Source organism: Rhodococcus sp. 06-221-2, from assembly GCF_002258365.1.
Lineage (GTDB): Bacteria > Actinomycetota > Actinomycetes > Mycobacteriales > Mycobacteriaceae > Rhodococcoides > Rhodococcoides fascians.
Map to the genome: position 1 here is coordinate 461374 of NZ_NOYJ01000030.1, position 57671 is coordinate 519044.

52 protein-coding genes (1 of these 52 running past the window's edge) are annotated in these 57671 nt (G+C 62.4%); 17 read left to right on the forward strand and 35 right to left on the reverse strand.

Annotation, left to right across the window (positions count from 1 at the left end):
- The 3 genes from CH281_RS18335 to CH281_RS18345 form a co-directional block, all read left to right on the forward strand.
- Positions 1–298, forward strand: the final stretch of a protein-coding gene (locus CH281_RS18335) for a sugar ABC transporter substrate-binding protein (RefSeq protein ID WP_094695079.1). The gene continues 881 nt to the left of window position 1, outside the view; only the last 298 of its 1179 coding nucleotides appear in the window; its start codon lies off the left edge, out of view; the stop codon is at positions 296–298.
- Between the two features lie 143 nt (positions 299–441).
- Positions 442–1329, forward strand: coding sequence for an ABC transporter permease (locus CH281_RS18340; RefSeq protein ID WP_167326167.1), 888 nt, complete (start codon positions 442–444; stop codon positions 1327–1329).
- A complete protein-coding gene (locus tag CH281_RS18345; protein WP_094695083.1) occupies positions 1326–2837 on the forward strand; it encodes a sugar ABC transporter ATP-binding protein in 1512 nt (503 codons plus the stop codon). Before CH281_RS18340 ends, CH281_RS18345 begins: the two co-directional genes overlap by 4 nt.
- Positions 2838–3434: 597 nt before the next feature.
- Here the strand turns inward: CH281_RS18345 and CH281_RS26625 are convergent.
- On the reverse strand, positions 3435–3917 hold the full coding sequence (locus tag CH281_RS26625; protein WP_143544826.1) for a hypothetical protein: 483 nt from the start codon (positions 3915–3917) through the stop codon (positions 3435–3437).
- A gap of 73 nt (positions 3918–3990) precedes the next feature.
- Here CH281_RS26625 and CH281_RS18350 point away from each other — a divergent pair, with 73 nt between their 5' ends.
- Complete coding sequence (locus tag CH281_RS18350; RefSeq protein ID WP_094695085.1) at positions 3991–4881, forward strand: alpha/beta hydrolase; 891 nt, start codon at positions 3991–3993, stop codon at positions 4879–4881.
- 516 nt (positions 4882–5397) lie between these two features.
- Here CH281_RS18350 and CH281_RS18355 read toward each other — a convergent pair.
- The 9 genes from CH281_RS18355 to CH281_RS18395 form a co-directional block, all read right to left on the reverse strand.
- Complete coding sequence (locus CH281_RS18355; RefSeq protein ID WP_167326169.1) at positions 5398–6051, reverse strand: GntR family transcriptional regulator; 654 nt, start codon at positions 6049–6051, stop codon at positions 5398–5400.
- 126 nt (positions 6052–6177) lie between these two features.
- Entirely contained in the window at positions 6178–7176 is a 999-nt protein-coding gene (locus CH281_RS18360) for an amidohydrolase family protein (protein WP_094695089.1), read from the reverse strand.
- 53 nt (positions 7177–7229) lie between these two features.
- Complete coding sequence (locus CH281_RS18365) at positions 7230–7619, reverse strand: RidA family protein (RefSeq protein ID WP_094695091.1); 390 nt, start codon at positions 7617–7619, stop codon at positions 7230–7232.
- 3 nt (positions 7620–7622) lie between these two features.
- Complete coding sequence (locus CH281_RS18370; protein ID WP_094695093.1) at positions 7623–9230, reverse strand: fatty acyl-CoA synthetase; 1608 nt, start codon at positions 9228–9230, stop codon at positions 7623–7625.
- Entirely contained in the window at positions 9227–10999 is a 1773-nt protein-coding gene (locus tag CH281_RS18375) for an FAD-dependent monooxygenase (protein WP_094695095.1), read from the reverse strand. The genes CH281_RS18370 and CH281_RS18375 overlap by 4 nt, the downstream gene beginning before the upstream one ends.
- Before the next feature lie 5 nt (positions 11000–11004).
- A complete protein-coding gene (locus tag CH281_RS18380) occupies positions 11005–11667 on the reverse strand; it encodes an RraA family protein (protein ID WP_094695097.1) in 663 nt (220 codons plus the stop codon).
- Positions 11664–12326, reverse strand: a complete 663-nt coding sequence (locus CH281_RS18385) for a demethylmenaquinone methyltransferase (RefSeq protein ID WP_205913059.1) — start codon at positions 12324–12326, stop codon at positions 11664–11666. The genes CH281_RS18380 and CH281_RS18385 overlap by 4 nt, the downstream gene beginning before the upstream one ends.
- On the reverse strand, positions 12323–13306 hold the full coding sequence (locus tag CH281_RS18390) for a hypothetical protein (RefSeq protein WP_094695101.1): 984 nt from the start codon (positions 13304–13306) through the stop codon (positions 12323–12325). Before CH281_RS18390 ends, CH281_RS18385 begins: the two co-directional genes overlap by 4 nt.
- Positions 13307–13420: 114 nt before the next feature.
- Positions 13421–14062, reverse strand: coding sequence for a 4-carboxy-4-hydroxy-2-oxoadipate aldolase/oxaloacetate decarboxylase (locus CH281_RS18395; RefSeq protein WP_094695103.1), 642 nt, complete (start codon positions 14060–14062; stop codon positions 13421–13423).
- A 247-nt stretch (positions 14063–14309) separates the two neighbouring features.
- Here CH281_RS18395 and CH281_RS18400 point away from each other — a divergent pair, with 247 nt between their 5' ends.
- From CH281_RS18400 to CH281_RS18425, 6 genes are all read left to right on the forward strand, one after another.
- On the forward strand, positions 14310–14678 hold the full coding sequence (locus CH281_RS18400) for an MHS family MFS transporter (RefSeq protein ID WP_143544827.1): 369 nt from the start codon (positions 14310–14312) through the stop codon (positions 14676–14678).
- 536 nt (positions 14679–15214) lie between these two features.
- On the forward strand, positions 15215–15688 hold the full coding sequence (locus tag CH281_RS18405) for an MFS transporter (RefSeq protein ID WP_143544828.1): 474 nt from the start codon (positions 15215–15217) through the stop codon (positions 15686–15688).
- A gap of 404 nt (positions 15689–16092) precedes the next feature.
- Entirely contained in the window at positions 16093–16998 is a 906-nt protein-coding gene (locus CH281_RS18410; protein WP_094695109.1) for an alpha/beta hydrolase, read from the forward strand.
- Between the two features lie 63 nt (positions 16999–17061).
- Positions 17062–17670 (forward strand): TetR/AcrR family transcriptional regulator, encoded by a 609-nt coding sequence (locus tag CH281_RS18415; RefSeq protein ID WP_094695111.1) that lies wholly within the window; start codon positions 17062–17064, stop codon positions 17668–17670.
- Between the two features lie 441 nt (positions 17671–18111).
- Positions 18112–18918, forward strand: a complete 807-nt coding sequence (locus CH281_RS27550; RefSeq protein WP_371832025.1) for a helix-turn-helix domain-containing protein — start codon at positions 18112–18114, stop codon at positions 18916–18918.
- 109 nt (positions 18919–19027) lie between these two features.
- Positions 19028–20638, forward strand: coding sequence for a tannase/feruloyl esterase family alpha/beta hydrolase (locus CH281_RS18425; protein WP_094695115.1), 1611 nt, complete (start codon positions 19028–19030; stop codon positions 20636–20638).
- A 137-nt stretch (positions 20639–20775) separates the two neighbouring features.
- Here the strand turns inward: CH281_RS18425 and folP are convergent, their stop codons facing one another.
- Both folP and CH281_RS18435 read right to left on the reverse strand, forming a co-directional pair.
- Positions 20776–21588, reverse strand: coding sequence for a dihydropteroate synthase (gene folP / locus CH281_RS18430; RefSeq protein ID WP_094695118.1), 813 nt, complete (start codon positions 21586–21588; stop codon positions 20776–20778).
- A gap of 65 nt (positions 21589–21653) precedes the next feature.
- Positions 21654–22607, reverse strand: coding sequence for an SDR family NAD(P)-dependent oxidoreductase (locus CH281_RS18435; protein ID WP_094695120.1), 954 nt, complete (start codon positions 22605–22607; stop codon positions 21654–21656).
- Positions 22608–22657: 50 nt separating this feature from the next.
- On the opposite strand from CH281_RS18435, the gene CH281_RS18440 reads away from it, so the two are divergent.
- Entirely contained in the window at positions 22658–24175 is a 1518-nt protein-coding gene (locus tag CH281_RS18440) for an FAD-binding oxidoreductase (protein ID WP_179274225.1), read from the forward strand.
- A gap of 4 nt (positions 24176–24179) precedes the next feature.
- Here CH281_RS18440 and CH281_RS18445 read toward each other — a convergent pair whose 3' ends face one another.
- The 9 genes from CH281_RS18445 to CH281_RS26630 are packed head-to-tail and all read right to left on the reverse strand — an operon-like array spanning position 24180 to position 31935.
- Positions 24180–24833, reverse strand: a complete 654-nt coding sequence (locus tag CH281_RS18445; RefSeq protein WP_179274226.1) for a cyclase family protein — start codon at positions 24831–24833, stop codon at positions 24180–24182.
- Entirely contained in the window at positions 24830–25855 is a 1026-nt protein-coding gene (locus CH281_RS18450) for a maleylacetate reductase (RefSeq protein WP_256983748.1), read from the reverse strand. The genes CH281_RS18445 and CH281_RS18450 overlap by 4 nt, the downstream gene beginning before the upstream one ends.
- A complete protein-coding gene (locus CH281_RS18455) occupies positions 25852–26745 on the reverse strand; it encodes a dioxygenase family protein (RefSeq protein ID WP_218829784.1) in 894 nt (297 codons plus the stop codon). The genes CH281_RS18450 and CH281_RS18455 overlap by 4 nt, the downstream gene beginning before the upstream one ends.
- Positions 26738–27604 (reverse strand): bifunctional 5,10-methylenetetrahydrofolate dehydrogenase/5,10-methenyltetrahydrofolate cyclohydrolase, encoded by an 867-nt coding sequence (locus CH281_RS18460; protein WP_094695125.1) that lies wholly within the window; start codon positions 27602–27604, stop codon positions 26738–26740. The genes CH281_RS18455 and CH281_RS18460 overlap by 8 nt, the downstream gene beginning before the upstream one ends.
- A gap of 13 nt (positions 27605–27617) precedes the next feature.
- Complete coding sequence (gene purU / locus CH281_RS18465; RefSeq protein ID WP_094695127.1) at positions 27618–28538, reverse strand: formyltetrahydrofolate deformylase; 921 nt, start codon at positions 28536–28538, stop codon at positions 27618–27620.
- A complete protein-coding gene (locus CH281_RS18470) occupies positions 28535–29449 on the reverse strand; it encodes an alpha/beta fold hydrolase (protein ID WP_179274227.1) in 915 nt (304 codons plus the stop codon). Before CH281_RS18470 ends, purU begins: the two co-directional genes overlap by 4 nt.
- A complete protein-coding gene (locus CH281_RS18475) occupies positions 29446–30318 on the reverse strand; it encodes an NAD(P)-dependent oxidoreductase (protein ID WP_094695131.1) in 873 nt (290 codons plus the stop codon). The genes CH281_RS18470 and CH281_RS18475 overlap by 4 nt, the downstream gene beginning before the upstream one ends.
- Positions 30315–30716, reverse strand: coding sequence for a cupin domain-containing protein (locus tag CH281_RS18480; RefSeq protein ID WP_094695133.1), 402 nt, complete (start codon positions 30714–30716; stop codon positions 30315–30317). The genes CH281_RS18475 and CH281_RS18480 overlap by 4 nt, the downstream gene beginning before the upstream one ends.
- Before the next feature lie 31 nt (positions 30717–30747).
- Entirely contained in the window at positions 30748–31935 is a 1188-nt protein-coding gene (locus CH281_RS26630) for an FAD-dependent oxidoreductase (RefSeq protein WP_167326177.1), read from the reverse strand.
- An 81-nt stretch (positions 31936–32016) separates the two neighbouring features.
- On the opposite strand from CH281_RS26630, the gene CH281_RS18485 reads away from it, so the two are divergent.
- Complete coding sequence (locus CH281_RS18485; protein WP_167326178.1) at positions 32017–34776, forward strand: helix-turn-helix transcriptional regulator; 2760 nt, start codon at positions 32017–32019, stop codon at positions 34774–34776.
- Positions 34777–34827: 51 nt separating this feature from the next.
- A complete protein-coding gene (locus tag CH281_RS18490) occupies positions 34828–36006 on the forward strand; it encodes a serine hydrolase domain-containing protein (RefSeq protein ID WP_167326179.1) in 1179 nt (392 codons plus the stop codon).
- A 12-nt stretch (positions 36007–36018) separates the two neighbouring features.
- Here the strand turns inward: CH281_RS18490 and CH281_RS18495 are convergent, their stop codons facing one another.
- A complete protein-coding gene (locus CH281_RS18495; RefSeq protein WP_179274228.1) occupies positions 36019–38661 on the reverse strand; it encodes a LuxR family transcriptional regulator in 2643 nt (880 codons plus the stop codon).
- Between the two features lie 108 nt (positions 38662–38769).
- Between CH281_RS18495 and CH281_RS18500 the strand changes: the two genes are divergently transcribed.
- A complete protein-coding gene (locus CH281_RS18500; RefSeq protein WP_094695141.1) occupies positions 38770–39573 on the forward strand; it encodes an SDR family NAD(P)-dependent oxidoreductase in 804 nt (267 codons plus the stop codon).
- 50 nt (positions 39574–39623) lie between these two features.
- The gene (locus CH281_RS18505) at positions 39624–41006 is read left to right on the forward strand and encodes a hypothetical protein (protein ID WP_256983793.1); all 1383 of its coding nucleotides are present in this window, start codon (positions 39624–39626) and stop codon (positions 41004–41006) included.
- 1642 nt (positions 41007–42648) lie between these two features.
- On the opposite strand, the gene CH281_RS18510 is transcribed toward CH281_RS18505, so the two are convergent.
- The 7 genes from CH281_RS18510 to mftA form a co-directional block, all read right to left on the reverse strand.
- Positions 42649–42861, reverse strand: coding sequence for a DUF3263 domain-containing protein (locus CH281_RS18510; protein WP_094695145.1), 213 nt, complete (start codon positions 42859–42861; stop codon positions 42649–42651).
- Positions 42854–43792 carry a GGDEF domain-containing protein gene (locus CH281_RS18515; protein ID WP_240934193.1) on the reverse strand — a complete coding sequence of 313 codons (939 nt, stop codon included), beginning with the start codon at positions 43790–43792 and terminating at the stop codon, positions 42854–42856. Before CH281_RS18515 ends, CH281_RS18510 begins: the two co-directional genes overlap by 8 nt.
- A 57-nt stretch (positions 43793–43849) precedes the next feature.
- Positions 43850–45085, reverse strand: coding sequence for a pre-mycofactocin synthase MftD (gene mftD / locus CH281_RS18520; RefSeq protein WP_094695149.1), 1236 nt, complete (start codon positions 45083–45085; stop codon positions 43850–43852).
- 29 nt (positions 45086–45114) lie between these two features.
- Complete coding sequence (mftD, locus tag CH281_RS18525) at positions 45115–46296, reverse strand: pre-mycofactocin synthase MftD (RefSeq protein WP_094695363.1); 1182 nt, start codon at positions 46294–46296, stop codon at positions 45115–45117.
- 2 nt (positions 46297–46298) lie between these two features.
- Entirely contained in the window at positions 46299–47543 is a 1245-nt protein-coding gene (gene mftC / locus CH281_RS18530; RefSeq protein WP_094695151.1) for a mycofactocin radical SAM maturase, read from the reverse strand.
- A 99-nt stretch (positions 47544–47642) separates the two neighbouring features.
- Positions 47643–47927 (reverse strand): mycofactocin biosynthesis chaperone MftB, encoded by a 285-nt coding sequence (gene mftB / locus CH281_RS18535; protein ID WP_094695153.1) that lies wholly within the window; start codon positions 47925–47927, stop codon positions 47643–47645.
- Positions 47928–47929: 2 nt separating this feature from the next.
- Complete coding sequence (mftA, locus tag CH281_RS18540; protein WP_094695155.1) at positions 47930–48043, reverse strand: mycofactocin precursor MftA; 114 nt, start codon at positions 48041–48043, stop codon at positions 47930–47932.
- Between the two features lie 106 nt (positions 48044–48149).
- On the opposite strand from mftA, the gene mftR reads away from it, so the two are divergent.
- The gene (gene mftR / locus CH281_RS18545; protein ID WP_094695157.1) at positions 48150–48746 is read left to right on the forward strand and encodes a mycofactocin system transcriptional regulator; all 597 of its coding nucleotides are present in this window, start codon (positions 48150–48152) and stop codon (positions 48744–48746) included.
- Between the two features lie 303 nt (positions 48747–49049).
- On the opposite strand, the gene CH281_RS18550 is transcribed toward mftR, so the two are convergent.
- Positions 49050–49697: a TetR/AcrR family transcriptional regulator gene (locus CH281_RS18550; protein ID WP_094695159.1), complete on the reverse strand. Its 648-nt coding sequence runs from the start codon at positions 49695–49697 to the stop codon at positions 49050–49052.
- Positions 49698–50561: 864 nt separating this feature from the next.
- On the opposite strand from CH281_RS18550, the gene CH281_RS18555 reads away from it, so the two are divergent.
- A complete protein-coding gene (locus tag CH281_RS18555) occupies positions 50562–51929 on the forward strand; it encodes a flavin-containing monooxygenase (RefSeq protein ID WP_179274230.1) in 1368 nt (455 codons plus the stop codon).
- Between the two features lie 365 nt (positions 51930–52294).
- On the opposite strand, the gene CH281_RS26955 is transcribed toward CH281_RS18555, so the two are convergent.
- The 5 genes from CH281_RS26955 to CH281_RS18575 all read right to left on the reverse strand — a co-directional run bounded on the left by CH281_RS26955 (position 52295) and on the right by CH281_RS18575 (position 57659).
- Positions 52295–52438 carry a hypothetical protein gene (locus CH281_RS26955; RefSeq protein ID WP_167327674.1) on the reverse strand — a complete coding sequence of 48 codons (144 nt, stop codon included), beginning with the start codon at positions 52436–52438 and terminating at the stop codon, positions 52295–52297.
- Positions 52439–52511: 73 nt separating this feature from the next.
- Complete coding sequence (locus CH281_RS18560) at positions 52512–53213, reverse strand: cytochrome c oxidase assembly protein (RefSeq protein ID WP_167327675.1); 702 nt, start codon at positions 53211–53213, stop codon at positions 52512–52514.
- A gap of 459 nt (positions 53214–53672) precedes the next feature.
- Positions 53673–55256 carry an acetyl-CoA acetyltransferase gene (locus tag CH281_RS18565; RefSeq protein WP_205913295.1) on the reverse strand — a complete coding sequence of 528 codons (1584 nt, stop codon included), beginning with the start codon at positions 55254–55256 and terminating at the stop codon, positions 53673–53675.
- A complete protein-coding gene (locus CH281_RS18570; protein ID WP_094695165.1) occupies positions 55253–56065 on the reverse strand; it encodes a crotonase/enoyl-CoA hydratase family protein in 813 nt (270 codons plus the stop codon). The genes CH281_RS18565 and CH281_RS18570 overlap by 4 nt, the downstream gene beginning before the upstream one ends.
- Positions 56066–56159: 94 nt before the next feature.
- Positions 56160–57659 carry an MFS transporter gene (locus CH281_RS18575; RefSeq protein WP_143544833.1) on the reverse strand — a complete coding sequence of 500 codons (1500 nt, stop codon included), beginning with the start codon at positions 57657–57659 and terminating at the stop codon, positions 56160–56162.
- Positions 57660–57671 lie beyond the last annotated feature (12 nt).

Here is a 57671-nt window from a genome sequence, read left to right on the forward strand (position 1 = left end):
CGCACAGAGCGCAGGGGTCGAAGCAGTACGCAGCGGCCAAAGTCCCTTGGTCGCAACAAGCTGGGTCGACTGGCCGTACCAGAGTTACGTCATCATCGATCAAGTTCTCACTGTCATGAAGGGCGAGATCGAGCTGAATCGATTGCTTTCGATGAACAGACCGGTCCCCGACGTCGTATTCGACGCATCGAATGTGGACGAGCAGGTCCCGGTCGGAACGAAAGCTGCCGACTGGATGTTCGCCGGTGGCGTCTACCGCCCGCAATTCATCGCTCGTTGGAACGAGGTATTCGCATGAGCTCGAGCGCTCGAACAGCTCCCGCTACGGACGCACCGAACTTAGCTTCGGCTGAAAAAACGAAGGAATGGCTCGAACGAAGTGAACGACGTCGGCGTCTGCTGGGCCAGGTGGGTGTGCCTCTCGTAACGGTGCTTCTGATCGTGGTTTTCACTGTGGTCGCCGACGGCTTTCTCAGCGTCGACAACTTCAAGACCATCGCCAGTGACGCTGCGCTTCCGGTGATCGTCGCGATCGGCCTGACAATGTGTTTGGCTGCAGGCGAATTCGATCTCTCGTTGACCGGAGTTGCGGGCTTGGCAACCGTTACCACTGCGCAGCTGCTCTCGCCCATGAACCTCGTGACCATCCTCGCGATCGGCATCGTGCTCGGGTTGGGCCTTTTGATCGGAGCATTCAACGGAATTCTGGTCGGCTATCTGAAACTGCCTGCCCTCATCGTGACGATCGCCGTCGGGGCCATACTGAACGGTGCCCAATACGTGGTCACCGACAGTCAACAGATCTACGGTGGGTTTCCGGAAGGACTCGTCAGCTTTTGCCGCGGGTCGATCGGCCCAATACCCAACCTCGCCGTCGTCGCGGCACTCGTTGCGGTTGGTGCGTGGCTGACACTCGAGCGGTCGACGCTCGGACGGCACGTACGAGCAGTGGGCGGGAATGCGGTAGCGGCGCGCATCGCTGGAATCAACAACGCACGGGTCAAACTATGGGTGTTCGTCATTTCTGGCGGATTGACTACAACGGCCGGCTTGCTGTTCGCCGGACAGCAGACAACCGCATATCCGATGTCTGGTCTCGATGTATTGCTACCCTCGTTCGCTGCCTGCTTCATCGGTGCGGCAATGTTCAAGATCGGCGAGTTCAACGTTCCCGGCACTGTCGTTGGGGTCATCATCGCGACCATCACCTCGAACGGTCTGATCTTGATGTCCGTCCCGGCTTACGCCACCTATTTCTTTCAGGGCGCGATCCTTCTCGCCGCGATCCTCTTCGCCAGGCTCGTCTCGACCGAAAGAGATGCACTATGACGACGCGCCAAGAGATGCCACCACGGGATCCAGCGCTGGAGGTTCGTTCGGTCACCCAGCTCTACCCTGGTGTACGGGCGCTGACAGATGTCGACTTCAGCCTCGCCGCCGGTGAAATAGTCGGTCTCGTCGGACATAACGGAGCAGGCAAGTCCACTCTCACCCGGATACTCGCCGGTGTGGAGAGGCCGGTGTCCGGGACATTGCTCGTAGCAGGACGCGAAGTGTCGTTCTCGAGTCCGAGCGAGGCGCTGGAGGCGGGCATCGCAGTCGTTCCACAACAGCTCAACCTGGTTCCCGTGATGTCCGTCGAGGACAACATCACCTTGGGCGTCAAGGGCCCGCGCCGCGAAGTAGTCGCCCGAGCCGCTGAAGTTGCCCGCACTCTTGGGCTTTCGGACAATCTGAATCGCCGCGCCCGTGACTGCGGAGCGTCGGTGCAGCGTTTGGTGATGATTGCACGGGCATTGCTACGGTCACCCTCCGTGGTCTTGTTGGACGAGCCGACAGCAGCACTTCATCCCAGTGAAGTCGAGCGGGTTTTCGCAGCCGTCGAACGACTCCGATCCGAGGGAGTGTCAGTCGCATTCATTTCTCATCGCCTGGAAGAGGTAATGAACTTCTGCTCTCGCGTCGTCGTCCTCCGCCAAGGGGCCGTCGTAGCAGAGAGGGAGACCGACGGCATGACGAAAGGCGAACTGGGTGAACTGATTGCCGGTCGATCGCTCGAAGTGCCTGCAATGCACGAATCACCGGCTGACGACATCGAGCCGCTGCTCTCCGTGTCAGGCCTGGCTGTTCCACCACTCGTGAGCGGCTTCGACCTCGAGGTGCGACCTGGGGAGGTAGTAGGACTTGCCGGGCTGGTCGGGGCGGGTATGACCGAAGTGCTCGAATGCCTTGCCGGACTGAGGCCTAAGCATCTCGGGATTGTGCAGTTGGCAGGTGCCGAACTCACCCTCCGCTCGCGGCAGGCATCGATGAAAGCGGGTATCGCTTACATTCCTGACGACCGCGCCCACCAGAGCATTATCGGGAACCTGACCGTGGCTACCACCGCGACACTGGTCAATGACTGCGAATACCGAGTTCATCGGTACGTCCCATTCATCCGCAACAGCCGTGCCAGCGCTGCTGTCGATCAAGTACTCGGCCTGCTCGACATCCGTCCGCGCGACGTCACTGACCAACGCATCAGTACGCTCAGCGGCGGAAACCAGCAGAAAGTGCTGATCGCCAGAGCGCTCATGTCGGACGCCGCTCTATTCGTGATCAACGAGCCGACCGAAGGTGTCGACATCGCCGCAAAGCGCGACATACACGATCGAGTACGTGAGCTCGCTGCACGAGGGGGATCCGTCGTGGTCGCGAGCTCAGAACCGGACGAATTGGCCGAACTGTGTGACCGCGTGGTGGTTATGTACGAGGGTAGGCGTGCAGTGGAATTGCGAGGCCCATCCGCTACCAAAGAAGCAATCACCAAGGCATGTCTGGTCGGCGCGCCATGACGCGGTACCACAACACATTTCCCGATCAATCTCGCCCCGGTGAATTGACCCAAGAGGACTTGCGGGCAGTACTCTATGCACTGACCGGCTACACCTCTGACTGGCAGGGCGACAAACCAACCAGACCCGGTTCAGTGGAAACCCGACCATTTTGAGAAATGTCTCGCAATCTCTGAACCTTGGGTTTCGGTCGACTAGCGATCCAGTGTGGCTCGGTTCCTAGCTTGCAAACGCGACGGATTGAGTCTCGAAATAGGTACTACCCAATCGAGATTTTGTGACCATGCTTTGATGGTTCAACCCGGACACACGGGCCTGCACCGAGTTCGGTTGGGACTGCACCGAGTGGCGGCACGCTCGAATACCTATTATTCTATGTGGAGCCATCGAGCGTCCCAACACGCACCGAAGGTTCACCGCGAGCAATCGGCTGCCCAGCCCAAGTATTTACGATCACGGAAATGCATGCGCTCAAGCATGCTGCCATCGCATCCGTCTACTCCGGTTAGGTCGCAACGTGTCTCCATAAGCATTGGAGGCCTGCTCTACTTAGCGAAGATGGCTACCGTCGTCGATTTGTCAGGGTTCAGTTGGGTACTACAAGTGGCCGGATGCCGACCGGCTGATGTCGTATTTGCTTGCGTATTCATTCCACCACTTCGGATCGCGATTGGCTGCCTCGATCACGGACATGATCTTCTGTCCTTCGCGCACCCGTACGCCGAACAGTTCGGTATCGCGGTTCTGCGATCGCTTCAAGGACTGGGCTGAGGCCGGAAACCACCTGCGGGTAACTAGGGAGGTTTCACGGAATTGTTGCGTATCGAAGGCCCGCGACACGGGCAACCCGATCAGCTTCGTTACTGCACTGCCGCAGGTCGCTGGCTGGTGACAGCCATGGTGTTCGATCGAACCGGGGTGGGGCAGGCGAAGCCCGCTATCACTCCAACCTGGGCTGAATTGACGCGGCCGCCGCCCATCCGTCGACCATGAAGTCGGCAACAGTTTCGTACCGCCGAAATCCTCGCGACGGCCCGCTGATCGGCATCTGGTGTGCATCGACACCCAAACCTGCCCCATTGCATTCAATAATGAATGTGATGTATGTTGCTGTTCAAGCCGGCGATGTGATGGCGGTCACGCAGCGAACAGTGTGATCGACCCCTTCCATGCCGGACCGCACGATCTTTTCGCTCGAGACAAAATCGAACCGAACAGTGATGCCGATGCCGCGACGTCAAGACACGACTGGGCATTCCCCATCTTTACACGAACCGCTGAAATACAGCAGTTTGCTCAAGCCCACCTAAAAAGGATACTAATGTCGCACAGCCTGAATGACGTCACTTTGGTTCTCGTCCACGGCGCATGGCATGGCGCGTGGGTATGGGACGACCTACGCGCAGAAATGACCGACTACACCACCGAAGCAGTCGAACTCCCGTCGTCCGGCTACGATCCGGAGCAGCTCGGGTCGTTCGCCGACGATGTAGACATTATTCGCACGACGGTACAAAAGATTGCGAAGCCGGTGGTAGTCATCGCCCATTCATACGGCGGCTTACCTACGACCCAAGCCTTGTGCGGCCTGGACAACGTGATCGGGGTGGTCTACATCGCGGCCTGGGTTCTCGATGTGGGACAGTCTGCCGCCATTATTGCCGGAGAGCAGGGGTTGCCTGATTGGTGGGAAGTTCACCCGGAAGGCGGATACATGGACGCTCTCAGGCCAACCGAAGTCTTCTATAACGATCTCGATCCGGAGCGGGCTCGGACTTTCTCTGTCAGGTTGGCACACCAGAGTCTCGATGGTGCTGCACATGCGCTGGAGGACGCAGTGTGGAAATACGTTCCCACCAGCTATATCTTGTGTGAGCGAGATGCAGGACTAGCTCCCTCGATTCAGCAGCTGATGAGTCGGCACACGAGCAAAACTACGAGTTTCGATACAGGACACAATCCGTTCCTGTCACGTCCCTCAGCTGTGGCCGCGCAGATCCGAGAAGATGTCGCCGAGTTCCTCGAAGGTAGGTGTCGAATCTGAAGCACGGAAACAGACCAAACCTGCTTTCGCAGAGCAAGTGTTGGCCGCATACCGCGACTCAAGTCTCCCGGCTCAGGAAACCAGTGGAGCTTTTCCAAACGAAACCGGTGCCGCTGTACAGCTGGGTGGAGGTCCGGTAACGACAGGCGCACACGTGATGAGGCCGATTGACGTGGATCGGATCGATAAACGTGTGAGACGTTTCGGGACGTCGCCATTCAATGTCGCTCGGTCAGCGTCCTGGGCGATCAGCATCGCGATTTATCGGACGGAGACGGGATTGTCGCCCAGTCCGCACACGGGATCCAAGAAAAAGTGCTGTCCCATCGAGTGTGCCGACGCGCCTTGTATTGGCCATTGTCCTGGTGACGCTTTGGGCGAACCTGGGCATGTGCGTAAATTCGGTTTATTTGGGGCATGGCGTAGCCACAATTTTGACTCAGGTGAAGGAAGGTGAGATCGACTCAGGTCTGCTGTCGGCACAGCCTCACCACGAACGTCTGGATTTACGAAGCTTCAGGGGCGGGCGCGCGCCAACGCGTCATCCGCTCCCCCACGCGTGTCGTCTCGGTGCTCAGCCGAGACTCTCTGAAACAACGTCATATTCTTGGCTTCGAGGGCATCGATAATGTGTGCGTGATGCATTATGGCGTGCCGTCGTCGCGGAGACGACGCGTAATTGCTGGCAAAGTAAGCATCCGACAGGGTCCAGATGCGTTCGACTTCGGTGATCAACAGATTGTGGGGCGACAAGCTCCATACCGATCGATGGAATTCGTGATTGAGGTCGATGAATTCGATGACGTCGTCTGCCTCGTCCTTTGCTGTCATCTCGGCATTGAGGGTGCGCAGACGTTTGAGTGCGGATGCATCCGGCCAGTGGATACTGGAGTTGAGTTCAGTTTCGATGAGAGTGTGCAGAGTATGCAACTGATTGAGCTCCGAGACCGTTCGCTTGGCAACCACGAAACCCTGATTCGGACGATGCACGAGCAGGCCTTGGTTGGCTAGGACGAGGAAAGCTTCGCGGATCGGGACACGGCTCACGCCCAGGCGCTGCGAGAGTTCCTCCTGTCGCATCGCTTCACCGGGGAGGAGTTCGCCGAGGAGAATCAGCCTGCGTAGCTGGGCGATGATCCGTTCGGTACCTACCCGTGTCCGCACCGCCATCCCGTCCTCCTTGTCCGCGGCCACGTTCCCACGAGCCATATCCCGTCTCGGTTTCGTGCGGGCGTGATCTGCAGCCTAATCGCAGTCCCGCCCGCTCGCCGCACGGTGATGTGCTCTGGGCGCGGTTCAGGCCTTGAGCCGAGGGAATACGCGACGTGCGTTCTCCTCGAAAACAGCTCTACGGTCGGACTCGTCGAGGAAGTCGAACCCCTCGATTACCGGTTTGAGGTCGTCGAAGGGACGGCTGGTCTCGGGATTGTCGGTGGAGCCGCTGCCGGGGCGTTCGGTCCCGAACAGCACTCTGTCCGATCCGACTGTCTTGAGCAACAATTCGAGCGCCGGCGAGTAGTGCAGAACGGTGTCGAAGTGGAAATGCTTGAGGTGGTCCTCGAACCGCGGTGCATCAGGATCGCCTCCGAGTGCGGGATGCAGGTGTTCGGCCTGCCACCGTCCGAGCTGGTACGGCACCGAGCCTCCACCGTGGGAGATCATCACGTTCAGCGTTGGGAAGCGCTCGAAGACCTTTCCTCTGATCATCGACAGAATCGCAATCGATTCCTCGGTGATGAAGTGCTCGCTGTACGTCTCACGCCCGTTGTAGCAGCCTGCAGAGTGCACTTGCATCGGCACGCCGAGCTCGACGAGCTGCTCGAACAGCGGGTACCAGTACGGGTCGCCAAGCGCAGGCGCGGTGCCGGTCCCCTCGTGTGGATCCGGATTGACGGTCACGCCGACGAATCCGAGTTCCTGGACGGTACGGAGCAATTCCGGGAATGCACGTTCGACCGGCTCGTCCGGTGTGATGGGCAGCCCGGCAACGCCCGCGAACCGGGTGGGATGCAGATCGACGGTCCGAGCGATGACATCGTTGTTGGCACGGATCCATGCGTCCACCAGCCGCGCGGGCTTCATCGAATGCCCCTGGTAGTACGGTCGCGGGGAGAGCAATTGGACATCGGTACCGACTGCGTCCATGGTTTCGACGTTGCTCGAAGCGCATGCGGCGAGCGAGTCGTCACTGATCTTGGGCTGGCCGATGTAGTAGCCGCCGTCGGCCATCAAGTTCGCGCGGAACGCGTACAGACCGTCGGGTGCCACGATGTGGGCATGTGAGTCGATGATCATGATGTTCTTCTTATCCTTCGAGATAGGGTTCGATGGTCTCGGTCGTGCACCCGTCATAGCGCAGCGACGTATGCGATCAGTTCGCACTGGATGAGCAAAGGGTCGGCAAGCGGTTGTTCGAGTGTGTGGCGTGCCGGGCGACTGGCCGCATCGGGAAACATGGCCACCCAGTGCGGGTCGATGACCGCACGAGCCGCTCGGTCTCGAACGAAGAACGTGAGTTTCGCGATATCGCCTACCGCACCGCCCGCCGCCTCCAGGATGCGTCCAATATTCGAAAAGATTAGGGACACTTGACCGTCCACAGTCTCGGGAACGGTACCGCTGTCGGGGTCGAGTCCGTTGATCCCACTCGAGACCAACAATGGACCTACCAGTGAGGCCTGTGGGATGGGGGCTTTGCCGTGGTGGAGTCCCGGAATTTCGATAGAACGTCGTGACATACGTTAAGGCTCCTTGGTTGCGAGAACGGCGTTGGTCGCGAGGTCGGCGAATGTAGTGCGCAGGTCGCGTTTCAGAATTTTCCCGCTCGGGTTCTTCGGCAACGAGTCGACGACGACGACTTTTTTGGGAATCTTGTAGCCCGCCAATCGCTTCGAGCAGTGCGAGCGCACCGCCACCTCGTCGAGGATGGCTCCCGGTTTGGCCACGACCACCGCGCAGACGGCTTCGACCCATTTCAGGTGTGGGATGGCAAAGACGGCAACTTCTGCTACACCGGGGAGAAGGTAGATTGCTTCTTCTACTTCGCGGCTGGCGACGTTTTCCCCGCCGGTCTTGATCATGTCTTTCTTGCGGTCGACGATGGTCAATCGGCCGTCGGTGTCGAAGTAGCCCAGATCGCCCGAGTGAAACCACCCGCCGCGGAACGCTTCTGCAGTACGTACCGGATCTCGCCAGTATCCAAGGGTTGCTTGTGGGCTGCGGTGAGCGACCTCGCCGACCTCTCCGACCGGAAGGATGGTGTCGTCCGCGTCCACGACGACGGTCTCTACGTTGAGTACCGGCCGGCCGGCCGAGCCGGGGTGACTCTCTTGATCTTCCGGTGCAAGGATCGTTGCGACCGGAGCTAGTTCGGTCTGCCCGTAGAAATTCCACAGCCTCACCCGGGGTAAGCGCTCGCGGATCTCGCGCAGCACTTCGACGGGCATCGGAGATGCGCCGTAGTAGCCCTTGCACAGCGACGACAGGTCCGTCCGATCGAAGTTCGGAGATTGCAGCAGCGAAATCCAGACCGTCGGTGGAGCGAAGAACTTGGTGACGCCGTGAGTCGCAATTGCCGCGAGGATCTTGTCAGGATCGGGCCCGGGAAGGATGACGCTCGTAGCTCCGAGATAGATGTCGGGGCCGAGAAAGCAGTCGAGCTGCGCGCAGTGATAGAAGGGCAAGGTGTGCAAGTCGATGTCCCCGCTCGCCATCCCGCCGTCGACGATGCAGCTGGTGTACTCGGCTATCAGCGCGCGGTTGGACAACATCGCGCCTTTGGGACGTGACTCGGTGCCCGATGTGTACATAATCCGGATCGGATCGTCCTCGCCTACAAGGGTTTCGGGACCCGCGTCTTCGCCGCTGAGCCAGGACGAGAATTGTTCCCAGTCGGTGTCGTCGCCGATGGCTCCGACGACGGCCTTCGCCGTCAGCGGTCGACCCTCGATTGTAAGTGCTGTCTCAGCCGTAGGAACGAACTCACGTTCGGTGACCAGGGCAGTGATCTCGCTGTTGCCGAAGATGTACGCGATTTCGCTTGCCGTGAGCATGAAGTTGATGGGTACCAGGATTACTCCCAGCCGTGCGGTGGCGTAATTCAGAACCACGAACTGCCAGTTGTTGCGTGAGAGGACCGCGAGTCGGTCACCTCGGTGTACGCCGCGAACATGGAGTGCCCCGGCCACGGCATCGACTACTCTATCGAGTTCCCGGTAATCGATCGTTCGATCGCCGTCGATGAGCGCGGTCTTGGTAGGTACCCGCTGAGCTGTGCGGTGCAGGATGTCTGCCACCGAGTGCCGGCGCGCGGACGCGACGGTGTCGGTTACCGAAATCGAGGTGGTCATGCGAGTGCTCCTTGCCTGCGTGAGAGTGTGCGCAGCGCCGCGGCCAGCTCAGCTCCAGGTTCGGCCGGCATCGTCATCGTTCGCCACGCGACATGTCGATCCGGACGAACGAGGATTGCACCGCTGGCGTCGATTTCGCGCACCCTCGCCCAACTGCCTGGCTGCCCACCGCCGGGATCGCCTGCAACGGCGATGACCTCGACCGGCAGATCGTATTCGGCGACCGCATCTGCCCAGGTGGGTAGATACCGAGGATCCACCAACAGGGTGAATTTGCGCCGATCGATCAGTTCGAGAGTCGACGCGCGCAAGGTGCCCTTACTGATCCACGCGTGCGGAAGATGGTGGCCTGGTCTGGTGGTCGGGACGTAGTCCCGCAGCGGGTTGTTCGAGACCGGTAGCGGGCTGCCGTCGGGAACCACGGCACCCTCGCCATAGAAGAATCCTAGTTCGACGTTCAGCTGTCCGTAGTCGTCGGCGTTCGAGGCCACTGCGTCGGCTACTCCGGCACGGAGTCGGTCTCCTTCAGCGTCCAATGCCAACCATGCGTCTATGGCGGCCCATCCGTCCTCGATCGAAGTATCCGCGCCCAAACCCATAGCTGCCGCGACACGTCGATGGCCGCCGACGTTCTCGAGCGAATGGCGGACGTTGAACAAGCCGACGGGGCGACGTTCAGCGTCATAGGAGTCGAGGAATTCGTCGCCGGCTTCTTCGCGAAGTACCTGGTAAATCTTCCAGGTCAGGTTGTCGACGTCTTGCACGGCTGTATTGAGTCCGAGTCCACCGGTGGGCGGATGGCGGTGGGCTGCGTTACCCACCAGAAAAACGTTGCCGACGCGGTAACGCTCTGCGGTCACTCCTTCGAGTTCCCAGTGGCTGATGGCGTGGACATCGAACTTCAGGTCGGGGATGCCGAGCATGTCCCGGGCACGCGCGGTGAGGGTGTCGGTGTCCTTCGCGGCCGGGTCGCCCCAGGCGAATGCTTGATGGAATGCCCACTCACGCGAATCGGTCCCCCAGGTGTCGGGTCCCATCGCGCACATGCTTCCTCGAAACGAGCCCCTACCGTGCGGGTCGATGAAGTAGTAAAGCAGTACCTGATCGTCCACAGTCCAGGAGGACAAGTCCGCAGTGACGTGCATGCTGACCATGTCGAGAAGTTGTGTCGGTCCTTCCATAGCAACATCCAGGAGGGTCGAACACACGCGTCCACCGTCGGCACCGATGACGTAGCGAGCCCGGACGGTGCTTGTGGTGTCGGTGGCCGCCTCGTGCACGTCGAGTTCTACGTATCCGTCGAGTGGGCGGAGGTCGCGAACCTCGTATCCGTAATGAATCTTGCCGGGGCAGTGTAGGTCCGCATGTTTGCGCAGAAGCGGATCCAGTCGCATCTGCGGAACATTCGCATATCGGTTGGGGCTGGCTGCGGCGTAACGCTCACGGTCGAGCCCCCCGCCCCATGCGTCGATATGACCGATTTCCTTGCCTTGCGCGGGGCGGTCACCGGCGAGCGAGGTGTACCAACCGACGCGGTGCCAGCGGTCGTCGGGCGGTGACAGTTCATACACGTCGTCCGCGACGCCCATCGCTTCGAAAATTTCCATTGTTCGCTGATTGAGCAGGTGTGCGCGCGGAAGATGCGAAGTGGTGACGCGTCTTTCGTACACAACGGCGTCTATGCCGAGTTGGGCAAGCTGGATAGCGGCCGACAGTCCCGCAGGTCCACCACCCACAATTGCTACGTCGACGATGTCTTCGGGAACCATTACAGTCAGCCTCTCTGTCGTGTTTGCAGGGTGTGGTATCCGTGCGCGCGGCGGGCGTCGGTCAGCGACTGTCCCGATCGGACGGCGCTTCGAATGGTGTCTTCGGTATCGCGAATACCGGACGCGAGATCGATGACTTCACCGACCCGCCCGACCGGGATGGACACCACTCCGTCGGCGTCGCCGACGAGCCAGTCCCCTTGTTCGACCCGGACCCCGCCGACAGTTACCGGCAGGTTGTATCCATCGACCCGCACCCGGTCCTTGCCTGTGCGCATCCACCGCGACCGACTGAAGACCGGATAGCTCAGCTCCAGTGCGCAATCGGAGTCGCGGCAGACTCCATCGATGACCGTGCCCGACACTCCACGGTGGGATGCGGTCGCAGTCAGTAGATCGCCCCACACTGTGGTGTCGAGACGTCCTGCGTTATCGAGAACGACTACGGTTCCTGGTTCGAGGTCGTCGATGTAATCGCCGACCGTTCCGCCGTCGTCCCCTACCGGTACGTAGCGAACGGTGAACGCGCGCCCGACGAGTCGAACAGTGCGATCGAGGGGAAGCAGTCCTGCGCACTGGCCGTTGAGGCCGAGCTTGTCCAACGCATCACTGAGGTGACTCGTGTCGAGCGTGGACAGTTCTTCGGTGATCTGCGTGTGGTCGGTCATCGAAGTACCTCTCGATCGAGCATTGTCTCGTAGTTGCCGCTCATCACAGTTGCCATCGGTTCGCCGCTGCGGACGCGGACGAGCATCCGCCTTTCCTTGTCTGCAATACTTTCGGCAATGCGGAGTACCTCCTCGACGCGCTCGTGCGAAACGAACACCACTCCACTGCCGTCGGCGAGGACATAGTCGCCCGGCTCGACTCGGACGCCGGCGATGTCGACCGGCACATCCCATGCCCGTTCGATGATGCGCTTGCGCGCTGTGACTGGTACCGACGTGGACGCGTACAAGGTCAGTCCGAATTGGCGGGCCTCGTCAAGGTCACGTACCGCACCGTCGACAATGACCCCTTCGCTGCCGCGGGCGACGGCACCGGCAGAGAGCACCCCGCCCCATCCCGCAACGTGTGTTCGTCCATGATGAGCGACCACAATCACCTTTTCCGGCCCGGACGCATCGACTGCGGCGGTGCACAGATGCCGCGGCGCGATGCTCATTCCGTCTGCTTCGACAAGATCGACGGTGACGGCCCGACCTGCGATCCTCCGATCACCGGACACCGCATGCAGTCCCAGCGCGGGCCCCGGCAAACCGAGCGCGTCGAGTGCGTCGGAGACCGCGCACGTGTCGAGTGCGGCGAGCCGACCCACGGTGCTCACGTCCACAACCCGAACGCAAGCCCGACCCCGGTTCCGGCGGGACTGCGCCATGCCGGTATGTATTCGCTCCAGCAATGCTCGAGGTCTTTTCCGGCCCCGGCGGCGGCGATCCAATTGCGGACCTCCGAGGTTCCGGAGTCGAGCTGCTCGACAGGCAGAGTGCGCAGAGTAGCTTCGTCGTGGTCGATCATGGCGTCGAGGATGCGACGGTCGAGTTCGTCGTTGACCACGAAATGGCTCAATCCGCCCGATGCGACGACGGCGACTCGAAGATCGCCGGGCAGAGAATCGATCGCTGCAGCCAATGCACGACCGAGGTCGTAGCAGCGGCCAGGAGTCGGCTGGTTGGGCGGGTAGTAAGTATTGATCAGAACCGGCACCATCGGAATCGTGATGTTCCTGAGCATCTTGCCGACGACCCAGGCGAAGGCGTGGCCGAAGCCGCCCTCGGTCTCCGTTTCCGAGCTGGTCGCGATATCGAAATCGCGGGAGACCAATTCCCTGATGATGTGCAACGCCGCTGACGGATGGCCGGGGTAGATCTCGCCGTCCATGCCCAGGTTGTGCTGCACCTGGCTCAGCAGGGCATTGCCCATCTCGACGGGCTTGTGGGTCTCGATCTTCTCACCGTGATAGACCGCGATAGCAGGCTGATTGCGAGCCGTGAACAACTCCTCTTGGTCGTCGCCGATGACAATGAGCAGGTCGGGGGCCACACGGATCAGGTCTTCGCGGAGTCGATCCACGCAGCCCAACGCTGCCTCGTACTTTGCGTTCCATGAGTCGAGTGAAAGTTCGTCGTCGTAACGGCCGCCCGCGGCGGCTACCAAGTCCTCGAAACTGCGCGCAGTGCCCTGCTGGTCGAACAGCTCGTAATCATTTGCTGCGTCGTTCTCTGCTCGCAGGGTCCACATGCGCTCTGGTTCCATGCCGAGCATAGGGCTGTGGGAGGTGCCGACGACGGCAACGACCTTACTCATCGTCCGACTCCGTTCGGAATGGGTCGGGTTCGGAATGCGTTCATTGTGAACCTCTTTCGTGTTTGTACCCGGTAGCCTTCGAGACTCCGGATAGGAGGGGCCGAACAAGTTCGGTCAGCGGGGCAGTGAATACAGATCGAGAGTGGACGCACCCGATCGGATCTCGGCGATGATCGAGGCCTCTTTGGCCTCGCGCTCTTGTGATGCGGTCGCGACAGTGGGCCATCGATCCTGAGGTATGACCACGACACCGTCGATGTCACCGACGACAACGTCTCCACGTTCGATTCGTATCTCGCCCAGACGAATCGGGCCCCCCAGACAACCTGGACCCTCGGGGTCTTTCACTGTGCCGTTGAGGCAGACGGTCGAAGAAAAGACCGGCACTCCGACGATTTCCAGAGCGCCGACGTCTCGAACTCCGCCGTCCAGAACCAATCCACCCAGCCCACGAGCGCGCGCCGCCTCGCTGAGAATCTCACCCCAGTACCCGTAGTCGTCGGCCGCGGTTGTCTGGACCACCAGAATGTCACCCGGAGATGCTTCGGCGACGGCGCGGTGCAACCACAAGTTGTCTCCCACTGGACACAACACCGGGAACGCGGGCCCGTAGACCTCAGCGGTCGAATAGACCGGGCGGATCCTGGCGGGAAGCGCCCCAGTTCGGCCGGCGGCCTCGTGCACCGTGGCAGCAGAGAAGCGTTCGATCTCCGGTTCTCCAAGTGACGGTGCGCGGTCGACGGAGGTGGCAACCATGATTTGATCTCGCTCTCGCTGGAGTCCGGCCGCTCGCGCTGGACTTGTGACCTGAACCATAGCCTTCATGCACAATTGAATGCAATAGCCTCTGACGTGCGAAATCGTTACGGACCAACCATTGCCAGGTGCCTATTGCATTCAATATTGCATGTGGCGTACGTTGTCCCCCACACCCAATGTGAGGCTGATCACCCTTCTGTCGCGACACCGCGACACAGATATCGCCTCCTCAGAGAGGACCGCCGTGAGCACTATCGAGCCGAACCGGTCGCGGGCCGACGTTCGTCGCGTCGCGTTGTCGAGCTATCTCGGCACGACCATCGAGTACTACGACTTCCTTCTCTACGGCACCGCCGCCGCGCTTGTGTTCAACAAAGTGTTCTTCGCGAATCTAAGCCCGGTTGTAGGCACTCTCGTCGCCCTCTCGACTTTGGCAGCTGGATACGCCGCACGATTCGTCGGCGCTATGGTCTTCGGCCACTTCGGGGACCGAGCGGGTCGCAAGAACGTGATGCTAGTGACCATGATCGCAATGGGACTTACGAGTGGCCTGATAGGCCTGCTGCCCACTTACAACCAAGTCGGTTCTGTGGCACCACTTTTACTAGTCTAATTGCGCCTAATTCAGGGTTTTGCGGTCGGCGGGGAGTACGGCGGGGCGGTACTTATGGTGTCCGAGCACGCAAGCACCGAAAAGCGGGGCCTAGGCTAGCAGCGCAGCTGCAATGGGTGCTCCCACTGGAGCGGTGATTGCCACAGGAGCCATGCTGTGGGTCGCGTCGTTACCTGAGGACCAGATGCTCGGCTGGGGATGGCGCGTGCCATTCCTGCTCAGTTTCGCTTTACTTGCGCTGGGCATGTACTTCAGGGCACGCATAACGGAAAGCCCTGTGTTCTTGAATAGCCGGGCAACAGCGGGCACTCCCGCCGAGGGAACGCCGATTCTGGCACACGTTCGCTCCGAGCCTGTCATGCTGTTCAAGTCCGTTCTGTTTCAAATTGGCCCCTACTGCGGGCTGGGTATATTCGGAATCTTCATCATTGCTTACGCCCCGTCGGTTGGATACACACGCGCCGCGGCTCTGTCGGCAACTTTGCTGGGCACCCTGTTGAGCATCTTCATGACCCCGGTATACGCCGCAATCTCGGATCGGACGTCGACCTGTCGCCATCCCTGGCATCGCAGCAACCGCAATCTTGGCCTTTCCCATTTTTCACTTCGTCAACTCCGGAAACACAGCGACGATGGTGATCACGTTGGCGATCTACCTCGGTTTCGTGATGCCCGCGGTCACAGGCGTAGCGCCCGTAATGCTCACCGAGCTGTTCTCCACCGAATCGCGTTACACCGGGGTGTCGACCAGCTACCAGCTCGCTCAGACCGTCGGCTCCGGATTTTCGCCGCTGATTGCCACCTTTTTGCTCGCCGCAGCCGGAGGAGCCACCAACACATGGCCCGTCGCACTTTTTCTGGTAATCGTTGCGGCAGCTAGCGGATGGGCCGCACTGACACTGCCTGAGCGCTCGGACCAAAGCCTGGTCGAGGTCAACGCTGGCCACCCAACGATCAGAACCGCGTCGATGCGCACCACCACCGCTGATACGGACAGCGCACCTCGCTGAGCCGGTTTCGCGTAGATCCCGCAAAACCGCTGAACGCAGAAGAGTCAGTTTCTATTCGTTGCCGGACTCTTGGCCTTCTGCACGGCGATCCACACGTTTGAAGAGCCACGTCCACCATTCGCTGAACGCGACCTTGCCCTTCCCGCACCAGTCGCAAACTGCTGAAAGAGGGCTGGACACGGTCGGATGCGACGAGGAACCACGGCAATCGGTTGCCGTAAGCGGTCGAGCTTCCGGCCCAATGCGCCTTCCGAAGACCAGCGACTAACTCATCCATCCAACCGTTTGGTTGCACAGTCTCGAAATCTGGGTACAGTCGGCCTCAGCGGAACGCCGGACAACAATCTGTCCCGCCGCAGACGCAGGTCCTCGACATGGGACTTGTTCACACAAGAGGAGAGAATATGAAGAAGAGCGTGGAATTCCACAGCGACGGAGCGGTTCTGGTGGGCCACCTCTACATCCCCGAGGACCTGCAGGCAGGCGAACAGCGACCTTCGGTCGTAGTCGTATCTCCAGGTAGCGGAATCAAGGAACAAACGTCGGGTCGCTACGCCGACGAACTGCATCGCCGCGGCCTCGTCGCCCTGGCGTTCGACCACCGTACGTACGGGGAGAGCGAAGGCTCTCCCCGCTTCGACGAGAACCCGTACGCAAAGACCGAAGACATCAAGAACGCGGTCAGTTTCCTGGGCAACCAGTCAGAGGTGAGTAGAGACAGAATCGGTGCGATGGGAATCTGCGGCGGCGGGGGGTACGCGCCGTACGCTGCCGCCACCGATCGCCGAATCAAAGCAGTGGCCACCGTCAGTGGAATGACGAACAACAGGGCGTCCTTCGAGGAAATGTCCGGAGGCGACCGGTCCATCACCCAGGCAATGCTCGACGCCAGTTCTGCAGCGCGGCAGTCGTTCTCACGCGGCGAGCCAGCTCAGTACGGACCCGTTATCCTTCCCGCTGACTCGCCGCACACCCCAGAGGTGTTCACGGAATCACCCAACTACTACTTCGACGACACCCGCGGTGGCCATCCTCGTTGGGAGAACAAGGTTCTCGCGTGGTCGCTCGAACGCCAGATGACCTTCAATGCACTCGATGTCATCCACCTGATCGCTCCCCGCCCGCTGCTCCTGGTTGTCGGAACGGAATCAGCGAGTCGCGATCAGAACGAGCGTGCCTACGCAGCCGCCGGCGAACCCAGGGAGCTTGCACTGATCGACGGTGCGAGCCACATCGACCTCTACGACGTGGACCGGTACGTCACCCCAGTCGCCGACCGACTTGCGGAGTTCTTCTGCAAACACCTGTGAGCCGCCCACGAGCTCCCAGCAGCCAGTGGCCGGAGGGCCGAAGGCTTAATCTACAGTTCTGCCATGGAACGAGATTCAGCAGCGACGAAGCGTCGATTGTTGGACGCCGCCGAAGAAGAGTTCGCGCAGTACGGACTAGCGGGCGCGCGAGTAGCTCGGATCGCCGACGCCGGGGCTGCCAACAAGCAAGCCATCTACGCCTACTTTGGCGACAAGACCGGGCTTTTCGATGCCGTACTCGCGAAAAGACACACCGATGTGTTGGCGACCGTGTCGTTCGACGCAGACGACGTTGTCGGATTCGTCGGGCGACTATTCGACTACATCACCGAGAACCCGACAGTCATGCGTCTCGCGGCATGGAAGCGGCTGGAAAGGCCCGTCCGCAACGGCACCGAGAACGACGATTACCTGGGCTGGACCACACCACTGCTCCAAGCACAGAAGGACGGCCGGGTCGACGCCACATTCGACACGGCCTCGCTCTCGATCTTGTTGTACGGACTGGCATCTGCATGGGATAGCGTGCGACCACTGTCAATCCACGCAGACACTACGACCGCATCCGAAAAAGCAACCCTCTCTCGCAACATCTTCCGGCAAAATCTACTGGAAGCCACTCGCAGACTGACGACCCCGATCGCCCAACCCGACACCGATACAGCACTTTGAGCTGGGCACCGATTGTGTCGCCCCTCGTCTGACCGGCACACCGACCCCATGGATGGTTCTCGAGTTACTAGCGGGACTCGCGGCCTTCGATTTTGTGGTGGTCACCGCAGACCTGGGGTCTCTTCTAGAGACGTCGCATAGCATGGGCAAATGGAAAGAGTGCTCCGGGAACTAGCCCGATTCGACAATTCGGGCGAGAGCGCCCTGACAATCGTTGCCTCCCTGCAACATATCAGAGAGCGGAACAGATGGGATGAGACGGACATTGTGATTGCGATGGCGCAGCACTCAGGACATCCAGCTCGAATTGCCCTCGAAGAAGGTGTGTATCTCCGATCCGACCAGACCGGAGCATTGTCGCACGTCACGGTACCGCCCCATAAGCAGTGGCCGGCTGAGCGAATCGCTGCGGGCGGCGACGACAGTATCTGGTTGGAGCGAATGGGTCCGATAACCCTCGCCGAGGCGGTAATTCTCCATTCGTCAGCACAACTCGTTCACGAACTCAGCGCACGGAAAGCTGCTGACGATTCAGAGACGTATGGCGATCTTCTCGCCACATTGGCGACCACACAAGATCTTGGACTCGCTGAGCGATTACTGAAGCGATTGGGGATAGACCCAGCGTCCGAATGCTTCGCAATAGCCCAACCCGGCCCTACGGTCGGTCTTCAATTGAGCGCCGGACTAGACACGGACAATTGCCATCCTGATTCTTCGCAAAGCATCAAGCGCTTCGGAACCCTGCGAACTGGAATTGGCATTCGCCTGCAGGCCTTACATTTCGCAGAGTCATGGAAAACCGCTTTGGGAGCACTTTCTCTCGCATCGGAAGGAAGCGATTTCGACCCAGGAGCGACGGTAGTGCGGTATAGTGACGTCGCTATTCTCTCCCAACTTTCTCAGATCGAGGGACTGCTAGACAGTCACGATGTCAAAGCCGTCGTGAGTCTATGTAAAGAAATCCCCTATGCAGCAAGGACGCTCGACGCAATTGTTCAGAATTCGAGCCTTCGTGCGGTGGCGTCGATTCTATTCACGCACCACTCGACAATACAGTCACGTCTTGCAATCTTGGAGGGCCGACTCGGATGGGCAGTCAACACGGGCGAGGGAAAGCTCCGACTGCACCTTGCGCTGGTTGCGCGCAGGATGCTCCTGCACGGAATTGATAAGAGACCTCCTCGCTCAGCATCAGTCCGGTCCGCCGATCGGCGGGTGGAATCAGCCGCTTGGCGTGCTTTGTAGGGTGTCGTTTCAACGTTCGATCTGATGTAGTAGCAGTCGATCATCAACGCTTCCAGCCGGTTCCACGCCGGTCGCAGTCGCAATCGAGTGCCGAACCATTGGAGTTCCCATGCCTTTGTCCGCCGGAAACATGCGCGCAGACCTTCGCCGTTGGGTCAACCACGACGAACCCCGCCACACGCTGGGTGACGCGCGCAATCTCGAGATCGAAGCCCTCAATGCATCTATTACCGATCTCGGCAATGTCGCCGTCACGTCGGTGAATGTGAACACCAGCGGGGTGTTCGACTCGCTGCAGGGATTTGTCACCGACCTCCCCGACTTCGTAGACGTGCGTGTTTCGATTACAAGCGAGCAGGGCCACGAAGCACACGTGTACTTGTGGTGCCCCCTGGACTGGAACCAGCGGTTTCTTGGGATAGGCGGTGGAGGCAACCGGACGCTGCCACAGTGGTTGGCATCAGAGGCTATGACGAGTCCGACGCTCCGCGACGGCATCCGCAACGGGTACGCCGTGGCTTGCACTGATGGCGCCAATCGGGACGAGAGATTTGCGGCTTGGGGCTTGAACATCGACACCGGCGAGATCGATGTCGACCTCGCCGACAACTGGCACGTGCGGAGTACCCATGAAATGGCAGTCGTCGGCAAACGTCTTGTGGAGCGAATCTACGGCTCACCGCCGCAGTATGCGTACATGATGGGCGCTTCGGGTGGCGGGCGACAGACGCTCGTGCAGGCACGAGAACACCCAGAAGACTTCGATGGATACTGGGCTGATTGCCCCGCGATCAACTGGACCAGACTGCACATGGCACAGATGTGGCCACCTCTAGTCATGAAAGAATTGTCCAACCCCGTGCCTTTGGCCAAGATGGAAGCCTTCCGACATGCGGCGATCAACGCTCACGATGCCCAGAACGGTCTTGTTGACGGAACCATCGCAAGAAGCGATTTTCCGTCCTGGGATGCCCGGCTGTTAGTCGGCTCCTCTACCGTCGCGGGCCCGATCACGGAGCGCGATGCGGAAGTGATGAACCGCATCTGGGAGGGCCCGCGGACACTGCAGGGCGATTGGCTATGGTACGGACCGCCCATCGACTCGGAATGTGCCGGCGGCGGGCCGTTGTCGCTCGGTTTGGCAAATACCGCGTCGATCAACGGTGTCCTCACTCCAATTCCATTCCTCATTGCAACCGACTGGATTGGCAGCTGGATTCTGCGTGATCCTAGTTGGGACTGGACGACCCTTACCTTCGAGCAGTACGAGGAACTCTTCGCGCGAAGTGTGCGCGAGTTCGCTGCCTATGACGCCAGTGATCCCGACTACAGCGAATTTGTCGCCCTCGGTAGAAAGTTGATCATCAGTCACGGAACTGCCGACGAGATGATTCCGGCCCAAGGGACAGTCAACTTTTACGACGCCATCCGCGAAAACCTCGGAGGTGGGGTGACCGATGAGCACTTTCGACTCTATCTTTGCCCAGGTGACGTCCATGCCACCCTGTACGGCGACGGACCTGGACTCAGTCTCGCTGCCGGCATGCAGGCGCTCGTCGCGTGGGTCGAAGGCGGTGATGCACCTGACATTCTGTCGGCTGTTCGCGCCCACCCTCGTACGGACGAAGTCGTAATGACCCGCCCGATTGCTCCGTATCCCCTCAGCGGCAACTACATCGGCGGTGACCCAACCGCGCCGGAGAGCTACAGCTTCACTTGATCTCGATTGTCGACTGTGGCAGAAGTAGCCTGAGATCCCCTGCCGATAGCGGGTTGTGTACGCGTGTTCCTGCAGACCGAGATCCCGGGGGATCGTAACAGCCGCATCGACGCCTTCGACGTCGTGCGCAACAGTCGTCACCCACCGCCGGTAACGCGATATGCATCCGACAAAGCGTGCGCTACCAAAGCAGCATTCCGGCTGGCCGACACGTCGTGCACCCGAACCCACGAGGCTCCCGCGGCGACCGAGAAGGCCGTGACTGTCGCCGTGAGCGAGTCCCGCTCTTCCGGCGGTGTCACGCCCTCCGCAGTTCGTGTCAACTCGCCGAGGAAAGACTTTCTGGAGGCACCGACGAGAACCGGGAATCCCAGAGAGACGATCCGGTCGAGCCTGGCGAGAAGCTGCCAATTGTGCTCAGGTCGTTTCGCGAACCCCAGGCCTGGATCGAGGATTAGCTGCCCTGCATCGACACCTCGAGACAGAAGGCTGTCGACACGTACGGCCAGCTCACGGCGGACGTCGGCGGTCACGTCATCGTACGAACAGTGGTACGCCATATCAGTGCTGAACGCCCGCCAGTGCATTACGACGTATTGGGTTCCCGAGTCGGCGATGACGCGACCCATGTCAGGATCCGCCAATCCCCCGCTGACGTCGTTGACCATCTGGGCACCCGCCTCGAGTGCCGCCGCCGCCGTTCGAGCCCGCATCGTGTCGATGCTGACCGTGACACCAGCACGTGCGAGCGTCTCCACTACTGGAAGGACCCTGCGCAACTCTTCGGTTGCATCGATCCTGCATGCGCCTGGCCGGGTCGATTCACCGCCTATGTCGACGACATGCGCTCCGTCAGCAACCAATCGGAGCGCTCGCGCCACGGCATTGTCCGGATCTGCGTGAATACCGCCGTCGGAGAAGGAGTCCGGTGTCACGTTCACGATTCCCATGAACCGACACGGTCCCGACGTTCGTCGTTCGGGTAGGAGCGACGGTCGAGGGACGTCTTGGTCGATCACTGCTGCGTTGAGGACGCCGCCTGCTGAGATTCTGCAGGAGAGATAGGCGGCACGCCGTTCTCCATCCAATTCAATCGGCTACGGAACGCATCGATGGTCGGACCGGGGTGGGTAAGGATATGGAACCGACGTTCTTTCACGCCCTCTACGACGAGGTCGGCGACATGGTCCGGGGTCACTCCGAACTTCTCAGTCTGCTCTTCTATGTTCGCATGCACCTGCCTCCGGAGATCCTGGGTATCGGTCGCCGGTACGTCGGTCGGCCGGTTCCGCTCCGACCTGTTCATGTTCGTCTTGACCAGACCGGGAGACAGGAGTGAGACGCCCACGTGTGGGGCGGTGGAAGTTCGCAGCTCGACCTCGAGATTCTCGGTCATCCCGACGACGGCGAACTTCGACGAAACGTACGGGTGGAACGTGGGCAGTCCGGTGGCGAATCCCGCCATCGATGCGCAGTTGACGATGTGCGCCTCGTCCTGGTCCGCAAGGAGCGGCAAGAAGATACGGCAGGCGTCGAGTGTGCCCCAGAAGTTGACGCCCATGACCCACTCCCAGGTACGGCGGGAGATCTCGCCGAACGGCGCTCCGCCTTCGACGCCGGCGATATTACAGAGGAGGTGTACACCACCGAATTCCTCGACTGTTCGATGCGCCAGCGCTTCGATGTCGTCGACCTTACTGACGTCGGTGCGTACCCCGATAGCGTCCGCCCCGGTGGCCCGGACTTCGGCGACGGCCGCGTCCAAAGCTCCGGATTCGACGTCAGCCAAAACGACCTTCATACCCTCAATCGCCAAGCGATCGACGATCGCACGTCCTATTCCGCTGGCCGCACCGCTGACGACCGCCACTTTGCCTGTCAATGACTTCATGCTCGGCAACACTCGTCCGCGTGACGACGCCGTCGCATCGGTGAGATCACCGGTGACGGGGACCACTGACTGCACCACTGGTCATCTCATGGATGCGACCTGTGGTGCGCGTCACCGACGCTGAACGCATGACTACTTTGTCCACACCACCCGTCGACCTCGGCGACATCGAACAGGCATTGACCCACATCGCGGCGGTGATCGGCACCGACCGCGTTCGCACCGACACCGCCACGATCGAGGAGTTCCGGGATCCGTACATCGCCCGCGGATCCTCCGACTGGGATGCGTCCGCGGTCGTCTCCCCGGCATCGACCGAGGACGTCCAGGCGATCGTCCGCATCGCAAACGAGTTTCGAGTCCCGCTGTGGACTTTCAGCCAGGGCCGCAACAACACCTACGGCGGCCCGGCGCCGCGAGTGAAGGGTTCGGTTGTCGTCAACCTCCGTGAAATGAACAAGGTCCTCGAGATCGATGAGGACCTCGCGTTCGTCGTCGTCGAGCCCGGCGTGCGCTGGTTCGACCTGTACGACGCTCTCGAGGAAGCAGGCGGGCGGCTGTGGACGTCCATTCCCGACCTTGGTTGGGGCAGTGTCATCGGCAACTGCACCGAGTACGGCCGCGGCTACACCCAGTACGGCGATCACGCCGAGAACGTCTGCGGCATGGAGATCGTCCTCCCGAACGGAGAGTTGGTCCGCACCGGCATGTGGGCCATGCCGAACAGCGAGGCCGCGCACGTCTACCGCCACCCCTTCGGCCCGCAGCTGCAGGGACTGTTTCACTCGTCCGGCCTCGGCATCATCACGAAGATGGGCTTCTGGCTGCAGCGACGTCCCGAGACCTATGCCTCGTGCTGGGTCGAGTTCAGCGGCGACGACGCCCTCGAAGCGGTCGCCGACGGGATGCGCGAGCTCATGCTCGGCAACACGGTCACCAACTATCCGACGATCATGCGCGGGGTCCGACTCGACGAGGACGGCAACCCGTCCTTCGATCCCGACGCCTCCCGCTGGTTGGCGCGGTTCGCCCTGTACGGCACGTCCGAAGCCGTCGACGCCCACTGGATCAGCGTCGAGCGCACCCTCGGCACCATTCCAACGGCGACGCTCAGACGCCGTGACTACGCCGGAACCGACCGCACCACCCACTCCGGGCACGAAGACCGCGTCATGGCGGGAATACCCGACATGGACATCCTCGCCCTCTTCGAGACGATGTACGGCAAGACGACCGCGCACCTGGATTTCTCACCCGTCGGTCCACTACGCGGAAAAGACGTGGTCCAGACCTCGCAACTGATGCGCTCGCTCTACCAGGAAACGGGCGAGCAGTTCTTCTCCGGGCTGATGCTGTCACCGCGGTCGGTGATCCACATCAGCACGATGTTCTTCGACTCGACGAACGCCGAGCAGACCCAGCGGGTGTACGACAACTACACACGCATGGTGTCGGTGATGAGCGAGCGCGGCTACCCGATCTACCGCACAAGCCTTCACCATATGGATCAGGTTGCGTCGACCTTGGACTTCAACGACAACGCACTCATGCGGCTGAACGAGACGATCAAGGACGCGCTGGACCCGAACGGTATCCTCCAGCCCGGAAAGTCCGGGATCTGGGCTCAGCGCTTCCGGGATAGCTGACAGATCACGAGACGGGACGTCCGACGGCGCGAACCGGTGCGCCGTCGGAGCCTCGGATGTTGAGCGGGGCGAACATCAGCTCCACCCGCTGGCCGGACAGGGCGGTGAGATTTGTGACGTGCTCGGCTATCAACACTCCTGCCCCGAGCAGAATCTGGTGAACGGGCCAGTTGAACCCCTCAGGTCGTAATTGCACCGGCACGTCGGGGGTACCGGTGTCGACCGCGATCATCGACACCCTTCGGTCGACCAGCCACCGCGCGAGATCCACCGACAACGATGGATGCCGCGCGTAGAGCGGGGTACCGACGTGGCACCACCACCCGGTCTCGAGGACGACTATGTCTCCCTCTCGGACGAGCTCGCGGTCCACGAGCGCGTCGAGGCCGTATACCTCGTCCTCCCCCGCCTCGACCCGGCACACGACGCCCTCACCGGTCAGTCTCGACAAATCGATCTCATCGATGCTTTCGGCACCGGCCACGAAGTGACACGGGGCGTCCACGTGAGTACCCGTGTGCACCACCATGTCCATCTGGCTGACCGTCATAGGGTCGGCCGGCATTTCCGCGACCGTCGCGAACGACGGTGCCGGGAAGATCGCGATTCGCGGTGCCCGCGGGTCGAGCGGATGCGACAGGTCTGTCCACGCCCTCATACGTGAACACCCGAGAACGCACCCCATAGAACACCGCGGACCGCGTCGGCACGGACAGGCCGCGGATTGACGGGTGGCACAGCGAGAACGGTGTTCATCACCTCGTCGAGCGACGAGGCCGACAGTCCGAGCTCGCGCAGTGACGTCGGCACGCCGTGTCCGGAACCCAGCCGCCGCACGACGGCAGGCAGGTCATGGGCCCCGGCCGCGGCGAAACGCTCAGCGACCGCAGGATCCCCCAGGTTGTACGCCAGAACGTGAGGAAGCACGACACTGTGCGTCGAGGCGTGCGGAAGGTCGAACGCCCCGCCGAGCACATGGCACAACTTGTGGTGCAGCCCCATAGTGGTCTGGTCGAGCACTACCCCGGCCAGATACGCACCGCGGAGCAACGCCGTCGGATCGAGCGCTCTGGCTAGAGTCGCCGTCACGACGCGAATCGCCTCTGCGGCAGCAAGATCCGACAAAGCAGTGCGGTCCGGAGCGTACAGAGCTTCAGCGGCGTGCGCGACTGCGTTGATCGCGCTCGCCGCCGCAGTGACGGTGGGAAGTCCGGCCACCAGGTCCGGGTCGTAGATCACTGTGCGCGGGGCCACCCGGAGATCGCGACCTGTCTGCTTCCGGCCGCCCTCGGTGCGCCCCCACACCCGGGTCATCTCCGATCCCGAATACGTCGTGGGCACCGCAAGAATGGGCACCCCTGTCCCGAGAGCCACTGCCTTAGCGAGCCCGACGCTAGAACCCCCGCCGACGGCGACGACGCCGTCGGCGCCGGATCTCCCCACGAGGTCCAGAGTCTCGTGCACTTGATCGACAGGTACATGGGCACGAGGATCGGTGACGGTTGCGACGACGCGGTCACCCAAAAGGGTTTGTGCTGCAGTCGAATAGCGCGTTGCGATCAATAGGACGCGGGTCAGCTCCAGGTGATCGCATTCGTCGGCGAGAGCCCCGATGCGACCCGCCCCGAAGACGACGCGGACCGGCCTCTGATCGTGGACGAACGACACTGGGCCGATCACGATGCGACTCGCAGCGTGATCTCGACGTGCGCATGCCGGTACGGCGGTACCAGCCGGTGCTCCAACTCGATCGCTGTCTGCACCTCCGTCTCGACCTCCACATGGACGAAGTCGACAACGAGACTGTCCTTGACCCCGAACACCGCATCAGAGTCGAGGTAGGGCGACCCTTCGACGAATATGTGCGTCGTCAGCGGCGCATGACCGGCGGCACCGACGATGAAATGGATGTGCGCCGGACGGTACGGGTGACGCCCGGTCGCCGCCAGCAAAGCTCCCACCGGGCCGTCGTCCGGAATCGGATAAGGAGAGGGCAGCACCGTGCGGAACGCGAAGCGTCCGTTGCCGTCCGCAGCGAAGAGACCGCGCAAATGCCCCACCGGAACATCGTCACGCTGAACGTCGTAGAAGCCGTCGTCGTCGGCCTGCCATACGTCGACGACTGCACCGGCAACCGGCGAGCCGTCGGCCGAGAGAACCTGGCCGGTCACGAGAGTCGGTTCGCCTCCCCTCACGACGGCGATGGTGGCACCCAGCTCGCGAGGGGGCGAATCGACCATGTGAAACGGGCCGAGCACCGTGGATTCTGTTCCACCCGTTCCTACCGCGCGGTTCGTGATCGAGTCGACGAGCATGGACAGGCCGAGAACGTCGGACAGAAGTACGAACTCCTGCCGAGTGTCCGTGCACGCCTGACCAGTTCGCGTCAAGAAGTCGATACCGACATCGAGATCGGCCTGGGAGAGCTCGACGTCTTCGGCGAAGGCGTGCAGATGCGACACCAGCGACTCGAGCACTGTGCGCAGTCGGTCGCTGCCGCACGCACGGAACGATTCCGCGACGATCTCGGCCGATCGTTCCTCGGAGAACCGCAGAATCGGGTCAGACACCGACTGACCGTTCGCTCAGAGCGCGCGCTGCCGCGACTGTGTTCGCGAGCAGCATCGCGATGGTCATCGGTCCGACACCTCCCGGCACTGGGGTGAGCAGCCCGGCCACGGACTCGACCTCCGCAAATCGAACGTCACCGGTCAGGCCGTGAGGGGTGCGGTGAATGCCGACGTCTATCACGGTCGCGCCTGGCTTCACGGCGTCGGCTCCCAGGATGCCCGGCACGCCGGCGGCCACCACGACCACGTCGGATCGTCGGCATGCCCCCACCAGATCCTTGGTTCGCGAATGACATTGTGTCACTGTTGCGTCGCGCTGCAGCAGTAGTTGCGCCATAGGCCGACCGACCAGTTCCGATCGTCCGACGACCACCACGTCGGCTCCGGACAGTGATACCTGGTATTCGTCGAGAAGACGCATCACACCGCTCGGTGTACAGGGCACGAGGCCGGGATGTCCCTGGGACAGCAAACCTGCGTTGTCGACCGTCAGGCCGTCGACGTCCTTACCCGCCGGGATTCGGGCCAGCAGCGCGCTGGTGTCGAGGTGGCCCGGGACCGGGAGTTGGAGCAGGATTCCCGACACCGCCGGGTCGGCGGCGAGGTCGTCGAGTACCGACTCGAGCTCGCGTTGCGAGATGTCAGCGGGCAGGTGGCGGTGCAGATCGACCATTCCGGCCTCGACGGACTGCCGCCGCTTGTTCCGCACATACACCTCGGACGCGGGGTCGTCGCCGACCAGCACAGTCGCGAGACCTGGTGCCGGTCGACCGGACGAAACAAGCGCGGCCACCTCGGCGGCCACCTCGCCTCGTACCGTACGAGCGACGGCCTTACCGTCCATCAGACGAGCAGTCATGCCAGGTCTCCTTCTAGAACACGATCGTGGAATTGCCGAGCCGAACAACTCGGTCTTCGCAGTGCCAACGCACGGCGCGAGAGAGGACTGCGCGTTCTACGTCAGCGCCCAACCGGACGAGGTCCAGCGTGTGGTGGCGATGGTCGACGCGCACTACGTCTTGCTCGATGATCGGGCCCTCATCGAGATCCTCGGTCACATAGTGAGCAGTCGCGCCCACCAACTTCACGCCACGCTCCTTGGCCTTCTGGTACGGCCCGGCCCCGATGAAGGCCGGCAGAAACGAGTGGTGGATGTTGATCAGTGGCACCCCGACCGACCTCAGGAAGTGCGGCGTGATGATCTGCATGTAGCGCGCGAGAATTACCAGATCGACGTTGTCCCTCAGCAATTCGAGCTGACGTTCCTCTGCCGCGCTGCGCGTCTCGCGCGTCGCCGGTATGTGGAAGAACGGCACTCCGAAGGGACGAACTTCGTCTGCCAGGTCGGCGTGGTTCGAGATGACCATCACGACTGTCATGTCGAGTTCTCCGCGGCGGTTCCGCCACAGCAGATCGAGCACACAGTGATCGGTCTTGGAGACCATGATCGCCACGCGCTTGGGCTTGACTGCCTCCGTGATGGTGAATTCCATCCCAAGGTCGGCCGCGACTTCGGAGGCGAAGGCGGTTTCGAGGTCGTGCCGAGCCGCGGAAAGTCCTGGAAGACGAAACTCTGTGCGCTGGATGAATATTCCGCCATCGGGCTCGGTCGTGTGTTGCTGAAGGGATTCGATGTTGGCACCGGCTCTGGTAAGAAATCCGCCTACCGTCGCGACGACGCCCGGCTGGTCCGCGCAGCGTACGACGAGCCTGGCGAGGTCGGCGTCGTTGCGCCGCGCGCCGCCGGCGGTCGCAGGTTCGGTTCGAGCGGTGGTGAGTGGGGAGCTGGTCACGCAGGTTCTCCTGTTCCGAGAAATGAAGCTGAGTGATCGTGGGGGTACGCGGCTGCCTGGACCCAATCCAGAACGATGCCGAGAACCTCACGGTTGTTGAGTTCGATCGCTAGCCCGTGGCCGTTTCCCCGCAACCCACGGTCGGCAAGTACGAGGTGATCGACACCGACGCCCGCCAGCCGAAGGAAGTCGGCGACCGGCGCGCATGCGGCCTGCATCTGCGATGTCTCGCCCTCGACGATCGCAACGGCTACCGATGACAGGCCCACCGCCCCGGTCGTGGGCCACAACGGTGCGGCGGTGATGCCGGCCGGTAGTCCGAGTGGTGTGCCCGGCACGTCCAGGTAGGGCGGACCGGCGGGTTCGAGCGCGACTACTCCGGCCACCAGATCGGGACGAGACTCGGCCACTAGCCACGCGGCGCACGCTCCGAGCGAGTGCGCTACCAGCACTGCCGGGCCTACATCCTCGAGCAGGGCCTCCAGCAACCGACGTTCGATCACCTGCGCAGCAGCGAGGTCGGACGGCAAGCCAGTGGCGGACGCGGCGAGCGTGCGGACGAAGGGGTCATCGATGCCTCCTGGGCCCGGCCACTGACTGTGCTCCGGTCGGTCGCCTGGTGCGAACAACCGGGCCGTCATGGCCAGAGCGGCCGGGGTGGAAGTGCGACCCGGGGAACGTCCGTGACAGGGTCGGTCGACGACGTGGACCTCGTAGCCTTGCTCGATGAGCAGATCGGCCCAGCCAGGTCGGCCGTCCGGGGTGGTACCCCAGTCGGTTCCCTGTCCACCGCCGCCATGCACGAGGACAATAGGCAACATGCGCGGCGACGCGGGTGTGCGCGTCTCGACGAACATCGCGGCACCGGTTGGTTCGGGGTCGAGTACCCAGTGTTGTCGCACGGGGCTCACGCCGTGCCGCCCGCGACCGAACGAGACTGTCCCGCAACCCATTCTGCGATCGACGTGTGGTCGGCGTCTACCGGCAGCCCTTCCCCTGCGCGACGCCACATCGACGTCGCGGAGCCGAGCAACCCATGCTCCACGCCCAATTCCTCCGCCAGCCCGACGGCGATGCCCATGTCCTTGGTGAGCAAACCGAAGCCGAAACCCGAGCGGTAGTCCTCCGATAGAACGAACGTCGGCACCTTGTGTTCACTCGACCAACTGCGGCCGGTGGAGCTGTTGATGACGTCGAACGCGACCGCCGGGTCGACGCCGAACGAGCGCACGATCTCGAGCACTTCGACGGCGGCCAGGAGCGTCACGCCAACGAGCACGTTGTTACACGCTTTGACAGCGTGCCCGGCACCCAGGTCACCGACGTGGGTGACGGTTCCCATCGCCTCCAGTACCGGACGAGCGCGCTCGAGCGTGGATGACGACCCGCCGGCCATGATGGTCAGGCTCGCGCTTTCGGCGCGGGCGACGCCACCGGAGACCGGTGCATCGAGATAATCGATTCCGGCGTCGGCCAGCCGCTCCCCGAGCGCACGGGTGCTGCTGGGTTCCGAGGAGCTCATGTCGACGACGACGACGCCGCGGCGCAGAGCCGTGAACTCCGGGTCGGTCAGCACTGCTTCGACGATCGCTGAGTTGGGGAGCATCAGGATCACGATGTCGCCGGTGACGTCGGCGAGCGCATCGACGCTGCCTGCCGTCGCCGCACGGGCCTCGGGAGACCGGTCGTAGGAGCTGACAGTGAAACCTGCTCGTTTCAGCGCCGCGACCATGGGCGACCCCATGCGGCCGAGTCCGACGACACCTACCGACGCCGTCATGACCGATGTGCCTGTTCGTACTCGTCAGCGTTGACCTCGCGGCCCCAATCGTGGCCGCCCACCGAGATCGCGGTGTGAGTCATGAAGGCGGTGGACGTGGCACCGTGCCAATGCTGCGTGTCGCCAGGTATGTGAACCACGTCGCCGATCCGGATGCGGCCGCCGTTGCCGTGTTCGTCGAACACGAATCCCTCACCAGCGGTGACGATCAGGATCTGCCCGACGCCGTGTGTGTGCCAGTTCGTGCGGCCGCCGGGGGCGAAGTGCACATTGTTCACCAGCCACTCGTCGGTGGCAGGGAGCACCGGGTCGCCCCACACCTCTCCGACGAACGTGCTGGTCCGCCGTTCGCTCGGTGCGCCCTGGCGTCCACCCGCGACAATTGTGACTCCTGACATGAAACTCTCCTGCTCTGGTGGGTTGCCTCGCTCAGATGAACGAGGCGTGATGCCGTGGGAAACCGCTGCGCAGACGCGTCATCGCGGACAGTCGGCGAATTGCTTCGTCGTCGTCTACTGCCGCGGCGGCCCCCTCGACGAAACGGGTCAGCGATGCGCTATCCGTCTCGTCGTAAACGCGGTGCTTGGACGCCGTCGCCATGGGGGACGCATACTCGTCGAAGATGCGCAGCCGCTCGGCTGCCCACACGTCGAGCAGAGACCCGTCACCGCCGCGTACGGCCTCGTCGAGCGGGTCAAGAAGCGCGAAGAGGTCGTACATTCCGCTGGTGAGACCGAGACCGCCGGTCGGATTGGTCGCGTGGGCGGCGTCGCCGACGAGCAGTACCCGACCCTCTCGCATGCGATCGGCCGACCTCTGATGCATCCGGTACGGAGTCGCGGAGACGACGTCGTACGGCACGTTGGGAAACCCGAGCGCTGCCAGGCGACCGGGAAGGCGATCAAGGACGGTGTCAGCAGGCAGCTCGGCAGATTCGCCCCAAGTCCAACGCCAGGTCGTGTCGTCGATCCGCGCAATGACGCAACCATTCTCGGCATCGAGGATCATGTTGGCGTTGCCCAGGCCGGCACGGTCGAACGGGTAGCTCAGATCGGTGGCGACGAACCGGTCGTCCCACGTGGTTCCCTCGAAAGAGATTCCGAGCGAACTGCGCACAGCGCTTCGGGCACCGTCGGCCGCGACCACCCACGACGCCCGGACCTCCCCGGCATCGGCTCCGGTCACGTCGAGCACAACACCGTCGCTGTCTTGCCGCACCGAGGTCACCGCGGCACCGAGACGAAGTTCTGCGTTGGGATGGCGCGAGAGGTGGTCGAGCGCGATGCGCACCACCTCGTGCTGGCCCAGGTGAATGTTCCACGGGCGGGAAGTAATCGACGCCAGAGGTGCCAGCGACACCACCGCCTCGACACCCGACTCGAGGACGCGGGTGCAGAACGCGGTGTTCCGGATCCCTTCGGCGTCGATGTCGTCCAGCACACCGAGAGCATCCAGCCCGTCGAGAACGTGCCAGTAGTAGACAATCGCACGCGGGGATGCCGCGAGTTCATGCTCGGACTCGAGCAGGACAACTTTGTGCCCGCGTTGCGCCAAGCCCAGTGCAGTCAGGGCACCCACGGGGCCCGCGCCGACGACGGCGATATCATTCGTGCTCACCGTCACAATGCTCACGGAGTAGGCGGGGGATCGCATCGGGGTGGCCACCAGTCGGCCAGGAACGACAGGAGGAACGACGCGTTGTTGGTCGGCAGGTCGATCGAGACGTCGAGGCTCGTCACGCTCGTGGGCGATGTCGTGGCACGACGGGGTCGTTCTGTCGGTGTGTGGGGGCCACCAGGTTCGGGAAAATCTGCGCTGCTCGCGCAGGTGGAGGCCGGACCCGTTTCCCGCGCAGGTATTCTCGCCCTCACGGCGTCGGGAGACTCTGCCGAGTCCGATATTCGCGCAGCGGTCCTGCACCAACTGCTGGGACCGGTCCTCCGCCCGAGGGCACTCCCCGGTGCAGGCGGAGCCGCACTGATCCGGGGGGTCCGGGACGCGCTCGCCGATACCGACGTCGCGTCGGAGGTCATCGCCGACGCGGTCGCAGCCGCGCTCGACCACCTCGCAATCGACGTGCCGACACTCGTCGTCGTCGACGACATCGATCGGGTGGATTCTCTGTCGGCCGACGTCATCGTTCGACTCGTACATGCCGCCCGAACGTGGGGAATGCTGATCGCGGGGCGTCGACGCCTGACCGGATCGACGGACCCGTCCGACGACGTCCTCCTCGGACCATTGAACGAAAAAGACAGCCTGCTTCTCGTGGACTCGTGCGCACCCACCGACCCCGACTCCGGCACTGACGATGAGCAGCGGAGACGGTTACGGATCGTCGACGGCATCGTGGAACGGGCGGCAGGAAATCCTGGCGTTCTCGTGCTGTCGACCCGGGCGTTGGTGACATCCGAGGTGCTCCGCGCCGACAGCACCGTCGACGTCTCCCGCCGTGCGCACTCAGCGGTGGCGACAATGTGGCTTGCCCGGCGGGATCTGTCAGCCCATGCACGCAAGTTGGGTCTGATGTGGGCCGTCTCCTGCGATTGTCCCGGCCCAGTGCCCACACCAGCGGTTCCCGAACAGCTGATCGATCGCGTCGGGCTCGACGAGCTGTTGGAGCTCGGGCTGCTTGTGGACATGTCCGAAGGCCCGGAGCCTGTTCATCCACTTCTTCCCGCCGCCGTACTCGAACTCGCGCCGTCCGGAGAGCAACGGCGGGCCCACGTGTCGCTCGCGAATGCGCTCGAGCAACGCGGTTCGGATCGATACGATTTACGTTTTGCCTGGCACCGGGCACGCGCGGCGACGTCGCCCGACGACGCCGTTGCGTCCCGACTCGACGACGGCGTGGTCGCTGCCGGTGTCGCGTTGTCGCCAAGGGAACGTGCGCGCTGTTTCGATGTAGCGGCAGCGCTCACGGTCGACGCCGACCGGCGGTTCGTGCGGTGGGCACGGGTGGCCGAAGCTCGGCTCGCTGCCGGCGACCGCGACGGGGCCGAGCGTGCCCTGCACAGAATCGACGCCGGCCGGGCCCCCATAGAGGCACGCGCTCGGGTGCTGCTGGTGGAAGGTCTCGTCGCCGCGGCCTCGCGCACTCCACAGGAAGCGTTCGAGCGGCCGATACTCGCTGCCGAACTACTCCACGAGCTGGACACCGATCTCGAGGTCTACGCGCTGGCCTCAGCTGCTGAGGTGTCGTGGTGGTCGGGCCGCACCGACTGGATCGAGCGCGTCTGTGTCCTCGCGGCCGCGGTCCGCACAGATGATCCACGGCACATCATCACGATCGACGCCATCCGTGGCTGCGCAGCTCTCTTCAGCGGCGATCTTGACAAAGCAGGCGAGGCTTTGCGCGCGTCACTAGACGCCGCCGGCGTCGCAAAGACTGCGCACGATCACCGCATCGCGGGACAAGCGGCGATGCTGCTCGGGGACGACCTTTCCGCTTATCGCCATCTCGTCGATTCTGCGATGCTGGCCCGCGTAGAGGGCGATGTGTTCCAGCTGTCCTTCACTCTGCAGATTCTCGCGTCGGTGCAGACGTGGCGAGGCCACCCTGATCACGCCGAGGAACTGATCGCCGAGGGGCGACTGCTGACGAGCCGCGTGGGAGACGATCGCAGTCTGGCCTTCGGCCTGACGATGTCGGCCCACGGAGCCGGACTACGAGGGTCGACGCACGCCACCCGTGAGTCCGCCGACGCCGCCCTCCGGATCGTGACCGGGCGCGACATCGGATATATCGCGGACGCAGCATTCTGGGCCCTGGGACGAACCGACCTTGCGACCGGAAGACTGGCCAGTGCACTAGAAGTATTGCAGGAGATCACCGATACGGATTCGGCGTCGACGCACGCGCCCACGGCATTGTTCGCGCTGCCCGATCTGGTGGAGGCGGCCGTGCGAACCGGGCATCCCGGCATAGCGCGAGCGGCGATCCCCCGGTTCGCCGCGTGGGCCTCAGCCGGATCGCCGTGGGCAGCGGCTGTGCTGCCGCGGCTGCGCGCGCTCACCGCGGACAACGAAGTCGACGCCGAACGATGGTTCCTCGCGGGCAGTACCGACCCCGATCGGCCTTTCGAGCGAGCTAGAACGCAGCTTGTTCATGGAGAGCACCTTCGCCGGGGACGTCAGCGGGTTCGGGCCCGCGTCGTTCTTCAGGAGGCGCTCACCACGTTCGCAGAATTACACGTCACAGCGTGGGAGCAGCGTGCAGCAACCGAACTGAGTGCCACGGCGGAGCGGGCGCGGCGGGGTCCAGAAGCGGCGACACAACTGACGCCACAGGAACTCACCGTGGCGCGACTCGTCGCCGGTGGTGCCACCAATCAGCAGGTGGCCGAACAGTTGTATCTGAGCCGGAAGACCGTCGAGTCGCACTTGCACAAGGTTTACACGAAGCTGGAAATCGGCTCACGCAAGCAACTCCCGGAGGCGCTGGCCTCTCAGGCCTGACTGGTGGGTGCACCGATGCGACCGACGCGTACCGGCCGCACTCTTGATCGCATGACCCGATCCACGACTCGAAGCGATTTCCTCGACACCCGCGCGCTCAGCCGAATCTCCGAGCGAATGGAGGCCGACATCGCCGACGACCTGTACGACGGTGGCGTCATTCTGATCGCTCGACACGGCGAGATTGGACTGCATCAGGCCGTCGGCTACAGCGATCGATCAACCGGCCGCCGCGCAGCACTGGACGACGTGTTCTGGATCTTCTCCACGACCAAGCAATTCACAAACGTCCTGATCCTGAAGGCCTTCGAGCAAGGATTGCTCAGCCCCATCACGAAGGTCGTCGACATCGTTCCCGAGTTCCGGGGCAGCGACCGGTTCCGGGTCGGTGCGAAGGATCGCGTGAGCATCGCTGACCTGATGACTCACCGTGCGGGAACCAGCCCGACGCCCTGGCCACTGCCGCCGATGGACTGTGCCGACCTGGGCCGAACCATCGCGGCGATCGGCGAGATGGATCTGGTGGCCCCGCCAGGTGATCGCGTGAGCTACTCGCCGTGTCTGGCCCACGCACTGTTGGGCGAGATCGTCGTCCGCACACTCGGCCGCGGACGAACGTTCACGCAGACTCTGCACGATGAGCTCCTCGACCCACTCGGGATGGCGAACACCCGCATGGGCGCTCCGGCATCGTGGAGGGATCGGATGGTTCCGGTCGTCGCAAAGTTTCCGCCCGGTCAGTTCTTCTCACCGAAGGACATCACCGACACGGCCGAGGCCGCGCACGAGGGTGCCGAGTTGCCCTGGGTCGGATGCGTATCGACGGCCGCCGACATGTATCGCTTTGCCGAGATGCTGCGACGCGGCGGCGAACTCGATGGGGAGCGGATCCTGTCACCGGCGTCGATCGCGATGGCGGCGACCGTGCAGACCGGCGACTTGGTGAACGAACGCTACAACCGCATCGTTGCCGAAAAGCACTGGCAGCCTTGGCTCGCCAGCATCGGCTTGGGTTTCATGATGCGTGGCAGCGGCCTGCGGCAGACGTTCTTCGGCACCATGGCCTCCGCGGGCACCTTCGGCGGGTACGGTGCGGGCTCGTCGCAGTTCTTCGTCGACCCCGAGCGTGATCTGACTTTCGTGTGCTTGACCGCTGGTGTGCTCGGTGAGGCGCAGAATCTGCACCGGTTCCAGACATTGTCCGACATGACGGTCGCATCCGTGAACTGACGACCGGCAGCGTCAATCCGCAAGAACGCCCGCCAGCTGCTCACGTGAGTCGAGACCGAGCTTCACGTATACCTTCGACAGGTGGTACTCCACGGTCCGTGAGCTCAGATGCAGAGTGCCGGCCACGTCCCGGTTCGAGCGCCCGATGCTCACCATCCGGGCGATTGCCAACTCTTGATCGGTGAGGACGTCCGCGACGACGATGTCATGAGTGCGTCCCTCCCCGCTCGCGCGTAGCGCCGAACGGGTCCGATCGACCCATGCAGGCAACTGCAGACTCTCGAACAGTGCCAGAGCCGGATGTAGCTGTTCCCGTGCCTCTGCCCGTCGACGTTCTCCGCGCAAGTAAGTGCCGAAAGCCAGACGTGTGCGTGCTGCTTCGAGGGGTCGGTGGGCGAGGCCCGGTGCGTGGCACGCCTCCTCGAACAGTGCTTCGGCCCCGGATCCCGCCAGGAGCGCACGAAGGCGCGGAGCCACAGCACCACCCCAGGAAGACCCCGCCTGGCACCAGCGCTCGAACCTACTGCTCGCCTCCCGCGCCAGTTCGACGTTGCCGACGGCGACGGCTGCTTCCACCAGATCGGGCGTGGCCATTAAACTGACCTCCGGGTGACGCCCGTCGTACAGCACCGTCGGCACCAAGAGGTCGACGGCGTCGGTGAACCGGCCCTGAGATACCGCCAACCGACCTTCTGCCCACTCGATGGACGCTGTCGGGTGGTCTTTGCCGCGCCCGACGACCGCACGTCGATGCATCCCGCAGGCCGCTGCGTCACCGTCGAGAGCTGCGAGATGCGCGAGGACAGTGTGCTGAAACGCTCCGTCCGTTTGCTCGCCTGCCTGATCGGCAAGGCGTATGCCCTCCTCCGCTCGGTCGTGAGCAGCTTCCGATCGTCCTTGTCCGGCCAGGACGAGTGCGGCGAGTTGCAGCGCGAACGGCAGCTCGGTGGCGTGGCCTCGCACCCGCATAACCCTTATCGCGCGTTCGCAGAAGCGCCGAGTCCCGATGTCGTCACCGACCATCGTCGCGACTTCGGCGGCGAACAGCAGCTCCCGCGGCTGCGTCAGCTGTTCCGCGTCGCGAAGCGAGCGGGCCAGATCATCGACAGCGGGCGAGAACTCGTCGCGCATGACAGCCAAGCCGGCGGGTGCTGCCTCTCGCACCAGGTTCGCGTAGACACCGGTGTCGGTGATCGCGGCGGCAAGATCGACGGCCTGCGCAGCCCAGTCTGAGCGACCGCCCCACCACGCCAGTCCAGTGACGCGGGCCGCGAGGTCGACGGCCAACTTCGGGTCGCGCAACGCTGCCGCGTCCGCACCGGCCGTGAGGATGCGGAGCGCATCGGCAGGGAGTCCCTGGCTCAGGGCAAGGGCTCCGCGAATTTGAGCCGTGGTTCCGGCGACGAAATCGTCCCGTCCGGCGAGCCCTGCCCGACCGATCAACCACTCTGCCTGCTCGGGTCGGCCAAGCAACCAGCTGACCAGCCCTGCCGACACGAGCCGACGGGCACGGACTGCATCGTCGTCGGTTGATTCGGCCGCCCGCAACCATCCGGTCAGAGTCTCGGCGGAGGCGTGCGCCGTCCGCAGAATGCGTTCGAGAGTGTCGCCGACAGCTTCGGCCGGGGTGTCGGAGGGGGCTGCCAGATGCATCACCTGAGCGAGTCGCTGCTCCGGATCCGCGGCATCGCTCAGCGCGCCGGCCAAAGCTGCATGCACGGCGTTGATCGAAGCCGGGTCCGCGGCGTGGAATACCGCGCTCCGGTGTGGACGCCTCGACCACGCGCGACTCGAATCGTCGACCCGCACCAGCCTCATGGCCTCCAGCGATTCGAGCGCATCTGCGCCGCCCCCGAGCCTCGCGCATGCATCGTCGAGAACACTGGAAGACAGCCCGTCTCCCACCGCAGCGACGAGCATCGCGCTGCGGTCATTGGCGGAGAGGACGCCGGCCAAGTCTGCCCATCGCGCGGTCCAACCGGGCCCTGGCCGCGGCGGATCCGCAAGCGCACCTCGTCCGGCCGCCTCGTCCGGTGTCAGTGCAGCGGACATCTCTTTCGCCGCCAGTGGGTTGCCACCGGCGGCGGCGGCGATGCTGTCCACGACCCAGTCGGGTGCGGACGAGCCGAGGCGGCCGCGCGTGATCGACGCGGTGTCATGTGCGGACAGAGGATGCAGCCGGAGCGCAGTCGCGCCGGCCGGCAATCGATCTCCGCGCCGCCAACCGATCAACACCAACCCGACGGGCAGATGCCTGATACGCCGGGCAAGGGTGCCGAGAACCTTGCGTGCCGAGTCGTCGGCGAGGTCCAGATCGTCGACGACCGCCAACAGCGGTCCGGTGCGAGTGAGTTTCACCAACGCATCGAGGACGATGTCGACCATGGCGACCGCATCGGCGGCGTCGGAGTAAGAAGCCGTTCCGAGCAATCGAGTCAACAACTCTGCTGCATGCTCCCCGGCTCGCGCACACACGAACCGCGTACGCAGTCCGGACAGCGGACCGACAGTCCTCCCGACAGTGCTTTTCCCGCTACCGAATTCACCGACGATGACGACCGCTCCGCCGACACCGTCGCGGACGCCATCGACGACCTCGATCAGCTGACTGATCTCGGTCTTGCGGCCGGTCGAGGAAGGAACGTCGGTGTTCACGAACCCACCATAGATGACCTGGATCACAGCAACCGGTGGACTCATGGATGCGACCGCAGGGTGCCGACGACGAATCTTCTCGGAAAGACCAAAGAAAGCAGGAATTGAGTGAGCGTCACATTCGACTACACAGGTAAGGCAGTTCTCGTGACCGGCGCCGGGAGCGGCATGGGCCGCGACAGCGCAACAGCATTCGCGGGTGCCGGCGCTCGCGTCGCCGTTCTGGACATCGACGCGGTCGCCGGTCGCGAGACAGTCGAGCAGATCGAGGCGGTCGGCGGCGAGGCGATCTTCGTCGAGGTCGACGTGGCCGACGACGTCGCGGTGCACCACGCCATCGACACCGTGGTCGACCGGTTCGGTCGACTCGACGTCGCGCACAACAACGCGGGCGCCGAGGGTCAGCACGGGTTCATGCTCGAACAGGATCCGGTCGCATGGCGACGAACTCTCGATGTCAACCTGTCGTCCGTCTTCTACTGCATGCAGGCCGAGATCCCGCACATGCTCGCCTCGGGTGGTGGCTCGATCATCAACACGGCCTCGGCGGCCGGATTGATCGGAGCGTACGGACTCACGCCCTATGTCGCGGCCAAGCACGGCGTCATCGGGCTCACCAAAGCTGCAGCGAACGAGTACTCCGAGCGCGGAATTCGCATCAACGCACTGTGCCCCGGACCCATCGAGACACCGTTCATCTCGTCGTTCCCCACCAGTTGGACAGACCGGCTGCTGGGCGGCGTGCCGATCAGACGACTCGGGCGGACCGACGAGATCTCACAGGCCGTGTTGTGGTTGGGATCGGAGGCGGCGAGCTACGTAGTCGGGCACAGCCTCAGCGTCGACGGCGGTGTGACCATCGGCGGTGCCGAGACCCGAAACGACGACCTCGAGGAACGGGCACTGAAGTGAACGCCTCCCCCACCTCTCACGGACAACAGATGGAGAACCTTGTGACAATCATGGAACCTACTACTGCACAATCGGATTCACCCGACGGGACCGCACCTGGCACTCCCATTCACCAAGTCCTGTTCACACCGGACAGCCCGATCTTCGAGGGCGCGAACGTCTTCACCGACATCGGATTCGGCCTGGTACCTGCGGAGTACTCGACCACGCGAGAGGAATTTCTTGCCTCACGCGAGGCTGCGTCCATAGGTTTCGTCCTGAGCAACAGCCCCGTCTACGACGTCTCCGGTCCGGACGCCGCGACCTTCCTCAACTCCGTATGCGTCAACAAGGACTTCGGCCTCCTCGAGATGGGCTCATCCAAACACGTTGTGATCTGCAACGACGACGGCTACATGATCGCTGACGGCGTTCTGCTCAAGGTCGCCGACAACCACTTCCGAACCTACTGGCTCGCCCCCGTATTGGCGTTCTTCCTGGACAAGTCCGACTTGGACGTTCACGGCACGTGGGTTCAGGACGAGTATTTCTTCCAGATCGACGGGCCGAAATCGAAGTCGATCATCGAAAAGGTGACGGGTGACGATTTGAGCGACCTCAAATTCGCACAGAACAAGGTGATCACACTCGCCGGCGCCGATGCCACCGTGCACCGGCTCGGGATGTCCGGCGCCCTCGCCTACGAAATTCACGGGCCCTCCACCCACGCCCGGGAGGCCTATCGACAGCTACGCGCCGAGGTCGAGGCCGTCGGCGGCAAGCCCCAGGGCTTCTGGAACTACTCTCTGGTCAACCACACCGTCGCCGGCTACCCGAACCAGGTCATTCACTTCCTCGACCCGGTGAAGGACAGCTGGCCAGAGCTCACCGAGTACATCCAGCACATCATTCCGTTCGACATCGGTCTGCACGGCAGCGCCTCCGACGATCAGAAGAATGCGTGGGTCACCCCATTCGACGTTCGGTGGGGCTACCTGGTCAACTTCGACCACGAGTTCCCGGGCAAAGCCGCACTGCAGAAGATCAAGGCGGAGGGCTCAAAGCGGACCACCGTCACCCTCGAGTGGAATGCCGACGACATCGGAAAGGTGTACGCGTCACAGTTCCGCGGCGGAGACGCCGTGGTCTACGACCCGATGAGCAACGACCCGGTCATCTCCGTCGATGACTACCACCAGGGTCGGATGCGCATCGATCACGTTCTGAAAGAAGGCAGGAAGGTGGGTCTGGCGACTGGTCGCACTCCTGCGTTCGTCGAGAACACGATGATCTCGCTCGCCTATCTCGACCGCGAACTCGCAGTCGAGGGCACCGAAGTGACGGTTTTGTGGGGCGACGTTGGTCACCCACAGATCGAGATCCGGGCCGTCGTCGCTCAGTTCCCTTACTACAAGGGCGATTTCCGCAATGAGAAACTCGACGTAATGAAGTAACCCGTGCCCGAGCCTCTTGAAGGGCGGTGTCGGATCACACAGGCAGGCTCTCAGTAAACGAGAGAGCCTGCCGACGGCAATTGTCGGCTACCGATGCGGGAGGAGAAGTCAACCGCCAAAGGAGCATGCAGCCGTTGTTCGACTCCGACGATGCAAAATGCGATTCGCGTTGGCGACCTCCGAGGACGCTTCGTCGGAGTGTAGCTCTCGTCGCATCACCTATATACCTACCAAACCTGTTTGAACATAACATTTCAACGAGAAGAACTGATAGGTCGTGAGTACCGAATAGGTCAGACGCCCCCCAGTTGTGACAGCTACGTGACAGCGAGCCACCCGCGGAGACGAGCATCCAACCTGAACACCAGCCCTGAGCGGCACAAATGCGAAGATACGGCGACGATGAAGAGCCCTTCCGCGCGAATCTGAAATAGGCTGTTTCGTGGCCCACTCAGGCACGGGAAAGACCTCACTACCGCCCGAAAAAGTGTTGCCCTGGTTTACGATCTGGATCCATTCACTCTGGTGCCCGCAGCCGGACTCGAACCGGCACTGTGCAAGTCTTGAGTCCCTGGAAGTGGGTACCCCTGGACTCTTCTGCACTTATCATTTGTTTCTTCGCAACAGTTTTCGTCTACTACCGCCTGCCAAGTCCATGCCCGATCGTGCAGACTCGAGACATCAAGACAGTGCCGATGCGCCAACGCAAGACGGTCTTGATCTGTCACGGACAGCCACGGTTTTCCATCACGGCACACGGGTGGCCCGTACATTCGACCTCGGCCACGCCTGAATATCCGAAACGTCTGTGTAGGAACTACATTGCAGGGCGTGCCCCGCGTGTCGCCAGCGGCCGGCACCTCCTGCGAGTTCACGGTCGACGGCGACAGTAGCAACGCACGCGTACGTACGCTTTGCATCGAAGTTGCCCCGCCGCTACCCGTGACACCGCCGTGGACTTCATGACCGCCCTCGATGACGACGTCACCAAGGCACAAGCCGCGGTCGACCCAATCGAGGATCGGACGGATGCCGCTGCCGAGGCGGCGCAGGGTTTCAGCAGCACTGCGCCACGGCCAGTCCCGGACCCCTCTGAGTGCTAATCACGGTGGCCGGGCGATCGAAGACCGGTTCGACGCGACGATCGCCGAGGACGATTGCCTCAACTCTCCAGCAATCCTCTACCCCCTCGCGCGCCTAGCGGTCAGCTTATCGGACGAGGGGCCCTTTCAGACCGCGCCCGTTCACTCATGGACCACCTACGCACCACGTAGTTGGCAACATCGCAGCTGGCCATGTAGCCGACATCCTTTGTCAGCCCAGGGTAGCGTAGGGAACAATGGTCGCGGCCGATCTGGATTCTGCTGCCTCAGCGTCTCATCGCCTGGTCTGTAAGGACCTTCCGTCGATTGCGCATGTCGCGGTGGGTGAGAGCCGCTGACCGGCGCAGCCACACGGGTCGGTCTGTCGACACTCGCATGCCCGCGTTCGCGACGATCTGGACCCGACCTGCGCACGGGAGAGGGGATCGGGCGAAGTTTCGGATTGCGAACCCTCCTCCACCTGCAGCACGCCACTCCAACGCGCTCTCGCCTCCCACGCCGGGTGGCCGGTCGAGGGCAGTCTATTTCTGGTGAGTCGTTCATCGGGCCGCTGCGTAGAGGAGTAGTCGTGAGCGGAGGCCGGCGTCGAGCCCGCGCGCGCTCTGCCCCGTCAAGACGTCCGTTAATCGCGCCTTGTAGCGATCGACACTCAGTCCGAAAAGCAGCAGAATCTCCAAGGTATCCGCGCCGCCGTACGGCTCCCATTTGCGGGCGAAGTCCAGAATGAACTCGTCCTCGGTTCGTTTAGACATCACAACCTCGCCTGCTGTCCAGAGCAGAGGAATTTAGATTGCGCAGGTCATTTTTGGCGACGTACATCAGTTTGTCGGCGCGCGCGACTAGGTCGGCTGCGCTTTCGCCAGGACGCCGGACGACGGCACCGATACTGACCGACAAGGGCAGCGTTTGCCCGTGCCACGGCACAGGTTCACGACACACGTGCTCGCGTAGTTCGGCGCAGAATGGGCCGGGCCGCTCGAAGTCCGTGTCGGGCAGAGCGAGGACGAACTCGTCTCCAGCGAACCGACCGGTGACCGCGTCCTTCGGTCGCCATGTCGTGAGGCCACGAGCGACAGCTTGGAGCAGACAGTCTCCCGCGCCGTGACCTAGGTCGTCGTTGATGTGCTTGAGATTGTCCACGTCGACAAAGGCCAGAGCCAGAGGGCGGTCGTCGGCGATCCAGCTTTCGATGTGATCCAGGAACGATGCACGGCGGTACATCCCAGTCAGGTCGTCACGCTCCGCGCGCGTGCGCCATCGGTGTGCATCGTGGACCAGTGGGTCCACCAAATCCATACATAGGATCGCGACACAGCGGCCGGCGAGGACCCCGGTGCCGATATGCATCCAGCACGAGACGATGGTGCCGTCTCGGCGGTAGAGCCTTCTCAGGGATCGAACAGGGGTACTTCGACCTCGGTAATCGATCGAGGGAGCTTCACCCAATGATCGAGTCAACTGCCGTGCGGATCGACGGTCTGCTTCGGGTACGAGGTCCAATGCAGGGTTGCCGATGAGTTCGCCGGGATCGTAGCCGAGCAATCCCCGGAACTCCTCGTTGACTGCGATCACGACTCCATCGAGACTGTGTACAGCAGCCGCGATGGGAAGCTGTTCGACGACAGCAGTGATGGCCACCACCTCTGCTGCGCTGAAACCATCGACCCCCTGTGCCGGTGCCAAGTTGGGAACCAGCCGGAGCGGCCTCTGACTATCTGCAGTATCGAGCTGGCACATGACTCAACGACTTTCTACTGGTACTCGGTCGTGACCGGCGGAGTCGAATCGCGTCGGACAACTTTCGATGACAGGCCGTGCAAAGTCGACTGGAACTACCACATCGGTGAGTCCGAGGGTGTGTACCGATACATGCCCTAGGCCGAGGACCGTGGAGTCCAGGCCGCCGCGCAGAATATCGAGGACGTTCTCCACACCTGCCTGACCGTTCGCCGCCAACCCCCACAGATACGCCCGCCCGATCAACACCGCACGAGCACCGAGCGAGAGCGCCTTCGCGACATCACTACCACGCCGGATGCCACCGTCGAGGGTGACCTCGACCTGATCCCCCACCGCGTCGGCAATCGCCGGCAACACCCGAATCGACGCCGGAGCACCATCGAGATTGTTGCCCCCGTGATTGGACACCGAGATCGCCGTGACACCCGCGTCGACGGCCCGCAGCGCGTCGTCGACCCGCCCGACGCCCTTGAGCATGAACGGGCCGTCCCACTGCGCGCGTAGCCAGGCGATGTCCTCCCACGACGGCAACGGAGTCGACATCCAGTCGCGGTACGCGGCGAAGAACGTCGGCGCCGATTTTCCGGGCTCGGCGAGATTGGGTGCCGTCAAATCCGGGAACGTCCCCGACCGCGCCCACCGCGCGAGCCACCGCGGACGGGCCACTACTTCCGGTGCCAATCGACGCATCGTCCTGGCGTCGAGGCGTTCCGGTATCACCGGACTTCCCCAATCCCGGCCTTCGGAGAACGACCAGTCCATCGTGACGATCAGCCCGACCGCGCCCGCAGCACGGGCCCGATGAAGCATGTGCAGCAACAACTCCCGCGACCCTACCCAATGCAGCTGAAAGAACGTCCGCGGGTTGGCCGCGACGACCTGCTCGATGGGTTTGCTCGCGAACAACGACAGTGCCATCGGAATCCCCCGCGCCGCGGCTGCCCTGGCGACGGCGACCTCACCGTCGGGGTGCACGGCCTGCACACCCGTCGGGGAGATCATCACCGGAAACGACAGCGGTTGACCCATCAGCGTCGTCGACAGATCACGGATGTTCGACAAGCCTGCCACGTGCGGCGCGAACCCGAGTTCGGCGAACGCAGTCGTGTTGTCCGCCGCCGTCAGACCACGTTCGGAACCCGCGACGAGCGCCGAGTAGACGGACTTCGGGAGTCGCTTCTTCGCGCGGCGCTGCGCCTCGGCAACCGACTCGAACCACCCAGATTCACCGAACACTGGTGACCCTGTCCTCGATTCCGTGTCGTCTACTCGACGCCGAGTCTGCGATCGAAGCCGAGCGGCATCACCACATCCGACGGTGAGAGGTCGTGCACCGAGGTGTGGCCGAGCCCGAGGATCGCGGAATCGACTCCGCCGCGCAGGATGTCGAGCACGTTCTCCACACCGGCCTGACCGTTCGCCGACAGACCCCACAGGTACGCCCGCCCGATCAGCACCGCCCGAGCGCCGAGCGCCACGGCCTTCACCACATCACTACCGCGGCGGATACCGCCGTCGAGGGTGATCTCGACCTGATCACCGACGGCCTCCGCGATCGCAGGCAGAGCCCGGATCGGAGCCGGGGTGCCGTCGAGATTGTTGCCACCGTGGTTGGACACCGAGATCGCCGTGCAGCCGGCATCGACAGCCCGCTTCGCATCATCGACCCGCATGACTCCCTTGAGCATGAACGGCCCACCCCACTGCTCACGCAACCACGCCACGTCCTCCCACGTCGGCAACGGGGTCCCCATCCATTCCCCATACGCCCCGAAGAACGTCGGAGCCGGACCACCGGTGGGCGGGGTCAGGTTCGGGGTCGTCAGATCGGGGATCTTGCCGGTCTTGGCGAACTCCCACAACCACTTCGGACGGGTGATGCCCTCGGGGGCGAATTGCACCATCGCCTTGAGGTCCATCTTTTCCGGGATCGATGGGCTACCCCAGTCGCGGCCGTTGGAGAACGACCAGTCCAACGTCATGATCAACCCGACAGCACCGGCGGCGCGGGCCCGCTCCATCCGCTGCAACAGGATCTCGCGTGAGCCCACCCAGTACATCTGGAAGAACGTCTGCGGATTCGCCGCAGCCACCTCTTCGACGGACTTGCTCGCGAACGACGACAATCCGATCGGAATACCCCGCGCTGCAGCAGCTCTCGCAACCGCAACCTCGCCGTCCGGATGCACCGCCTGCACACCCGTCGGAGAAATCATCACCGGGAACGACAGAGGCTGCCCCATGACCGTCGTCGACAAGTCCCGCTTGTCCGACAACCCCGCCACATGCGGAGCGAAACCCAACTCGCCGAACGCCGACATGTTGTCGTCGACCGTGATGCCGCGTTCGGAGCCGGCCACCAGCGCGGCATACACCGACTTCGGTAGACGCTTCTTCGCCCGCCGCTGCGCCTCGGCAACGGTCTCGAACCACGCACTCTTCGCCATCACTACGCTTCCTGTTCCATTCCCGCGAGCGGATTTTCGTCGCAGATCCTCGTCGGTGGACGCATCATCAACGTCAACGGCACCGACTTACGTGGAGTCTTACGCTGACCGGTGCGCGAATGATCGACACTCGACTTCGGGATCTCCCCCGCCGCCGCCAACGCCATCTCACCGTTGCCGATCACGCATTCGGGATCCGGGCCATCCATCGGCAGACCGGTGAAGAACTTCGCCGCCATGCACCCACCCCGGCACGCATCGAAATGAGCACACTTGGTGCACGCACCCGAGGTCTGCGGTGAGCGCAACTCCTGGAACAACTCCGAGGTCTGCCAGACGGTTTGGAATCCGCCCATACCGTCCTTGGCGTCGCGGACGATATTGCCGGCGAGGAAGTTCTCGTGAATGGCGAACGGGCACGCATAGACATCACCGATCGGGTCGATCAGACACACCACCCGCCCCGCACCACACAGGTTCAACCCCGGCAGAGCGTCACCGAACGCCGAGAGGTGGAAGAACGAATCCCCCGTCAACACACCCTCACCGTTCGCAACGAGCCAGTTGTACAACTCGCGCTGCTGACCGGCCGTCGGGTGCAGATCATCCCAGACATCCGCACCGCGACCCGACGGCCGCAACCGCGTGATACGCAGTGTCGCAGCATATTTGTCGGCCAGAGCCTTGAAGTCGTCGAGCTGACTCACGTTGTGACGGGTGACGACGACGGAGATCTTCGCATCCCGGAACCCGGCCTCCTTCAGATTCTCCAACGCCCGGCACGCCATGTCGAACGACCCCGGACCACGCACCGCGTCGTTGACCTCCGCCGTCGCCCCATCGATGGAAATCTGCACATCGACGTAATCCGACGCCGCCAGGCGCGCGGCCACCTTCTTGTCGATCTTGACCCCGTTGGTGGAGAACTTCACCCCCACCTGATGCGCCGTCGCATAGTCGACCAGTTCCCAGAAATCCGACCGGACCGTCGGCTCCCCACCCCCGATGTTGACGTAGAACACCTGCATCTTCTGCAACTCGTCGATGATCGACTTGCACTGCTCGGTACTCAGTTCGCGCGGGTCACGACGACCCGACGACGACAGACAATGCACACACGACAGATTGCAGGCGTAGGTCAACTCCCACGTCAAACAAATCGGAGCATCGAGACCGAGCTCGAACTGATCGACCAATCTCCCTACCGGAGCTGGTGGCGGGAGGGGTCTTTCCAACATGGAGGTCATGGGCGGTCCTCATTCACAGATTTCAGGAGTGGTGTCCGACGGGGCTGCGTCGGACAGGGGCGCGATCGAGCCGTCGAGGGCCCGTCGTGGCCGGGGAAGTCAGAGCGTGGTGATCATCCGCGAACCGGCAAGCGTGGCAAACGCTTTGGCGTACGGCGTAATCCCCGATTCCGGAATACCGGCGGCGGCGATCGCGGCGCGCATGCTCGGGTGATCGGGAAACGACTCGATGATCGCCACGATAGTGCGGTTCTTCAGAAAGGAGAGCTTGCGAGTTCCGAAGTGGTAGAGCAGCGCCCCGAACGATTCGGGACGCAACGCCACCTGCGGATGAAGAGCCCACTGTGCATCGAGATCGAGTGAATCCTGCACTGCAGTGGTCATGATCAGTACACGCCGCACATGCCGTCGATCGACACTTCCTCCACCAACGACTCCTCGACCAGATCGGACTCTACGGCCGATGTACCGACCACAGCGTTCTCGTTCTTCTTCGACATCGGAAACCTCCAGTGGTAGTTGGTAAGCCACACTTGAAACTGACAGCGGCTTGAACCAATACAGTAATGGCACTCGGTGCATAAAGACAGAGTTTGGAGTAAAAAGATGACGGAAAGCGTCAATCCCGCGCACCGGACAGGACGACGCCCCTCCACAACGCGGGGTGAGTTGAGCGATCTGAGCATCGAACTGTTCGCTTCGAAGGGCTTCGACGAGACCAGCATCGACGACATCGCCGACGCAGCCGGCATCGCACGCCGGACTTTTTTCCGCTACTTCCCCTCCAAGAACGCAGTTCCCTGGGGCGACTTCGACACCCAACTCGCGGCTTTACGGGCCCATCTCAACGACCTGCCCGAAGATATCGGACTGGCCGATGGGCTCCGTTCGGCTCTTCTTCAGTTCAACACATTTCCACCCGAAGAGACCGCTGTGCACAGGAAACGAATGGCGATGATTTTAGGAAACCCTGCGCTGCAGAGCTATTCGATGGTGATGTACAAAGGATGGAGACGCGTCATTGCCGAATACGTTGCGTTGCGGACCGGCTCCGACCCCGACGACCATTTCCCACGCACTGTCGGGTGGATCGTCCTGGGCATCGCGATATCGACATACGAACAGTGGCTCACCGAACCGAACCTCGAGTTGTCCACACTGCTCATCGATGCCACGGCCATTCTTTATCACGGCCTCTCCTAGCAGTAGCTGTCGGCTGTCACGCCGTGCGACGTTGCTGAACCCTTGTCCACATCGATGTTGGGTGAGTCGGTCTTCAACAGCGACATACTGCACTGAGGCGTAGCAACACTCCCCAATACAGAGTTGCTTCGTGCTTGGAACACTCATGAACAGAATGGAGTCTGTAATCATCCCAGTACGCATGCACTCCATCGCTACCACCTTGCAACCGGTCGCGTTTCTCCTCGGCACCCTACGAGCTGACGCAGAAGAAATCCCACAGGGCTGGTACAAAAAGAGTGGGCCGCAACGTATCCCTGGGCCTCATCTGCATGTGCGAGCCGGTTGCCCGCTGACGATGCTGCTCGAGGGGCACGTTTGTTTGAGTAAGGCCATGCTGCGCTCTACGTGGTCGCGAATATCGCCACCTTCGAGAGCCCAATACTCCGAAGCAATCCGGTCGGCAGTCACAATCGTCGAGCACCAAAAACGAACCGCGAACTCGTCTCCACCGAACATCGACCGCATCGACATCGACGGCTCGAGAGCACGAGCGCACTCCTCGTTCACAGGCAACCAGACCGACCACAACTCCGGAGTCGTCAGAACAAGTTCCAACAGAGCACGAGTCGGCATATCGGTGAAATCTGCCGTCGACGCCACCAGGCTCGCCGCCAAGGCATCGACCAACGCCTCACTCGATGTGATCGCCGGATCGATGGACTCGACAGCACTGATGTAGCGCTGCATACCCGCACGCAGCACCGGCTCGACCGAGTCGTATTTCGCCGGAAAGAACCTGTGAAACGTTCGAGCACTCACACCCGCTGCCCTGGAAATCTCCAGAACAGTCGTCGAATCGACACCCCGCGCAAGAAACAAACGGCACGCCACCACCGAAACCTGCAACGACGTGACCCGAGAGGTCGATCGACTGGACGACGGCAAGCTGGGGTCGAGGTCGCGCTGCATACGCACACGATAAACCCACCATGACGCATGGTCCGCCCAATCCTGTCACAGTCTGACAACCAGCCGACGGAATCTGCCACTACAACGGAAGCTACGACCACCAGCGCTCCGGCTGGGTACTGCCGTCGGATGGCGCTGCGCAGTGAACTTATAGGGCACTGAATAAACCTCGACTTGACGAGATTGCCCCAAATATGCCGTAACTACCTGTAAAATGGGTCAAGTGACACGAGTTGTCGGAGGTAGTCGTTATAATGAGTAACCTCTTTAGAAGCGCCAAGGAAAGTTCATCGAAGTGAGGAAGAGCATGAAGCGACCGGTTGAGACTCGGCGAGGTCATCCGACTTGCACGAGCACGAGAAATGCCGCTTGCGGGTCATCGAGCGTCGCGGGGGCGTCCTCCGACCTCGCAAGCTCACCCGCCCCGTCTTGGCCCGTGGCATGACAACGCACGAGAATGAACCGCAGCCCAGCGACCTGATTGCCTCGTGGCTCGGTGACCTCGGACGAGCGGTGTCGCAGCGAGATACCCGATCTTTGGCGGGCCTCTTCGTTGCAGATTCCTACTGGCGGGACATGGTCGCCTTCACTTGGGACCTGTGCTGCGTCGCAGGCGACGAGGACATTGCACAGCAAATGCTGAACGAGGTGGATCGAGTAGGTCCAACAAGCTGGCGAATTGCGGATTCAATGTCCGCGCCTCGCCGAGTGGTCCGCGGAGGGAGGGAGGTAACGGAGGCGTTCATCGAGTTCGATGTCAGTATCGGCGGCGGAACGGGTGTAGTTCGACTGGTACAGGACGAACGTGACGGGCGCATCCGATGCTGGACCCTTCTCACACGACTTCGCAGCCTTACCGGACACGTGTCCGAACCGTGGCCTGCCGGGTTGGGATACGAACCGAACCCCGAGGCGTGGTCGTGGCAAGCGCATCGAGACCTGGAGAGCTCGTACATCGATCGCGACCCTGAAGTCTTGGTGGTCGGAGGCGGCCACTCCGGCGTGTTCACGGCCGCATACCTGAAAAATCTAGGCGTGGACGCGCTCGTCGTCGACCGCTTTCCACGCGTAGGCGACAACTGGCGAACCCGTTATGACGCGTTGGCCTTGCACAACCCCACGCTGATGGTGGAGTTCCCATTTCTGCAATTCCCGAGGTCGTTCCCCGAGTTCCTCCCGAAGGACAAGCTCGCCAACTGGTTCGAGTCCTACGTCGACGCCATGGAGATCAACTACTGGACGTCGACCGATTTTCGCAGTGCCGAGTACGAAGCCTCGTCACAGACCTGGAAGGTCGAAGTCGAGCGCGACGGCGTTCGTCGGCAGCTCCGTCCACGGCACATCGTCATGGCGACAGGCGGAGTCGGCGGGGCAGCGAACATTCCCCGATTGGAAGGCATCGAGTCGTTTTGTGGCGAGGTCTTCCACACCAAGGACTTCCATTCTGCGCTGGGCTACGAAGGCAAGAACGTACTGGTCGTGGGAACAGGCTCGAGTGGCCACGACGCTGCGAAGTACATGACCCAGATGGGGGCGCAGGTCACGATGTTGCAGCGCAACCCCACCTCGATCGTGAGCCTCGAGAGCGCCGACATGTCCTACCTGCAGTACATGGACGGAACGCCGCTGTACGAAGGCGACATGCTCTCCTCGGCCGGATTCGTAAGGCCCCTGATGATCCCGAACTTCCAGGCGCTCACCCGCAGAACGAACGAGCACGATCGTGAGCTCCTCGACAATTTACGACGTGCCGGAATGGAGATCGACGACGGATGGGAGGGCACGGGTTGGTTCTGGAAGTTCTTCGAGCGATCAGGGGGTTACTACCTGAACACAGGCTGCTCGGAGATGATCATCTCGGGTAAGGTCAAGATGCTGCAGACTCGAGACGTCGAGACGTTCACACCCGACGGAGTTCGTCGACACGACGGACAAGAGCTCCCGTTCGACACCGTCGTTCTGGCAACAGGTTACGAGAATCTGCAAGGCGAAGTCCGTCGATTCTTCGGCAACGAGGTGGCCGACGAGCTGGGTCCGATCGGCGGGTTCGATGAGGACGGGGAGCTGCGCAACGTCTGGCGGCCTACGAAGCAACCCGGTCTGTGGTTTATGACCAGCGGATTTGCGGGAGGTCGTAATCACGGTGAGCTCGTCGCACTCCAGATCAGGGCGAATCTGCTGGGCATCGCTCGGCGACCCGCTCGCCTCGAAACGCTGACAGAAGTTTCCTAGCAACGGATCTCAGCGAGATCTGTCTCCTGACCAGAACACCGGCCAGGAGGCAGATCTCGTTGCCGTACGGGGGAACGACCAAAGCCGTCGATAGTGATGGAATCTGTCTCGGACGCGCGACCACACCGTTTTCTACGAGCCTGCATGCTCGCGGGCGCAGGGATGGCGATGCTGGATCAACGGACCGATCCGGTGCGTGACTGGGTACACGCAGCTCGTTCTCCGTTCCTCCGGCAATTCCTGGCGCAGCGCACAGCAAGTCTGCAATAGGACGATCGATTGCGCCGTTGCATTGATCACGTCTACCCGAGTGCTGTCGGGCCTAGGAATATCTTCGCAGGTCTCGATTTGTCCGTAGTAGCCGATCAGAACTGAAGAATTGGCTTGATAACGGTATGGCGAATGTCCGCAATCGCGTCGTGGATCTCCTCGAAAGGATAAACCTCGATTACTGTCTCAACCGGCTCACCGGGTGCGATTTCGCCGTCGTGCAAGGCAGCGAGGTCCACCTCGGCGAGCGTGAACGGGGTTTCCTGTTGTGGGAGAGTGCAGCGGGTGTGGTGTCGAACCGCGGGACTTGCTTCAGCTGGGCGAACCCTGTGAGCGTTCTCGGGGTGCGCTGGCTCGCAACAGCAGTGGGATCAAGAATATCCCTTCGACGAGCATCATCAGCACTCCGCCCAGCCGCTGGTCAGTTACCGAACCGAGCACGGAGTTCGAGTGATCATGAACGCCGAGGATCGGTTCGGTACTCAAGATCAAAGCCAGTCCAATGAGACCGGCCGGTAACCCGGCCACATAGATCGATATTCGTTGCAGACGTTGGTCTTCGGGGCGGTCGTCACTCAAAATTCCCGCCCAGAAAATGAGACCGAGGAGCAAAGCCGCCACAGCGAGCCAGGCCGTGTCGCCTGACGCCGACTGCAGCGGGAGATGCCACCACACCATCACTGCGGCGTAACCGAGAGCCGATGGGATTGCCACCATGCGTGTCTGCGCGATTGCTCTCGAGTTGCTCCGCGGTCGGATGACCGAGGCAATCAGTGCCGGTGCTATGACCATTAACATCATCAACTGAATCATCATGGCTGCGTGCGAGGCCTCCGTGGCTGCACGCACAGCAGGCAGCATGGCAATGACAACTACACCGAGGCCACAGCCTAAGGAAAGGGACCCGTCTCTGGTCGTTGTACGACCTCGCTGGACGAACATCCATACCACGATGCCGGCAATGCAGCCGACGGCCAAAAAAACCCATCCAACCACTGAAGGCTGCTGGTTCATTGCCGTGTCCGTGATCAGACTGGGCGAAGTTGTGTGGTGAGAGTGCGCAACGCGCCCTGCATTGGGAACAACCGTGACCTGGTTCAGGGTCACGGATTGTTGAAAATGATTGTCGGCGTATAACTTTCCCAGCCAGATAAGGCCTTTTGCAAGGAGCCATGCCGCGCAGAGTTCGAGAACAGCTAGAAGCGCGAGTCGAACTAGTTTGCCTTTGGACGGGCCTGGACGCTCTCGTCCGTGAGTGTCAGGGACCATGACACATCCTTGCTGTGCGAGTAGAGAACGGTAAGGAACCTCGCGCCGTGGAAGCCCTACCCGCCCGGCGTAACCAGCCGAGCGGGTAAGGAGTTCATGCGGATCGGTTAACTAAAAGATTCTGCGAGCGTGGCGATGTTGGCTACGGCTTGCGCGAGCAGGCCGATACCAGACGATGCGTCGAGGGACGTTCATCGCGTCCGGTCAATTCGCACTGCCGACCTCTATCAGGACGTTACGCCCATCTAATGGCCGTGCACTGAACTCGCTTCCGATCGAAGTGCCGAGCCTGAGAGTCGACGCGATTACTTCATCATCGGAGACAGCAAGAATGCGCGAGCCGTCGCCGAGTCGGCCCACGGCGATCGACACCGAACCGCCGCCTTTCTGCGGTTCCACTGTGTATGTCTCCAGCACTGCCGCAGTCGTGCCGTCGAGCGTGGCCACAGCGACTCGCTCGACCGAGTCGAGCTCGGCCTGGTGCGCGACGTCGGACGTGGCGCAAAACGCTTGCGGCACAGTCGAGTAGATCCCCACGGAGTACTTGCTCAACGTCCCGCCGTTGGCACCGACGAACGCCGGTCCATCGACGCCCGAGCGAACTGCGTTCATCGCTTCGGCGATGGCATGCATGGCGTAGTTGTTTCCCGCCCCACCGAAAAAGGGCAGCCCTCCCGTCAGCGTCAGCCCTCTCGGGTCGTCCAGAGCAAGTCCGAGACCATCGCACATGCTCAGCACGGCAATGGGAAAGCAGCTGTACAGGTCGAAGACGGCGACGTCGTCCACCGCCACACCAGCCCGCTGCAGAGCGATTTCCGACGCTCGCACCGCCGCAGGGCTCCGTGAGAGGTCCGGCCGGTCGAGCAGGTCGAATTCGCGAAGATCGCAGGATCCGTGAAGGTAGACCCGGCGGTCCTCAGGAATGCCTGCGGCATCAGCCGCCCCGACGGATGTCATGACTACTGCAGCGCCCTGATTCACTTGGTCTCGGGCCACCATGTATCGGGGGTACGGGTCGGCGATCAACCGGTTCTTCGCGGTCACGGTGGCGAGCTCGTCGGCCGACCTCTCGACCGGTGCAGCAGCGAACGGGTTACGCGCTGCCACGGAGGTGAACGGCGCGAAAAGCCGACCCATCTGATCTGCGTATGCGCCGACATCCAACCCGATTCGATGTCGTCGCGCGTGCTCGAGCAATGCGTATTGAGAGGGCGCGCCCACCAACCCGTGCCGCATCTCGTACTCGTTCATGAGGCCTTCGAGGCCATATCCTCGGTCCTCGAGATCGCCTTCCACCGATTCATTGAAATCGGGCGAGTCTCCCTTCCCGGCGAACGCCCGCGCCGTGGAGATTGCCTCGGAACCGAAGAGGAGGACGGTCTGCACACGTCCGGCAGCGATCTCTTTGGCGAACTCGTTGACAAGGTGCTGCGGGCCCTGCCCACCTACGACTTCGAGTACGGCCCGCTGCGGGGAAGCATCGAGGCGATTCGCCACCGAGCGAGGGAAGTTGTTCGAACGGCCGAGAGGAGCGGTGCCGAAGTCGGACGAGATCTCGAACTGACGAATACCTGCGACAGTGTCGACTGCCGACGCCGCCAGCCCCGCGTCCGCGAGGGCCCTCTTCGATGCCTCGGCTGCTAGTTCAACGGCCGACCAACGGCGGTAGTCGTCGCGATCCAGTGGGTCGGACACCTGTCCGCATCCGACGAGGATGGGGGTACTGGGGTCTAGATGCACGTGATCCACTGTTCCTCGATCTCGTTCGCCGAGCGAGGTCACTGTCATCGACCGGACCAGACAGGCTCACGCTTCTCGGCAAAAGCGCGCATCCCTTCGCGGGAGTCCTCGCTCCTGGATAAAAGGTGACCCTCTCGACGAGTGCGAGCCCAATCGTCTCGCTCCGCTGGAACGTTCTGGTCGTCGATTCCCACCGCGATCTTCTTCGTAGCTCGGACGGAGAGTGGCGCATTCGCATTGATGACCTCCGCCAAATCGAGTGCGGTGTTCATAAGTTCGCCCGCTGGAGCCAGCGCGTTCACCAATCCGAGCTCATACGCCCGCGCGGCCGAAATCGGTCGACCTGTGAACATCGCTTCCATGGCGATTTTCGTCGGTATCTGTCGAGGCAGCCGGAATGCTCCGCCGGCCCCAGCGAACACACCACGCTTGACCTCCGGAAGGCCGAAGGTAGCTGTTTCCAGCGCAACGACCAGGTCGCTCGCGAGGGCGATCTCGGTTCCGCCCCCAAGAGCGAAGCCGTTAACCGCGGCGATGGTCGGCTTGCTGATCGCGTGCTGCACGTAGCCGGCGAAGCCCCAGCGTGCCAGTCGTTCATCGTTGGTGCTGAGCTCCCCCGCCGCCGCAGCTTTCAGGTCTGCACCGGCGCAGAAGGCCATGTCTCCCGCCCCGGTGAGGATCACGGTCCTCACGCTGGACGTCGCCTCCGCGAACTCCATCGCCTCCCCGATCCCGATGGAGAGGTCGAAGTTGACCGCGTTGCGCACAGCCGGCCTGTTCATCGTGACGATAAGCGTGTGACCTTGCTGCTCTACCAGCACGCAACCGTTGCCCGCGACGTCGATCGTTTGGCTCATCCAAGTCGTCCGTTCTGTAAGAGATTGAAGGTCGACGATCGTCGCCCTTGTGGCCTCGGAAGGCCGCTGCCTTGCTGTGCTCACAGTTCGCAGATCAGGAGGACAGAGGGAGTTCCACAGCACCGCGTCGTCTCGCCAGGAACCCGTGGAGGACCGTCGAGCCGGCGGCGAGGAGCCCGAAGACGAAACAGAGGGCGTAGCTGACGCCGTAGCCACGGTCGTCCGAGAATGGCAACGAATTCGTGTGTGCTGTGAGGATTGCGGCTATCGCGGCGCTTCCGGACGCGGATCCCAACGCGAAGACGAGAGAGTTCACGCCTTGCGCCATCCCGGCACGGTCAGGCGACACCGTCTGAGCCACCATTAGATACATGCCTGTGTTCGACGCGGCTCCTCCAAAGCCGATGATTGCCGAAGCAAGATAAATCTGCCACTGCTCAATGTGCGCAACCGTCAAGACCAAGTACGTCACTGCGGTCAATACGGAGCCGACGAGCAACATGAATCGCGGCCCCCGGCGAGAGGCAAACCGCCCTACGAACAACCCGCCGATCATCACACACATCGCGTAGGGCACGAGGAAGGAGCCGGCCTCGAGGATGCTGGCCGAGAAACCAAACCCGGCCACCTCGCGAGGCAACGAGGCATAGCCTACGAAGAGCAGGAAGAGCGCCCCGACGCTCGCGCCCATCATGAAGCCGGCGATGTTCGGAAGGACGAAGAACGGATTCGAGAAGAGCCTGACATCGACGGTCGGCTCAGGGTGCCGTAACTCCCACACGGCCCAGAGCGGAAGTGCGACGGCGGCGAGTACGAACAGGCCGAGCGTCGTCGGGCTCGACCACCCCCACGTGCTTCCCATACTGAGCGGGAGAAGCAGCGCCAAGCAGAAGCAGGAAAACACCGCTGCACCAACGAGGTCCAACCGACCGCCAGTGTGCTCGCTAATCGAACCAGGCAAGGTAGTCACAAGAGCAATCAAGGCAAGAACCGCGAGACCGAGTACGACCCAGAACGTGACACTCCAGTCGAAATCCTGGAGCATGCCGCCCAGAATAAAGCCAACACCGACGCCGAAGCCTTGACCAGCCACGACAATGCCGAGTGCCGATCCGACGGCTTTCGGCTCGAGGTGGTTGCGCAATATTCCGACAACCGCTGGCATTGTGCCGATGACAAATCCCTGCAGCGCCCGTCCGCCAAGAAACATCGCCAAGCTCGTCGACACCGCACACAACAGTGTGCCCACGCACAACAAGCCGAACGCGGCCACAAGGAGCTTGCGATAACCAATCGCATCGCCCAGCCGGCCCATAACAGGAGTGACTACGCCGCCCATCAGCGGTGAGATTATGGCGATCCACGCTGTGGCCGCGCCTGAGGCACCGAAGGACTCGGACATCTTCGGGATCAGTGGTATTGCGGCAGTGGCACTGATCGCGACGAGGGTCTCACTGAATGCGAGGGTGACGATCATCGCGATGACGGATCGAGGTAGGCCGGTGGTTGATGACGATCGCGCAGCGTGTTCGACGACGTTCGGTTTGCGATCGCTGCCTGATCCGTCCCGATAGATGGTGTCGTCCAGAGCCATGGTCAATCTCCT

Bases quoted from the DNA above. Each gene is read 5' to 3' on its own strand.
- mftB (WP_094695153.1), bottom strand. From the start codon at position 47,927: ATGACCACTGCAGTGCAGGATTCACTCGATCTCGATGCACAGTGGGCT.
- CH281_RS18460 (WP_094695125.1), bottom strand. From the start codon at position 27,604: ATGACTGCTCGTCTGATGGACGGTAAGGCCGTCGCTCGTACGGTACGA.
- CH281_RS18480 (WP_094695133.1), bottom strand. From the start codon at position 30,716: ATGTCAGGAGTCACAATTGTCGCGGGTGGACGCCAGGGCGCACCGAGC.
- CH281_RS18560 (WP_167327675.1), bottom strand. From the start codon at position 53,213: ATGAACCAGCAGCCTTCAGTGGTTGGATGGGTTTTTTTGGCCGTCGGC.
- CH281_RS18390 (WP_094695101.1), bottom strand. From the start codon at position 13,306: ATGAGTAAGGTCGTTGCCGTCGTCGGCACCTCCCACAGCCCTATGCTC.
- CH281_RS18475 (WP_094695131.1), bottom strand. From the start codon at position 30,318: ATGACGGCGTCGGTAGGTGTCGTCGGACTCGGCCGCATGGGGTCGCCC.
- CH281_RS18440 (WP_179274225.1), top strand. From the start codon at position 22,658: ATGACTACTTTGTCCACACCACCCGTCGACCTCGGCGACATCGAACAG.
- CH281_RS18380 (WP_094695097.1), bottom strand. From the start codon at position 11,667: ATGACCGACCACACGCAGATCACCGAAGAACTGTCCACGCTCGACACG.
- CH281_RS27550 (WP_371832025.1), top strand. From the start codon at position 18,112: ATGGGTCCGATAACCCTCGCCGAGGCGGTAATTCTCCATTCGTCAGCA.
- CH281_RS18415 (WP_094695111.1), top strand. From the start codon at position 17,062: ATGGAACGAGATTCAGCAGCGACGAAGCGTCGATTGTTGGACGCCGCC.
- CH281_RS18360 (WP_094695089.1), bottom strand. From the start codon at position 7,176: ATGATCATCGACTCACATGCCCACATCGTGGCACCCGACGGTCTGTAC.
- CH281_RS18565 (WP_205913295.1), bottom strand. From the start codon at position 55,256: ATGACAGTGACCTCGCTCGGCGAACGAGATCGAGGAACAGTGGATCAC.
- CH281_RS18425 (WP_094695115.1), top strand. From the start codon at position 19,028: ATGCCTTTGTCCGCCGGAAACATGCGCGCAGACCTTCGCCGTTGGGTC.
- CH281_RS26625 (WP_143544826.1), bottom strand. From the start codon at position 3,917: ATGGGGCAGGTTTGGGTGTCGATGCACACCAGATGCCGATCAGCGGGC.
- CH281_RS18510 (WP_094695145.1), bottom strand. From the start codon at position 42,861: ATGTCTAAACGAACCGAGGACGAGTTCATTCTGGACTTCGCCCGCAAA.
- CH281_RS18410 (WP_094695109.1), top strand. From the start codon at position 16,093: ATGAAGAAGAGCGTGGAATTCCACAGCGACGGAGCGGTTCTGGTGGGC.
- CH281_RS18370 (WP_094695093.1), bottom strand. From the start codon at position 9,230: ATGACCACCTCGATTTCGGTAACCGACACCGTCGCGTCCGCGCGCCGG.
- CH281_RS18355 (WP_167326169.1), bottom strand. From the start codon at position 6,051: ATGGCGGTGCGGACACGGGTAGGTACCGAACGGATCATCGCCCAGCTA.
- mftR (WP_094695157.1), top strand. From the start codon at position 48,150: ATGACGGAAAGCGTCAATCCCGCGCACCGGACAGGACGACGCCCCTCC.
- mftD (WP_094695363.1), bottom strand. From the start codon at position 46,296: ATGGCGAAGAGTGCGTGGTTCGAGACCGTTGCCGAGGCGCAGCGGCGG.
- CH281_RS18505 (WP_256983793.1), top strand. From the start codon at position 39,624: ATGGAACCTACTACTGCACAATCGGATTCACCCGACGGGACCGCACCT.
- CH281_RS18575 (WP_143544833.1), bottom strand. From the start codon at position 57,659: ATGGCTCTGGACGACACCATCTATCGGGACGGATCAGGCAGCGATCGC.
- mftC (WP_094695151.1), bottom strand. From the start codon at position 47,543: ATGACCTCCATGTTGGAAAGACCCCTCCCGCCACCAGCTCCGGTAGGG.
- folP (WP_094695118.1), bottom strand. From the start codon at position 21,588: ATGGGAATCGTGAACGTGACACCGGACTCCTTCTCCGACGGCGGTATT.
- CH281_RS18445 (WP_179274226.1), bottom strand. From the start codon at position 24,833: ATGAGGGCGTGGACAGACCTGTCGCATCCGCTCGACCCGCGGGCACCG.
- CH281_RS18570 (WP_094695165.1), bottom strand. From the start codon at position 56,065: ATGAGCCAAACGATCGACGTCGCGGGCAACGGTTGCGTGCTGGTAGAG.
- CH281_RS18345 (WP_094695083.1), top strand. From the start codon at position 1,326: ATGACGACGCGCCAAGAGATGCCACCACGGGATCCAGCGCTGGAGGTT.
- mftA (WP_094695155.1), bottom strand. From the start codon at position 48,043: ATGTCGAAGAAGAACGAGAACGCTGTGGTCGGTACATCGGCCGTAGAG.
- CH281_RS18550 (WP_094695159.1), bottom strand. From the start codon at position 49,697: ATGCAGCGCGACCTCGACCCCAGCTTGCCGTCGTCCAGTCGATCGACC.
- CH281_RS18490 (WP_167326179.1), top strand. From the start codon at position 34,828: ATGACCCGATCCACGACTCGAAGCGATTTCCTCGACACCCGCGCGCTC.
- CH281_RS18365 (WP_094695091.1), bottom strand. From the start codon at position 7,619: ATGTCACGACGTTCTATCGAAATTCCGGGACTCCACCACGGCAAAGCC.
- CH281_RS18395 (WP_094695103.1), bottom strand. From the start codon at position 14,062: ATGGTTGCCACCTCCGTCGACCGCGCACCGTCACTTGGAGAACCGGAG.
- CH281_RS18375 (WP_094695095.1), bottom strand. From the start codon at position 10,999: ATGGTTCCCGAAGACATCGTCGACGTAGCAATTGTGGGTGGTGGACCT.